The organism is Streptomyces sp. NPDC127177 (genome assembly GCF_042672475.1).
GTDB lineage: Bacteria > Actinomycetota > Actinomycetes > Streptomycetales > Streptomycetaceae > Streptomyces.
Map to the genome: position 1 here is coordinate 57,201 of NZ_JBHXUW010000022.1, position 55,394 is coordinate 112,594.

Annotated in this window: 49 protein-coding genes, 1 tRNA gene and 1 riboswitch (1 of these 51 only partly in view); of the genes, 27 read left to right on the forward strand and 23 right to left on the reverse strand. The window is 69.9% G+C overall.

Annotated elements, in window-relative coordinates; all coding sequences use genetic code 11:
- The 5 genes from ACFVJX_RS16060 to ACFVJX_RS16080 all read left to right on the forward strand — a co-directional run.
- Positions 1 to 2,059: the 3' portion of a copper resistance CopC/CopD family protein gene (locus tag ACFVJX_RS16060; protein WP_384124843.1), read on the forward strand. 32 nt of this gene lie to the left of the window's left edge; only the last 2,059 of its 2,091 coding nucleotides appear in the window; the start codon falls outside the window, past its left edge; it ends in the stop codon at positions 2,057 to 2,059.
- 8 nt (positions 2,060 to 2,067) lie between these two features.
- Positions 2,068 to 3,402, forward strand: a complete 1,335-nt coding sequence (gene efeB, locus ACFVJX_RS16065) for an iron uptake transporter deferrochelatase/peroxidase subunit (RefSeq protein ID WP_384124841.1) — start codon at positions 2,068 to 2,070, stop codon at positions 3,400 to 3,402.
- Between the two features lie 27 nt (positions 3,403 to 3,429).
- Complete coding sequence (gene pheA, locus ACFVJX_RS16070) at positions 3,430 to 4,365, forward strand: prephenate dehydratase (RefSeq protein WP_384124839.1); 936 nt, start codon at positions 3,430 to 3,432, stop codon at positions 4,363 to 4,365.
- A 595-nt stretch (positions 4,366 to 4,960) separates the two neighbouring features.
- Complete coding sequence (gene serS / locus ACFVJX_RS16075) at positions 4,961 to 6,250, forward strand: serine--tRNA ligase (protein WP_384124837.1); 1,290 nt, start codon at positions 4,961 to 4,963, stop codon at positions 6,248 to 6,250.
- Positions 6,247 to 7,044, forward strand: coding sequence for an HAD family hydrolase (locus tag ACFVJX_RS16080; RefSeq protein ID WP_384124835.1), 798 nt, complete (start codon positions 6,247 to 6,249; stop codon positions 7,042 to 7,044). Before serS ends, ACFVJX_RS16080 begins: the two co-directional genes overlap by 4 nt.
- A 98-nt stretch (positions 7,045 to 7,142) precedes the next feature.
- On the opposite strand, the gene ACFVJX_RS16085 is transcribed toward ACFVJX_RS16080, so the two are convergent.
- From ACFVJX_RS16085 to ACFVJX_RS16110, 6 genes are all read right to left on the reverse strand, one after another.
- Positions 7,143 to 7,231, reverse strand: a tRNA-Ser gene (locus ACFVJX_RS16085).
- Between the two features lie 299 nt (positions 7,232 to 7,530).
- Positions 7,531 to 8,226 (reverse strand): hypothetical protein, encoded by a 696-nt coding sequence (locus ACFVJX_RS16090; RefSeq protein ID WP_384124833.1) that lies wholly within the window; start codon positions 8,224 to 8,226, stop codon positions 7,531 to 7,533.
- A 322-nt stretch (positions 8,227 to 8,548) separates the two neighbouring features.
- On the reverse strand, positions 8,549 to 9,268 hold the full coding sequence (locus tag ACFVJX_RS16095; protein ID WP_384124831.1) for an ABC transporter permease: 720 nt from the start codon (positions 9,266 to 9,268) through the stop codon (positions 8,549 to 8,551).
- Positions 9,269 to 9,298: 30 nt separating this feature from the next.
- Complete coding sequence (locus ACFVJX_RS16100) at positions 9,299 to 10,210, reverse strand: ABC transporter ATP-binding protein (protein WP_384124829.1); 912 nt, start codon at positions 10,208 to 10,210, stop codon at positions 9,299 to 9,301.
- Positions 10,207 to 11,115, reverse strand: coding sequence for an ABC transporter permease (locus ACFVJX_RS16105; RefSeq protein WP_384124827.1), 909 nt, complete (start codon positions 11,113 to 11,115; stop codon positions 10,207 to 10,209). The genes ACFVJX_RS16100 and ACFVJX_RS16105 overlap by 4 nt, the downstream gene beginning before the upstream one ends.
- On the reverse strand, positions 11,105 to 12,142 hold the full coding sequence (locus ACFVJX_RS16110; protein ID WP_384124825.1) for an ABC transporter ATP-binding protein: 1,038 nt from the start codon (positions 12,140 to 12,142) through the stop codon (positions 11,105 to 11,107). The genes ACFVJX_RS16105 and ACFVJX_RS16110 overlap by 11 nt, the downstream gene beginning before the upstream one ends.
- A gap of 268 nt (positions 12,143 to 12,410) precedes the next feature.
- Here ACFVJX_RS16110 and ACFVJX_RS16115 point away from each other — a divergent pair, with 268 nt between their 5' ends.
- The 4 genes from ACFVJX_RS16115 (at position 12,411) to ACFVJX_RS16130 (ending at position 16,702) form a co-directional block, all read left to right on the forward strand.
- Positions 12,411 to 13,262, forward strand: a complete 852-nt coding sequence (locus tag ACFVJX_RS16115) for a M24 family metallopeptidase (RefSeq protein WP_384124824.1) — start codon at positions 12,411 to 12,413, stop codon at positions 13,260 to 13,262.
- Positions 13,259 to 15,040: an SDR family oxidoreductase gene (locus ACFVJX_RS16120; protein ID WP_384124822.1), complete on the forward strand. Its 1,782-nt coding sequence runs from the start codon at positions 13,259 to 13,261 to the stop codon at positions 15,038 to 15,040. The genes ACFVJX_RS16115 and ACFVJX_RS16120 overlap by 4 nt, the downstream gene beginning before the upstream one ends.
- Positions 15,037 to 16,011 (forward strand): MerR family transcriptional regulator, encoded by a 975-nt coding sequence (locus tag ACFVJX_RS16125; RefSeq protein WP_384124820.1) that lies wholly within the window; start codon positions 15,037 to 15,039, stop codon positions 16,009 to 16,011. The genes ACFVJX_RS16120 and ACFVJX_RS16125 overlap by 4 nt, the downstream gene beginning before the upstream one ends.
- Positions 16,012 to 16,159: 148 nt before the next feature.
- Positions 16,160 to 16,702: an RNA 2'-phosphotransferase gene (locus tag ACFVJX_RS16130; RefSeq protein ID WP_384124818.1), complete on the forward strand. Its 543-nt coding sequence runs from the start codon at positions 16,160 to 16,162 to the stop codon at positions 16,700 to 16,702.
- Between the two features lie 29 nt (positions 16,703 to 16,731).
- On the opposite strand, the gene ACFVJX_RS16135 is transcribed toward ACFVJX_RS16130, so the two are convergent.
- Entirely contained in the window at positions 16,732 to 17,691 is a 960-nt protein-coding gene (locus ACFVJX_RS16135; RefSeq protein WP_384124816.1) for an LLM class flavin-dependent oxidoreductase, read from the reverse strand.
- Between the two features lie 30 nt (positions 17,692 to 17,721).
- On the reverse strand, positions 17,722 to 18,600 hold the full coding sequence (locus ACFVJX_RS16140; protein ID WP_384124815.1) for an oxaloacetate decarboxylase: 879 nt from the start codon (positions 18,598 to 18,600) through the stop codon (positions 17,722 to 17,724).
- Positions 18,601 to 18,852: 252 nt separating this feature from the next.
- Here ACFVJX_RS16140 and ACFVJX_RS16145 point away from each other — a divergent pair, with 252 nt between their 5' ends.
- Positions 18,853 to 19,719, forward strand: a complete 867-nt coding sequence (locus tag ACFVJX_RS16145; RefSeq protein WP_384124813.1) for an HAD hydrolase family protein — start codon at positions 18,853 to 18,855, stop codon at positions 19,717 to 19,719.
- A gap of 142 nt (positions 19,720 to 19,861) precedes the next feature.
- On the opposite strand, the gene ACFVJX_RS16150 is transcribed toward ACFVJX_RS16145, so the two are convergent.
- From ACFVJX_RS16150 to hisC, 5 genes are all read right to left on the reverse strand, one after another.
- Positions 19,862 to 21,595 (reverse strand): GAF domain-containing sensor histidine kinase, encoded by a 1,734-nt coding sequence (locus tag ACFVJX_RS16150; protein ID WP_384124811.1) that lies wholly within the window; start codon positions 21,593 to 21,595, stop codon positions 19,862 to 19,864.
- Between the two features lie 57 nt (positions 21,596 to 21,652).
- On the reverse strand, positions 21,653 to 25,192 hold the full coding sequence (gene cydD / locus ACFVJX_RS16155) for a thiol reductant ABC exporter subunit CydD (protein ID WP_384124809.1): 3,540 nt from the start codon (positions 25,190 to 25,192) through the stop codon (positions 21,653 to 21,655).
- A 46-nt stretch (positions 25,193 to 25,238) separates the two neighbouring features.
- A complete protein-coding gene (cydB, locus tag ACFVJX_RS16160) occupies positions 25,239 to 26,240 on the reverse strand; it encodes a cytochrome d ubiquinol oxidase subunit II (RefSeq protein WP_384124807.1) in 1,002 nt (333 codons plus the stop codon).
- An 18-nt stretch (positions 26,241 to 26,258) separates the two neighbouring features.
- Positions 26,259 to 27,767 (reverse strand): cytochrome ubiquinol oxidase subunit I, encoded by a 1,509-nt coding sequence (locus ACFVJX_RS16165; protein WP_384124805.1) that lies wholly within the window; start codon positions 27,765 to 27,767, stop codon positions 26,259 to 26,261.
- Positions 27,768 to 28,077: 310 nt separating this feature from the next.
- Positions 28,078 to 29,157: a histidinol-phosphate transaminase gene (gene hisC / locus ACFVJX_RS16170; protein WP_384124803.1), complete on the reverse strand. Its 1,080-nt coding sequence runs from the start codon at positions 29,155 to 29,157 to the stop codon at positions 28,078 to 28,080.
- A 371-nt stretch (positions 29,158 to 29,528) separates the two neighbouring features.
- Here hisC and ACFVJX_RS16175 point away from each other — a divergent pair, with 371 nt between their 5' ends.
- From ACFVJX_RS16175 to ACFVJX_RS16185, 3 genes are all read left to right on the forward strand, one after another.
- On the forward strand, positions 29,529 to 30,641 hold the full coding sequence (locus tag ACFVJX_RS16175; RefSeq protein ID WP_384124801.1) for a LacI family DNA-binding transcriptional regulator: 1,113 nt from the start codon (positions 29,529 to 29,531) through the stop codon (positions 30,639 to 30,641).
- A gap of 173 nt (positions 30,642 to 30,814) precedes the next feature.
- Complete coding sequence (locus tag ACFVJX_RS16180) at positions 30,815 to 31,873, forward strand: metallophosphoesterase (RefSeq protein WP_384124799.1); 1,059 nt, start codon at positions 30,815 to 30,817, stop codon at positions 31,871 to 31,873.
- Positions 31,874 to 32,055: 182 nt separating this feature from the next.
- The gene (locus ACFVJX_RS16185) at positions 32,056 to 32,880 is read left to right on the forward strand and encodes a hypothetical protein (RefSeq protein WP_384124797.1); all 825 of its coding nucleotides are present in this window, start codon (positions 32,056 to 32,058) and stop codon (positions 32,878 to 32,880) included.
- A 141-nt stretch (positions 32,881 to 33,021) separates the two neighbouring features.
- Here the strand turns inward: ACFVJX_RS16185 and thiC are convergent, their stop codons facing one another.
- The gene (thiC, locus tag ACFVJX_RS16190; RefSeq protein WP_384124796.1) at positions 33,022 to 34,797 is read right to left on the reverse strand and encodes a phosphomethylpyrimidine synthase ThiC; all 1,776 of its coding nucleotides are present in this window, start codon (positions 34,795 to 34,797) and stop codon (positions 33,022 to 33,024) included.
- Positions 34,790 to 34,923: riboswitch (TPP riboswitch) on the reverse strand. It overlaps the preceding gene by 8 nt.
- Before the next feature lie 70 nt (positions 34,924 to 34,993).
- On the opposite strand from thiC, the gene ACFVJX_RS16195 reads away from it, so the two are divergent.
- The gene (locus tag ACFVJX_RS16195) at positions 34,994 to 36,340 is read left to right on the forward strand and encodes a YibE/F family protein (protein ID WP_384124794.1); all 1,347 of its coding nucleotides are present in this window, start codon (positions 34,994 to 34,996) and stop codon (positions 36,338 to 36,340) included.
- A gap of 81 nt (positions 36,341 to 36,421) precedes the next feature.
- Here the strand turns inward: ACFVJX_RS16195 and ACFVJX_RS16200 are convergent, their stop codons facing one another.
- The 4 genes from ACFVJX_RS16200 to ACFVJX_RS16215 all read right to left on the reverse strand — a co-directional run bounded on the left by ACFVJX_RS16200 (position 36,422) and on the right by ACFVJX_RS16215 (position 38,654).
- Positions 36,422 to 36,859: an SsgA family sporulation/cell division regulator gene (locus tag ACFVJX_RS16200; protein ID WP_136320134.1), complete on the reverse strand. Its 438-nt coding sequence runs from the start codon at positions 36,857 to 36,859 to the stop codon at positions 36,422 to 36,424.
- 101 nt (positions 36,860 to 36,960) lie between these two features.
- A complete protein-coding gene (locus tag ACFVJX_RS16205) occupies positions 36,961 to 37,731 on the reverse strand; it encodes an IclR family transcriptional regulator (protein WP_384124792.1) in 771 nt (256 codons plus the stop codon).
- Between the two features lie 238 nt (positions 37,732 to 37,969).
- The gene (locus ACFVJX_RS16210; RefSeq protein WP_384124790.1) at positions 37,970 to 38,185 is read right to left on the reverse strand and encodes a DUF5326 family protein; all 216 of its coding nucleotides are present in this window, start codon (positions 38,183 to 38,185) and stop codon (positions 37,970 to 37,972) included.
- A 151-nt stretch (positions 38,186 to 38,336) separates the two neighbouring features.
- The gene (locus ACFVJX_RS16215) at positions 38,337 to 38,654 is read right to left on the reverse strand and encodes a cupin domain-containing protein (RefSeq protein ID WP_384124788.1); all 318 of its coding nucleotides are present in this window, start codon (positions 38,652 to 38,654) and stop codon (positions 38,337 to 38,339) included.
- Between the two features lie 68 nt (positions 38,655 to 38,722).
- Between ACFVJX_RS16215 and ACFVJX_RS16220 the strand changes: the two genes are divergently transcribed.
- From ACFVJX_RS16220 to ACFVJX_RS16245, 6 genes are all read left to right on the forward strand, one after another.
- Positions 38,723 to 39,100: a phage holin family protein gene (locus ACFVJX_RS16220; RefSeq protein WP_384124786.1), complete on the forward strand. Its 378-nt coding sequence runs from the start codon at positions 38,723 to 38,725 to the stop codon at positions 39,098 to 39,100.
- Positions 39,101 to 39,167: 67 nt separating this feature from the next.
- Entirely contained in the window at positions 39,168 to 40,298 is a 1,131-nt protein-coding gene (locus tag ACFVJX_RS16225; protein WP_384124784.1) for a cystathionine gamma-lyase, read from the forward strand.
- 218 nt (positions 40,299 to 40,516) lie between these two features.
- Positions 40,517 to 41,413, forward strand: coding sequence for a LysR family transcriptional regulator (locus tag ACFVJX_RS16230; protein ID WP_384124782.1), 897 nt, complete (start codon positions 40,517 to 40,519; stop codon positions 41,411 to 41,413).
- A 63-nt stretch (positions 41,414 to 41,476) separates the two neighbouring features.
- Positions 41,477 to 41,956, forward strand: coding sequence for an NUDIX domain-containing protein (locus tag ACFVJX_RS16235; RefSeq protein WP_384124780.1), 480 nt, complete (start codon positions 41,477 to 41,479; stop codon positions 41,954 to 41,956).
- Positions 41,957 to 42,177: 221 nt separating this feature from the next.
- Positions 42,178 to 42,705, forward strand: coding sequence for a DUF2269 domain-containing protein (locus ACFVJX_RS16240; protein ID WP_384124778.1), 528 nt, complete (start codon positions 42,178 to 42,180; stop codon positions 42,703 to 42,705).
- Between the two features lie 5 nt (positions 42,706 to 42,710).
- Complete coding sequence (locus ACFVJX_RS16245; RefSeq protein WP_384124777.1) at positions 42,711 to 43,598, forward strand: GNAT family N-acetyltransferase; 888 nt, start codon at positions 42,711 to 42,713, stop codon at positions 43,596 to 43,598.
- 52 nt (positions 43,599 to 43,650) lie between these two features.
- Here ACFVJX_RS16245 and ACFVJX_RS16250 read toward each other — a convergent pair whose 3' ends face one another.
- The 3 genes from ACFVJX_RS16250 to ACFVJX_RS16260 all read right to left on the reverse strand — a co-directional run bounded on the left by ACFVJX_RS16250 (position 43,651) and on the right by ACFVJX_RS16260 (position 46,073).
- The gene (locus tag ACFVJX_RS16250; RefSeq protein ID WP_384124775.1) at positions 43,651 to 44,280 is read right to left on the reverse strand and encodes a hypothetical protein; all 630 of its coding nucleotides are present in this window, start codon (positions 44,278 to 44,280) and stop codon (positions 43,651 to 43,653) included.
- 84 nt (positions 44,281 to 44,364) lie between these two features.
- Positions 44,365 to 44,799 carry a heme-binding protein gene (locus ACFVJX_RS16255; protein WP_384124774.1) on the reverse strand — a complete coding sequence of 145 codons (435 nt, stop codon included), beginning with the start codon at positions 44,797 to 44,799 and terminating at the stop codon, positions 44,365 to 44,367.
- Positions 44,800 to 44,861: 62 nt separating this feature from the next.
- Positions 44,862 to 46,073, reverse strand: a complete 1,212-nt coding sequence (locus tag ACFVJX_RS16260) for an MFS transporter (RefSeq protein ID WP_384124772.1) — start codon at positions 46,071 to 46,073, stop codon at positions 44,862 to 44,864.
- 139 nt (positions 46,074 to 46,212) lie between these two features.
- Here ACFVJX_RS16260 and ACFVJX_RS16265 point away from each other — a divergent pair, with 139 nt between their 5' ends.
- From ACFVJX_RS16265 to ACFVJX_RS16275, 3 genes are read left to right on the forward strand one after another with little or no spacing between them, the layout of a single operon-like run.
- Positions 46,213 to 46,671, forward strand: coding sequence for a MarR family winged helix-turn-helix transcriptional regulator (locus ACFVJX_RS16265; RefSeq protein WP_384124770.1), 459 nt, complete (start codon positions 46,213 to 46,215; stop codon positions 46,669 to 46,671).
- A 46-nt stretch (positions 46,672 to 46,717) separates the two neighbouring features.
- On the forward strand, positions 46,718 to 47,170 hold the full coding sequence (locus ACFVJX_RS16270; protein ID WP_384124768.1) for a GNAT family N-acetyltransferase: 453 nt from the start codon (positions 46,718 to 46,720) through the stop codon (positions 47,168 to 47,170).
- A gap of 46 nt (positions 47,171 to 47,216) precedes the next feature.
- Positions 47,217 to 48,380, forward strand: coding sequence for a winged helix DNA-binding domain-containing protein (locus tag ACFVJX_RS16275; protein ID WP_384124766.1), 1,164 nt, complete (start codon positions 47,217 to 47,219; stop codon positions 48,378 to 48,380).
- Positions 48,381 to 48,561: 181 nt separating this feature from the next.
- Here the strand turns inward: ACFVJX_RS16275 and ACFVJX_RS16280 are convergent, their stop codons facing one another.
- Positions 48,562 to 49,944 carry a serine hydrolase domain-containing protein gene (locus tag ACFVJX_RS16280; protein ID WP_384124764.1) on the reverse strand — a complete coding sequence of 461 codons (1,383 nt, stop codon included), beginning with the start codon at positions 49,942 to 49,944 and terminating at the stop codon, positions 48,562 to 48,564.
- A gap of 233 nt (positions 49,945 to 50,177) precedes the next feature.
- Between ACFVJX_RS16280 and ACFVJX_RS16285 the strand changes: the two genes are divergently transcribed.
- A complete protein-coding gene (locus ACFVJX_RS16285) occupies positions 50,178 to 50,717 on the forward strand; it encodes an ArsR/SmtB family transcription factor (protein ID WP_384124762.1) in 540 nt (179 codons plus the stop codon).
- A gap of 17 nt (positions 50,718 to 50,734) precedes the next feature.
- Complete coding sequence (locus ACFVJX_RS16290) at positions 50,735 to 52,009, forward strand: MFS transporter (RefSeq protein WP_384124928.1); 1,275 nt, start codon at positions 50,735 to 50,737, stop codon at positions 52,007 to 52,009.
- Between the two features lie 92 nt (positions 52,010 to 52,101).
- Here the strand turns inward: ACFVJX_RS16290 and ACFVJX_RS16295 are convergent, their stop codons facing one another.
- Positions 52,102 to 53,040: a zinc-binding alcohol dehydrogenase family protein gene (locus ACFVJX_RS16295; protein ID WP_384124760.1), complete on the reverse strand. Its 939-nt coding sequence runs from the start codon at positions 53,038 to 53,040 to the stop codon at positions 52,102 to 52,104.
- Between the two features lie 81 nt (positions 53,041 to 53,121).
- Between ACFVJX_RS16295 and ACFVJX_RS16300 the strand changes: the two genes are divergently transcribed.
- Both ACFVJX_RS16300 and ACFVJX_RS16305 read left to right on the forward strand, forming a co-directional pair.
- Positions 53,122 to 53,595: a MarR family winged helix-turn-helix transcriptional regulator gene (locus tag ACFVJX_RS16300; protein WP_384124758.1), complete on the forward strand. Its 474-nt coding sequence runs from the start codon at positions 53,122 to 53,124 to the stop codon at positions 53,593 to 53,595.
- A 269-nt stretch (positions 53,596 to 53,864) separates the two neighbouring features.
- Positions 53,865 to 55,343 (forward strand): FG-GAP and VCBS repeat-containing protein, encoded by a 1,479-nt coding sequence (locus tag ACFVJX_RS16305; RefSeq protein WP_384124926.1) that lies wholly within the window; start codon positions 53,865 to 53,867, stop codon positions 55,341 to 55,343.
- Positions 55,344 to 55,394 lie beyond the last annotated feature (51 nt).

A 55,394-nucleotide genomic window follows, 5' to 3' on the forward strand; every position in this document is an offset into this window, starting at 1 on the left:
CCCGTCCGTATCCGCCATACGCAGGCCGCTCGCCGCGGCCGGACTCCTCGCCGCTCTCGTCGGTGTGGTGTTCGGTCTGCTGCTGGCGGTCGCGGGTCCCGCGTCGGCTCACGCCGCGCTCACCGGGAGTGATCCGCAGGACGGGGCGGTGGTCGACACCGCACCCAAGCAGGTCGTGCTGACCTTCTCCGAGCAGGTCGCCGTGGGAGGGGGCTCGATCCGGGTCCTCGATCCCAACGGCAAGCGCGCCGACACCGAGGCCGCCCCGCTCGATCTGCACAGCGGCTCCACCGTGAAATACGGCGTCGCCCTGCACACCGGCCTGCCCGACGGCACGTACACCGTCGCCTGGCAGGCCGTCTCCGCCGACAGCCACCCGGTCTCCGGCGCCTTCACCTTCTCCATCGGCGCACCCTCCGAGACCAGCGTCGCCCTTCCGGACAACGAGGCCGGGGGCGGACTCGTCGGCACTCTCTACGGCATCGCGCGGTACGCCGCGTACGCCGGATTCATCGTGCTCGCGGGCGGTGCCGCCTTCGTGCTCGCCTGCTGGCAGCGCGGGGCGGGGGCACGTCCGCTGCAACGCCTCGTGGTGCGCGGCTGGATGACCCTCACCGCGGCGACGCTGGTCATGCTGCTGCTGCGCAACCCCTACACGGGCTCCGGGAAACTCGCGGACGCCTTCGACCTCGACGGGCTGAAGGCGGTCCTCGACACCAAGCCGGGCGCCGCGCTCGTGTCCCGGCTGCTGCTGCTCGGTGCCAGCGCCCTGTTCATCGCCGTGCTGTTCGGCGCGTACGCGAAGCGCGAGGACGAACGAGAGAAGAAGGACCTCACCTTCGGGCTCGCCGTCGGCGGCGCGGTCATCGCCGCCGGGATCGCGGGGACGTGGGCGCTCGCCGAGCACGCGTCGGTCGGTCTCCAGCCGGGCATCGCCATGCCGGTCGACGTACTCCACCTGCTCGCGGTGGCGGCCTGGCTGGGCGGGCTCGCGGCCCTGCTGGTCGCGCTGTACCGCACGCCCGATGTCACGGCCACCGCGGTACGACGCTTCTCCCGCATCGCGTTCGTCAGCGTCGTCGTGCTCGCGGCCACCGGGATCTACCAGTCCTGGCGTCAGCTCGGCTCCTGGTCCGCGCTGACCGGCACCGGGTACGGGCAGCTGCTGCTCGTGAAGGTGGGCCTCGTCGCGGTCCTCGTGGGGATCGCCTCGGTCTCCCGCCGGTGGACGGCACGGCTGGCGGTCGGCGGAGGCGCAGCTGCGGCCGTAGCGGCGGACGCGGAAACAGAGACAGTCACCGCGGACACGGAAACGGGGGCCGAGACCGTAGCGGCGGACGCGGAAACGGAGACAGTCACCGGGGACGCGGAGGCGGGGGCCGAGACCGTGGCAGTGGCCGAAGCCGGATCCGCGGCGGACACAGCCGGGGAGAGCCACACGGGCCGGGCGGGCCATACGGACCAGGCGGCCTCGTCGGCCGACCCGGCGCGTGCCGCGCAACTGGCGCGGCAGCAGGCCGCCGTGGCGACCGCCGAGAAGAAGCGCGTACGCGACGCAGACCCCGACCGCTCCGGCCTCCGCCGCTCCGTGCTGGCCGAAGTCGGCGTCGCGGTGGCCCTGCTGGCGGTGACCACCATCCTGACCTCGACCGAGCCCGGCCGGACCGAGGAGGAGGCGGCGCGCGCGTCGACCGCGGCTGCCGCACCCGCCGCGAGCGGTCCCGTCAACGTGAAGCTGCCGTTCGACACCGGCGGCAAGAACGGCAAGGGCACGCTCCGGATGGACATCGACCCGGGCCATGTCGGCGCCAACGTGCTCCACATCTGGATCGACGACATCAACGGGAAGGCCATGGACGTCCCCGAGGTGAAGCTCGCCCTCACCCTGAAGTCCAAGGACATCGGCCCCCTTCCGGTGGTTCCGGTCCGGCTGACCGAGGGGCACTGGACGTCCAGCGGCGTCCAGATCCCGATCGCCGGCGACTGGAACGTCTCGGCGACCGTGCGGACGTCGGACATCGACCAGACGACGGTCGACAAGAACGTGAAGATCGGCTGAGCAGGATCGTGAACGGAAACAGCTCAAAGACCGGAAACAGTGCGACCAGCAGGACCGGCGGCGCGAACGGTTCAGGCACCGGCACCGGCGGCGCCCTGTCCCGGCGGAGGCTCCTGGGCACCGCGGGTGCGGCCGGGGCCACCGGACTGGTGCTCGGAGGCGCCGGCGGTGCGGCCGGCTATGCCGCGACGCGGGACGAGGCGCCGACCGGACTGACCACCGTCGGCTCCACCGAGGTGATGTTTCACGGGAAACATCAACCGGGGATCACCACTCCGCTTCAGGCCAGTGGCCATCTGATCGCCTTCGATCTGGCCCCCGGTGCCGGACGGAAGGAAGCGGCCGCCCTGATGCGGCGCTGGTCAGCCGTGGCGCGGCGGCTGATGGCCGGCGAACCCACCGCCGGCGGGGCGGCAGACGGTACGGGGCACGACACCGGTATCGCGTTGGACGCCGGGCCGTCCTCGCTGACCGTCACCTTCGGCTTCGGCGCGACCTTCTTCGAACGGACGGGCCTGGTCGCCCACCGGCCGCCGGGTCTCGACCCGCTGCCGCCGTTCTCCTCCGACCACCTCGACAGCGCCCGCTCGAACGGCGATCTCTGGGTGCAGATCGGCGCGGACGACTCGCTCGTCGCCTTCCACGCACTGCGAGCCGTGCAGAAGGAGGCGGGTTCGACGGCCGCCGTGCGCTGGCACATGAATGGCTTCAACCGCACGCCCGGCGCCACCGCCAAGCCGATGACCGCCCGCAATCTGATGGGCCAGATCGACGGCACCGGCAACCCGAAGCCGGCCGACAGCGACTTCGACCGGCGCGTGTTCGTCCCGGCCGGCACCGGCGACGCGGCACACGAGTGGCTGGCCGGCGGCTCGTACGCGGTGGTCCGCAGGATCAGGATGCTGCTCGACGACTGGGAGAAGCTGTCGGTGGAGCGTCAGGAACGGGTCATCGGCAGACGCAAGGCGGACGGTGCACCGCTGAGCGGCGGCACCGAGACCACGGAGATGGACCTCGACAAGGCCGGCCCCGACGGCAAGCTCCTGATCCCCGACAACGCCCACGCCCGGATCTCCTCGCCCGAGCGCAACAGCGGGGCGGCCATGCTCCGCCGACCGTTCTCCTACAACGACGGCATCGCCACGGACGGCACCCCGGACGCCGGGCTGCTCTTCATCTGCTGGCAGGCGGATCCGCTGCGCGGCTTCGTGACGGTGCAGCGCAAACTCGACCGGGGCGACGCCCTCTCACCCTTCATCCGGCACGAGACGAGCGGCCTCTTCGCGGTGCCGGGCGGCGCCGCGGCCGGGGAGTACGTGGGGCAGCGCTTGCTGGAATCCTGAGCCACCACAGCGCATTAGGGTGACGCTATGTCCGCCACGCGCTACGCCTATCTCGGTCCCGAGGGCACCTTCACCGAGGTCGCCCTCCGTACGCTCCCGGAAGCAGCCACCCGCGAACTCGTCCCGATGGTCTCCGTTCCGGCGGCCCTGGACGCGGTGCGCAACGGCACGGCCGCCGCGGCACTCGTACCGATCGAGAACTCCGTCGAGGGCGGTATCACCACCACCCTCGACCAGTTGACCAGCGGTGAACCGCTGATGATCTACCGCGAGGTGCTGCTCTCCATCACCTTCGCGCTGCTCGTACGCCCCGGCACCAAGCTGTCCGACGTCAAAACCGTCACCGCGCACCCGGCCGCGCAGCCGCAGGTGCGCAACTGGATGGCAGCCCATCTCCCGCAGGCCGTCTGGGAGTCGGCGGCATCCAACGCGGACGGTGCCCGGCTCGTGCAGGAGGGCCGGTACGACGCCGCGTTCGCCGGTGAGTTCGCGGCGGCGACCTACGGGCTCGAACCGCTGGTGACGGAGATCCACGACGCGGAGAACGCCCAGACCCGTTTCGTGCTGGTGGGCCGCCCGGCCCGGCCGGCTGCGCCGACCGGTGCGGACAAGACGTCGGTGGTCATCTGGCTGGGCGACGACCATCCCGGCGCACTGCTCGAACTGCTCCAGGAGTTCGCGGTGCGCGGGGTGAACCTCATGCTGATCCAGTCCCGGCCGACGGGCGCGGGTATCGGGAACTACTGCTTCGCCGTGGACGCCGAGGGCCACATCTCCGACCGGCGGGTGGGCGAGGCTCTGATGGGGCTGAAGCGGATCTGCCCGAACGTCCGCTTCCTGGGCTCCTACCCGAGAGCCGGTGTGACTCCTGCGGACGTACGCCCACTGCGTGCGGGTACGTCGGACGCGGAGTTCACGGTGGCCTCCGACTGGCTGGCCCGGATTCAGGACGGGCGGAGCTGAGGGTCACTGTCCGGCTGCGGTGTCTTCGCTTCCGCGCACCCGCAGTTCCGGTGGGATCAGCAGATTGTCATCATCCGGAAAGTTATCCACAGGCGCACGCCTCGACCTGGGGACAAGTCGACACCACAATGCGACATGGTCGACAAATCTCCTCAGTCCACCCAGATCCATCCACAGACCGTCAGGGCATCCGGTGTCACACCAATTCCGTTGATCAACTCTTCAAGGCGAGCAATTCCCACCCGAACGAGCGTACAAGGCGGGTTTGAAGCGGGAATCCATGACCCTTCGAGCCGCTTTCGGAATGATCTCCTCCGTGTCCACAGATCTTCCTCACAGCCTGTGGATAACTTTTCCCAACCAGCTCTCCCTGTGGACAAGTGGCACCCAACTCCCCCTCCGGACAAGGGTGGTACGTCAAGACGCCTGAACCCTTCTGCCCCATTTAGGGGAATAGCGCCTCTTTATTGACGATGACACTCGCACGCCCGGCGGGGATTTCCTCCAGCATTACCAATACCGGCAATTCGGGCAAAGCGACACACTTGTCAATATCGGTTCGAGCTACGGAAGCCGACACCGGTAGCCTGGAGAGGTGATTGACCTTCGCCTGCTTCGTGAGGACCCCGACCGTGTTCGCGCCTCCCAGCGCGCCCGTGGAGAGGACGTCGCGCTCGTCGACGCCCTTCTCTCCGCCGACGAGCGGCGCAGGTCGTCCGGGGTTCGGTTCGACGAACTCCGTTCCGAGCAGAAGTCGCTCGGCAAGCTCATCCCCAAGGCCTCTCCGGAGGAGCGCACCGAGCTCCTGAAGAAGGCCGAACAGCTCAAGGTCGACGTCAAGGCGGCCGACGCGGCGCAGGGCGAGGCCGACGAGGAGACCAAGCGCCTGCTCCTGCGGCTCGGCAACATCGTCCACGAGGACGTGCCGGTCGGCGGCGAGGAGGACTTCGTCGTCCTGGAGACGCACGGCACCATCCGCGACTTCGGCGCCGAGGGCTTCGCGCCCAAGGACCACCTGGAGCTCGGCGAGGCGCTCGGCGCGATCGACATGGAGCGCGGCGCCAAGGTGTCCGGCTCGCGCTTCTACTACCTGACGGGCGTCGGCGCACTGCTGGAGCTCGCCCTCGTCAACGCCGCGATCGCCCAGGCCACCGAGGCCGGCTTCATCCCGATGCTCACCCCGGCGCTGGTCCGTCCGCGCGCCATGGAGGGCACCGGATTCCTCGGTCAGGCCGCGGAGAACGTGTACCACCTGGAGAAGGACGACTACTACCTGGTCGGCACCTCCGAGGTACCGCTCGCGGCGTACCACATGGACGAGATCATCGAAGCGGACAAGCTGCCGCTGCGCTACGCCGGCTTCTCGCCGTGCTTCCGCCGCGAGGCCGGCACGTACGGCAAGGACACTCGTGGGATCTTCCGGGTGCACCAGTTCGACAAGGTCGAGATGTTCTCGTACGTCGACCCGGCGGAGGCCCAGGCCGAGCACCAGCGCCTGCTGGACTGGGAGAAGCAGTGGCTCACCGCTCTCGGGCTGCCCTTCCAGGTGATCGACGTCGCCACCGGTGACCTCGGGGCCTCGGCCTCGCGGAAGTTCGACTGCGAGGCGTGGATCCCGACCCAGGGCAAGTACCGCGAGCTGACCTCGGCGTCCAACTGCGACGGTTTCCAGGCACGCCGGCTGTCCGTCCGGATGCGTGACACCCGCGACGGCAAGAAGGTGCTCCAGCCGCTGTCCACGCTGAACGGCACCCTGTGCGCCGTACCGCGCACCATCGTGGCGATCCTGGAGAACCACCAGCTGGCCGACGGTTCGGTCCGGGTGCCCGAGGTGCTCCGTCCGTACCTGGGCGGGCGCGAGGTCCTGGAGCCGGTCGCCAAGTGACCTTTCCCTACAAGCTCGTCGCGACCGACCTCGACGGCACGCTGCTGCGTGACGACGACACGGTCTCCGGGCGCACCCGCGAGGCACTGGCCGCGGTCACCGCGGCCGGTGCGGCGCACATCATCGTCACCGGCCGCGCGGTCCCGTGGACCAGGCACATCCTGGACGACCTGGGCTACGAGGGCCTCGCGGTCTGCGGTCAGGGCGCGCAGGTCTACCACGCCGGCGAGCGCAAGCTGCTGACCTCGCTGACGCTCGACCGGCAGCTCGCCGGTCTCGCGCTCTCCAAGGTCGAGGCGGAGGTCGGCCCCCTGGCGCTGGCCGCCAGCCGTGACGGGCTGGACGGCGAGGTGCTGGTCGGTCCGGGCTACCGCGTACAGGAGGGCCCGCTGCCGGCCCTCCCCGTGCAGGACCCCGCCGAGATGTGGGCGGCCCCGCTGAACAAGGTCTACATACAGCACCCGGAGCTGGACGACGACGCACTGGCGAAGGCCGCGCGAGCGGCGGTCGGCAACCTGGTCGACGTGGTCATGGCCGGCCCGGGGGTCGTGGAGATCCTGCCGCTCGGGCTCAGCAAGGCCACCGGCCTCTCGCTGGCCGCACGCCGGCTGGGGGTGAAGGCGGCTGACACGATCGCCTTCGGTGACATGCCGAACGACATCCCGATGTTCGCCTGGGCGCAGCACGGTGTGGCGATGGCCAACGCGCACGAGGATCTGAAGGCGGTGGCCCACGAGATCACCGCGTCCAACGAGAACGACGGGATCGCCGTGGTCCTGGAGCAGCTGCTCTAGAAGTCCGATGCTGCGCCGGCGCTGAGGCCTTGGGCATCGTTGCTGCGCTGAGGTCGAGGGCATCGTTCGGCGCGCGGCTGTGGGCAGGGGGTACGGGGCGGAGGATGCGCGGATCGAACGCGCGCGGGGTTTTTCGGCCCCGACGACGGCTTAGCAAGCCGCTGCCTTACCACTCGGCCAATCCTCCGGGAGGGCGGCCGCCCCGCGATGCGCGGGAACGGCCGCCCCGGCGTGTTGCTCGAAGCGGCCCGTCGAAGCAGTCGCTGACTACTCCGGTGCCCGCTCGGGCACGCCTTGCTGGGAGCTCGACGGACTCGGACTCTCGGTCATCGCCGCGCTCCTCTCCCGGTCCGTGGTGTCGTTCTGTGGGGGCGTCGTTCCCGGCGGGTGCCGTGCTGACCACTGTGCCGCGCACCCGATGTCCGGTGCCACCCATTTACGGGCGGCACCGGACATCGGGGGTTCCTCAGGGTTTCTCCGGGACGGTCAGCGGTCCCTGTTGCGGCGGCTCAGATCCTTCAGAGTGCGCGCGAACTCATCCATCCGTCCGTCGAGCCGGACGATGTCCTCGGACACTCCGCCCAGCCGCGCGCTCATGGCGCCGACCACCTGGTGCGTGAGCTCCATCCTCCGGTCGAGGCTGTCGAGCCTGAGCGACATCCGGTTGAGGACCGGCCCCAGCTCCTGAAGAGCGGTACCGACGCCGGCCAGGCAGCTTTCGACCCGGGTGACGCGGTGTTCGAGCGAGGCGTATCCCGCCCGCAGATCCTGCTCGGCGTCCAGTAGGTACGTACGGACGCAGCGCGCGATATCGCTGTCGCGAAGAAGCATCGCGACGTCGAGGACGGTCCTGCGGGTGTAGAGCGTGAGCTGCGCATGCGCCTGTGGATAACTTTCCCCCTCCCCGGCGCCCAATAGGGACAACATGTCCCTATTAAAGATGCGCAGGTCAGAGCCGCGCAGCAGCCTGAGGCCGTTCTCTTCCATCTCCGCGCGATGGCGCTGGGTCACCTTCTTGATGACCTCTGTGGATACTTCGAAGTAACGGGCCACATCCTCGGTGCGGACGTGAATCCCGTCAGGGAGCATGACAAGGCTCTTCACCTTGTCGAGGGCATCTACGCGCCCCATCTGTTCGAAGCGCAGGGCGCGCGATTCGAGCAGGGCGACTTCCGTGGGCATGAGCAGGCCTTCCGATCGTGAACCCGGTGCGGACGTCCGGTGCCGGACGTCCGGTGCTGGACAGACAGCCCTCTCCCCGGGCTTCAGGGGCGGAGGACGCTCACGGTTGCCACTCACTCAATGACCGACCGGCGGGTGTTTCGCCGCCGCATCGGCTCTCCCGGATTTCACGAAAGCTACGACGCCACAGATTCCAATTGCCTCCACGCACAAGGAACAACGAACCGATAACCGTACAGTCACGTGTCAGACTGTCCGATATACGAAATGCGGCGACCCCCGCCCATCGGACGGGGGTCGCCGCAACGCAGGTCGCCCGTGCTCACTCCTCGCCGGCGAGCTTCAGGGTCCGCAGCTTCTGACCCGCGTACCAGGTCGCCGCCACGGTGACCACGATCAACAGGACCGTCGCGAGCGGCAGTCCGACGTCCGAAGTGATGGCCCCGCCCCCGCCGACCTTCTCGGCCAGTGCGAGGGACCACTGCTGGACGCTGAGCGTGCGCGCACCGGCGACCAGGCTGCCGAAGAGGGCCTCCCACACCAGCGCGTAGACGAGGCCGAGGACCACCGCGTGCCGGCTGATCGTGCCGAGCAGCAGGAACAGCGCGCTGTAGGCGATCGAGGCGACCAGGGCGGCGATCGTGTAGGCCACCGCGATCTGCTGTCCGTTGCCGTTGAGGATCAGACCGGCGACCAGGGTCGGCACCGCCGAGAACACCATCGTCACGGCGATGGCCACGATCAGCTTGGTGAAGATGATCGTCGGCCGGGGCACCGGCTTGGCCAGCAGATAGACGATCGAACCGTCGTCGATCTCCGGCCCGATGGCTCCCGTCCCGGCGATCACACCGATCAGCGGCACCATGGTGGCGATGGCGAAGCCGCCCAGCACATCGGAGGCGACCTGGTCATCGGCCCCGGCGAACATCCGTACCGCCACCGCGATGATCACCAGCAGTGCGGGCAGGATGAAGAGGATGGCGGCCCGGCGCCGGCCGAGCAGGGCCCGGTAGGTGAGCCGGGCGACTGTGGGGTCGTACATGACGCTTCACAGCTCCTTTCAGGCCACTACTCAGGCCGCTACGAGATAGGAAAAGACCGATTCGAGGGATTCGTCGGACGGCGAAACGGTCAGCAGCCGGATGCCCTGCTCGCGTGCCACCTTCGGCAGCAGCGTGGTGAAGCGTCCGAAGTCGACCGCCTGGATGCGCAGGGCCTGTTCGCTCAGGTCCACCTCGATCCCGGCCGTCGACGGGTCGGCGATGAGCGCGGCGGCGAGCGCCCGGTCGTCGCTGGACCGTACGAGATAGCGGTGCGGGCGGTCCGTCATCAGCCGGCGGATCTTCCGGAAGTCTCCGGACGCTGCGTGCCGTCCGGCCACGATCACCTCGATGTGCGAGGCGAGTTGCTCGACCTCTTCGAGGATGTGGGAGGAGAAGAGCACCGTGCGCCCCTCCGCTCCCATCCGTCGCAGAAGCTCCATCAGCTGCATCCGCTGGCGCGGGTCCATTCCGTTGAACGGCTCGTCGAGCAGCAGAACGGACGGGTCGTGGACCAGCGCGGAAGCCATCTTCACGCGCTGGCGCATGCCCTTGCTGTACGTCGAGATCTTGCGGTCCTGCGCGTACTCCATCTGGACCGTGGACAGCGCGGCCGCCGCCTGGGCGTCACCGAGACCGTGCAGTTCGGCGTTGGCCACCACGAATTCGCGACCGGTCAGGAAGTCGTACATCCCCTCCCGCTCCGGCACGATGCCGATCTGCCGGTAGACGGCCTCGTTGCGCCAGATCGTCCTGCCGTCGAGCGTGACCGTGCCCGTCGACGGGGCGAGGAATCCGGCCATCATGTTGATCAGCGTGGACTTGCCCGCGCCGTTGGGGCCCAGCAGCCCGGTGACACCCGGCCCGATGTTCATGCTCACGTCGTTGACGGCGACCACGTTGCCGAACCAGCGGGAGGTGTGGTCGATCTCGATGGTGGTCACAGCCCGACCCTCCGGTAGCGGCGCATCAGTACGGCGTACGAGCCGGCGATGAGTGCGAGAACAACGATCAGATAGACCACTCCGGCGCCGGCGCCCGGTCCTTCGCCTCCGGGGAAGGCGGAGGTGGCTCCGAGGAACGCGGTCTGCACACCGTCGATCAGCGTGATCGGGGAGAAGAGCCCGAGCCACGGGACCGCTCCGGTGGACCCCGTCGACCAGGCGATGCCCTGGACGGTGGAGACCGCGCCGTACGAGATGGTCAGCACGGCGATCACCGCGGCGACACCGAAACCCCGGCGCGGGGTGAGCGCGGCCATCACGAGGCCGAGACCGGCGAAGAGCACGGAGAGCAGAGCCACCGACACCATTCCCTGGGCGAACCACTTGGTCTGGTCGCCGAAGTCGAACTTCCCCAGCAGGGCGCCCGCGTAGAGGATGACGAGCGGCGCACCGGTGAGGACGAAGAGTGCGGAGGCCATGGCTGCGAACTTGGCGATGACGTAGTCGCCGCGTTCGATCGGCCGGGAGAAGTACAGCGGCACACTCTTGAAACGAAGGTCCCTGGAGACCGACTGAGGTGCCTGGGAGGCGAGGAACAGACCGATGACCGCCTGCAGATAGACCGCGTACGAGGTGTACTTGACCGGCAGCTTCGTCGAGTCGGGGATGTTGATGGCCACCGCCACGATGATCGCGGCGACCAGGCACATCACGCCGAACAGCAGCATCGGCAGCACCTTGGACTTGGCCGACCGGCCGAGCCCGAAGGAACCGCGCAGGGACTGCGAGTACAGCGAGCGGCGTGCGTAGGCACGGCCGAGGCGCGGGCCGTCGTAGGCGCGGTAGCCGATGTTGTGGATCCGGGAGGTATCGCTCCCGGTGGCGGCGCCGGTCTCAGTGCTCATCGCTACCGCTCCCCTTCTGCTGTACGGCCCCGGCGCCCACGGGCGCGTTCTGCGCCACGGCCTGGGCCGCCGCCGGTGCCTCTTCGGTACGGAAGACCTCGGCGATGTGGTGGCGGCGCTGTTCCATCCGGACGAGCCCGAGGCCGAGGTCGGCGACGCTGTCGCGGACGATGTCGTACGTCTCCTCGCCGGTCGCCTCGATCAGCAGGATGTGGCCGGCACCAGGCAGCCCCTCCGCGTCCACACCGTCGAGGCCCACCAGCTTGATCCCCGTACCCGTGAGGGCCCGGCGCAGGGCGTCGGTCCCGTCGGGGTGGGTGTCGCTGTCGGTGACCTCGACCGCGAGGGTCGTGGTGGTCTGGGTGAAATCGCTGGTGGAGCTGGAGCGCAGGAGCGCGCCGCCGTCGATGACGACGACGTGGTCGCAGGTGCGTTCCAGTTCACCCAGGAGGTGCGAGGTGACCAGGACGGAGATACCGAAGTCGGTGTGCACGCGCCGGATCAGGCCGAGCATCTCGTCGCGGCCGACCGGGTCCAGGCCGTTGGTCGGCTCGTCGAGCAGGACCAGCTGCGGGTCGTGGACCAGGGCCTGGGCCAGCTTCACCCGCTGTTTCATACCGGTCGAGTACCCGCCGATGGGCCGGTAGCGCTCCTCGTACAGACCGACGTGGCGCAGGGTGTCCGCGGTGCGCTCGCGCGCCGCGGTGGGCGGGAGCCCGGACATCCGCGCCATGTGGACGACGAACTCGGTGGCCGAGACGTCGGGCGGCAGGCAGTCGTGCTCGGGCATGTAGCCGACCCGTTCCCGGATCGCGGCGCCGCTGGTCGAGACATCGAGCCCGAGCACCGCGGCCCGGCCCTCGGTGGCGGGAGACAGACCCAGCAGGATCTTGATCAACGTGGACTTGCCGGCTCCGTTGGCGCCCACCAGCCCGGTCACACCGGGGCCGATGTCCAAGGACAGCCGGTCAAGCGCGGTCACCCTGGGGAACCGCTTGCTCAGGCTTTCGGTCGCAATGACAGTCACGTCATCGACGGTAGTGGTGCGGGCCACACCGGTCGTCAGACCTGGCGGTTGGATTCTCGTCAGACTCCAGATGTACGGACCCGTAGGGGGACCCCGCGAAGGAGGAGGCCGGGCGCCGGACGGGGCGCCGGTCCGGGCTGTCCACAGGCCCGTCCCGCGCGTTGTCCACAGGCCCGGCACCCCCCTTGACGTAGCCGCCGGACATTGTCACATTCATCAGTGTCACGTTACGGGCACGTACCGCAATCGGCAGGGAACGGACGGTGGCATGGCCTCGCGAGTGATCGACGAACGGGCCCCGGAGCTGCGGGGGTTCAGAGACGTGCAGCGTCTCGCGTACGCCTGCGCGGAAGCGGTCGCCGCCCGCCTGAAGCCGGGAGTGACCGAGCGGGACGCCGCCCGGATGCAGCGCGAGTGGCTGCGAGAGCGCGGAGTGCGGGACTGGTTCCACCTCCCCTTCGCCTGGTTCGGGGACCGCACGGCCTTCACCGGCTTCAGAGTGCCGACGCAGTTCTTCCCGACCGGCCGGCAGCTGGAGCCGGGCATGCCGTTCGTCCTCGACATGGCACCTGTGTACAAGGGATTCACCGCGGACATCGGCTACTCCGGCTGCCTCGGGCTGAACCCGCTGCACGACAGACTGCTCGCCGACCTGGAGGCCCACCGCGAGCTGATCCTGCGCGAGGTGCGCGAGCGACGGCCGCTGCGCGAGATCTACGAGAGCGTCGATCGCCTCATGGTCCGGCAGGGTTACGCCAACCGGCACCGCGCCTACCCCTTCGGCGTCATCGCCCACAAGGTCGACCGTGTCGCCGAACGGCGCTGGTCGCCGCAGGTGTTCGGGTTCGGTACGCAGTCGCTCAAGGGCCTGCTGAGTGACGCGGTCCACGGGCACAGGAACGGCTGGTCGCCGCTCTGGAGTCCGTACCGCTTCTCCGACCATCCCCCGCAGCCGGGCCTGTGGGCGGTCGAACCCCACCTCGGATTCCGGGGTACCGGCGCGAAGTTCGAGGAGATCCTGGTCGTCACCGACTCACGGGACCCCGAGCAGAGCGCCTTCTGGCTGGACGACGATCTGCCGCATGTGCGGCGCTGGGCCGAGGAGAGGGTTGCGGCATGAGTCTGCGGGATCTGCCGGGAGCGCGCGAGCGCCGGGTGGCCACGGGCGGTATCGAGCTGAGCGTCGTGGAGCTGGGCGAGGAGACGCATCCGACGATCGTGCTCGTGCACGGCTACCCGGACAGCAAGGAGGTCTGGACGCAGGTCGCCCGGCGGCTGGCCGAGGAGTGGCATGTCGTGCTGTACGACGTGCGCGGTCACGGCGGTTCCACGGCGCCCGTTCCGCTGCGCGGGGGTTTCACCCTGGAGAAGCTGACCGACGATTTCCTGGCCGTCGCGGACGCGGTGAGCCCCGGCCGGCCGGTGCATCTGGTCGGGCACGACTGGGGCTCCGTCCAGGCCTGGGAGTTCGCGACGGTCAGCCGCACCGAGGGCCGGATCGCCTCCTTCACCTCGATGTCCGGTCCCTCCCTGGATCACTTCGGGCACTGGATCAAGCGGCGGATGGCACGTCCCACCCCGCGCCGGATCGGCCAACTGCTGGGCCAGGGCGCCAAGTCCTGGTACGTGTACATGCTGCACACGCCGGTCCTGCCGGAGCTCGCCTGGCGCGGCCCGCTGGGAAGGCGGTGGCCCGGGATCCTCCAGCGGCTGGAGAAGGTGCCGCCGGGCGACTACCCGACGGCCTCCCTGCCCGACGACGCGGCGCACGGGGCCTGGCTCTACCGCGACAACGTCCGTGCGAGGCTGCGCAGGCCGCGCGCCGACGCCTACGCGCATGTGCCGGTGCAGCTCATCACGCCGACCGGTGACATCTTCCTGTCGGAGCAGCTCTACGACGAGCTCGAGTCATGGGTACCGCAGTTGACCCGGCGTACGCTGCCGGCCAAGCACTGGGTGCCGCGCACCAGGCCGGACCAGTTGGCTTCCTGGATCAACGAGTTCGCCGCCGCCAACGAGACGGCCCTGCAGTCCGGTGTACCGGTGCGCGACACCGCGCCGAAGGGTGCGTACGCGGACCGGTTCGGCGGACAGCTCGTTCTGGTGACGGGCGCGGCCGGCGGTATCGGCCGGGCCACGGCCTTCGCCTTCGCCGAGGCGGGCGCCCGTGTGGTGGCGGTGGACCGGGATGCGGAGGGTGCGGCCAGGACGGCGGAGCTGGCACGGCTGATCGGCGCCCCGGCCGCCTGGGCGGAGACGGTCGACGTGGGCGACGAGCAGGCGATGGAGAAACTCGCCGAGAAGGTCGCCGCCGAGTACGGAATCGTCGATGTGCTGGTCAACAACGCCGGGATCGGCCTGTCCGGCTCGTTCCTGGATACGACCGGCGCGGACTGGAAGAACGTCCTGGACGTCAATCTCTGGGGCGTCATCCACGGCTGCCGGCTCTTCGGCAAACAGATGGCCGAGCGCGGGCAGGGCGGTCACATCGTCAACACCGCTTCTGCCGCCGCGTATCAGCCCTCCCGGGCGCTCCCCGCATACAGCACGTCCAAGGCCGCCGTACTGATGCTCAGCGAATGCCTGCGTGCCGAGCTCGCCGAGAAGTCGATCGGGGTCAGCGCGATCTGCCCCGGCATCGTCAACACGAACATCACCGCCACCACGCACTTCGCCGGGGCCGACGCGGCGGAGGAGAGCCGGCTGCGGAAACGGACGAGCAAGCTGTACGGGGTCCGCAACTACCCGCCGGAGAAGGTCGCCGAGGCGATCCTGCGGGCGGTCGTGCGTAACCAGGCCGTCGTCCCGGTCACGCCGGAGTCCCATGCCGCCCGGTTCCTGTCCCGGCTCAGCCCCGGCACGCTGCGCGGCATCGCCCGGCTGAAGCCGCCGCTGTGACCGGCCCAGGGCCGTCGGTCCCGGCCGGGCGGGCGGGCGCCGAGTACCGGATCGAGGACCTGGCCCACGCCAGCGGTGCCACGGTCCGCACGATCCGCGCCTACCAGGACCGCGGTCTGCTGCCGACCCCGGAGCGGCGGGGCCGCGCCAACGTGTACCGCGACACCCATATCGCCCGCCTCCGGCAGATCGCCGATCTGCTCGACCGGGGCTACACCCTCGCCAGCATCAAGGAGTTGCTGGAGGCGTGGGACACCGGCCGCGGCCTCGGCGGGGTGCTCGGACTCGTAGTCGAGGTGCACGGTCCGTGGACCGACGAACGGGCGGACCGGATCACCCGCGCCGAACTGGACGCGAAGTTCGGCGGCACCCCGGACGAACAGGCCGTCACGGAGGCGGTGGAGCTCGGTGTGCTCGAACGGATCCCCGGGCGCGAGGACGAGTTCCTCGTACCCAGCCCACAGGAGCTGGCCGTGGCGGTGGAGTTGTACGCGGCCGGTGTGCCGCTCGGCGCAATCTCCGGTCATCTCAGGGAGCTTCGAGGGCAGGTCGAACAGATAGCCTCCCGCTTCCTGGAGTTCACGACGGAGCACGTTTTCGCTCGCTATCTCGGCCATCGTCCGCCGACGGACGCGGATGCGGCCGAGGCAGCCTCCATGGTGCGCAAGCTCCGCCCACTGGCCCAGCAGACGGTGGACGCCGAACTCGCCCGCGCGATGCGCACGTTCGCTGCCAGGCACCTTGAGCACCACCTCACGGCGGAGCAGCCGTTCGCCCCCGGCCCGGCCGGACAGCCGCCGGTTCCGGTCGCTCTACCGCCCGGGACAATCGCCGCCGTGGAGAGCCTGGTTGGCCGCGCCAACACGTCGGCGTTCATCACGGCTGCCGCAGAACGCGAGGTACAGGCACGGACATTGGACACACTTGCCGCATCTAGCTTGAATGCGGGGCAAATTGATCAAACAGGTTAAATAGCAAGGCTGTTGTCCACAGGATCGTCAAATTACCTGTGGATAACCCGAGTTGGCTGTGGATCAAACCTGTGGACAGAAATTGCTGCTGTGAATTCCGAACAAAATCCGGATGCGCCCGGCCCGCCGTCGCGGGCACTCTGACCGGATGGACGAAAAACGCACCGTCAAGGTGTCGAAGTACCTCTCGAAGCATCTGAGACACCAGCCCGAACGGATCGGCCTCCGGCTCGACGCCCACGGCTGGGTGCCGATCGACGAGCTGCTCGGGGCCACGGCCCGCCACGGCTTCCCGCTCACCCGCGCCGAACTCGACCATGTCGTCGCCTCCAACGACAAGCAGCGCTTCGCCGTCGAGGGGGACCGCATCCGGGCGAGCCAGGGGCACTCCGTCGACGTCGATCTGGACCTGCCACCCGTCGAGCCGCCCGCGTACCTCTACCACGGCACGGTCGGCCGGTTCATGAACACCATCCGGAGCGAGGGGCTGCGGCCGATGGAACGGACCCACGTCCACCTGTCGCCGGACCGGGAGACGGCGACCCGGGTCGGAGCCCGGCGTGGCAGACCAGTCGTGCTGTCCGTGGACGCGGGTGCGATGCACCTGGCGGGCCACACGTTCTGCGTCAGCGCCAACGGGGTCTGGCTCACGGCCGCCGTGCCGCCGGAGTTCCTGCGACTGCCCGGCTGACCGGGCCGGAACTCACGCCGGCGGCCCGTTCACCCGAGCTGGGCGGGGGCCCGCGTCGCGATCTGCTCGAAGAGCCGCTCGTCCGCCACCGCCGCGCTGAACTCCGGACCATCGGCGGGCACGGGCGCATGGATGACGATCTCGGTGAAACCGAGCTCCGCGTACCGGCCCGCGAAGTCCACGAACGCGTCGACGGAGTCGAAGGGACGGCCGCCGCCCCCGGCAGCCTCCGGGTTGAACTCCGGCGTGAAGCCGGTGAGCAGGATCTTTTCGAGCTCGCCCACGTCCCGCCCGGTCTCCGCACAGGCCTCGCCCAACCTGGCGACCTGACCGCGCAGGGCATCGACCGACTGAGCGGCGCTGCCCGTCTCGTACAGCTTCGGATCGCCCGTGGTCACCCAGGCCTCGCCGTACCGCGCGGCAACCCTGAGTCCGCGCGGCCCGGTAGCCGCGACGGCGAACGGCAGCCGTGGCCGTTGCACACACCCCGGCAGGTTCCGCGCCTCGGATGCCGCGTAGAAGTCGCCCTCGCGCGTCAGCCCGGCCGGCTCGCGGAGCAGACCGTCCAGCAGGGGCACGAACTCACCGAAGCGGTCGGCCCGCTCGCGCGGGGTCCACGGCTGCTCGTCACCCCGCAGAAGAGTCGTCGCGTCGAAACCGTTGCCACCCGCGCCGATGCCCAGCGTGATCCGGCCGCCCGAGATGTCGTCGAGGGAGATCAGCTCCTTGGCGAGCGTGACGGGGTGGCGGAAGTTCGGAGAGGTGACGAGCGTCCCCATCCGCAGCCGCGATGTGGCGCACGCCGCCGCGGTCAGCGTCGGAACGGCACCGAACCACGGCCCGTCGCGGAAGGCGCGCCAAGCCAGGTGGTCGTAGGTGTACGCGGTGTGCAGGCCCAGCTCCTCGGCACGCTGCCACGGGAAACGGCCGTCCTCGTGCCAGCGGCGGACGGGGAGGATCACGGTGCTGAGGCGAGGAGTGGGGCTCATGGCCCCGAGTTTACGGCGGAGCGGAGACCATCACTTCTCGGCTGCGCTCGTCGGGAATCGGGGTGCGGAGGAACGCGTCATCCACTGGTTCACGTCCCCGTAGGGCGGTGCGTCCGCGACGAAGCCGAAGGTCCCGTGGTCGAGCACCTCACGCGCTGCCCGGACGAAACCACCAAGTGCCGACCGGGACAGTGTCGAGCCGAGGCTGATCCGGCGTACGCCGCAGTCAGCCAGCGCGGCCACGTCCAGCGCCGGCTTCTGGCTGCCCGCAAGTACGTTGACCGGCCGCCCGACCGAGGCGCACACGGCACGCACGGCAGCCGCTGACGGCAGCGCGGGTGCGTAGAGCACATCGGCGCCCGCCTCCTCGTAGGCCTGGAGGCGACGGATCGTGTCGTCGAGGTCGGGGCGTCCGTAGAGGAAGTTCTCCGCGCGGGCGGTGACGGTGAACGGGAAGGGCAGGCCGCGCGCGGCCTCCACCGCCGCCGTCACCCGGTCCACCGCCTCCGCGAGCGGCCGGACCGGCTCACCGGACAGCCCCGTCGCATCCTCGATCGAGCCGCCCACGAGCCCCGCGTCCGCCGCCGCGCGAACGGTCTCGGCGACGCCCTCCGCGGTCTCGGCGAATCCGCTCTCCAGATCGGCGGAGACCGGAAGCGACGTCGCGGCGACGATCTCACGGGCGTTGGCGAGCACCATGTCGCGATCCAGCAGATTGGCGCCGTCCGGCAGCCCGAGAGCCACCGCGAGACCGGCGCTGGTCGTCGCGAGCGCCGGGAAGCCGAGCCCGGCCAGAACCTGAGCGGTGCCCGCGTTCCACGGGTTGGGAATCACGAAGGGCTCGGGTCCGCTGTGCAGCTCCCGGAACGCGGCGCCCCTGGACCGCAGCTCCCGCAAAGAAAGTCGCATGGTCACTCTCCCCATTCGGGTGGTGGCAATCAGGTGGGTGGAATCGGGTAGTGGAATCGGGTGGTCGGTACCGGCGGTCGGTACGGGTGATCGGTACGGGTGATCGGACCACCTTGTACCAAGCTGCCCGTCCCGGCACAGGGTGAAATCCGATGGCATATGCCGGAGGAATGTTCCCCAGCTCACGGGCCCGGGTACTCAGATGTGCGCCCCTGCGCACGCCCGTGCACTCCGGTACGCGAGAATGGGGCGGTGACCTCAGCTACCGATTCGCCTGACCCTGCCGCTCCCCGGCTGATCGCCACCGATCTGGACGGCACCCTCCTGCGCGACGACAAGACCGTCTCGGACCGTACGGTCGCGGCGCTCGCCGCCGCCGAGGAGGCCGGCATCGAGGTCTTCTTCGTCACCGGCCGCCCGGCACGCTGGATGGACGTCGTCAGCGACCACGTCCACGGTCACGGCCTCGCGATCTGCGCCAACGGGGCCGCGGTGGCCGATCTGCATGCCGACGGCAGGCTGCTGAAGGTCCGCGCGCTGGAGCGGGAGGCCGCCCTCGACGTCGTGCACACGCTGCGCGCCGCCGCCCCCGGCACCTCGTTCGCCGTGGAGCTGGCCACCGGTATCCACTACGAACCGGCCTACCCGCCCTTCCACCTCGACCCCGGCGCCACCGTGGCCGTCGCCGAGAAGCTGCTCCACGAGGAGACCCCCGGCACCGGCGCCCCCGTCCTGAAGCTCCTCGCCCACCACGGCGTGCTGGCCCCGGACGACTTCCTCACCCTGGCCCGTACTGCCGCGGGCGACCGGGCCTCCTTCACCCGGTCCAGCCCCACGGCCCTGCTGGAAGTCAGCGGACCGGGCGTCTCCAAGGCCAGCACGCTGGAGCTGTGCTGCGCCGAGCGCGGTATCTCGCCCGCCGAGGTCGTCGCCTTCGGTGACATGCCCAATGACGTGGAGATGCTCAGCTGGGCAGGCACCTCGTACGCGATGGGCAACGCCCACCCCGCCGCCGTGGCGGCGGCCACCGGCCGTACCGTCACCAACAACGAGGACGGCGTCGCGGTCGTCATCGAGCGGATCCTGGCCGAGCAGGCACTGTCCCGCAGGCAGCACTGAGCAGGCACGGTCCGCAGGCAGCACTGAGCAGACGCTTTCCCGCAGGCAGCTGCTTTCCCGCGGGCAGCAACGCTGAACAGGTGCTCTCTCCCAGGGAGCGCTGAAGCGGGCGCGGGCCGTCCGCACGGCCGGCCCCGGCCTGTCACAGCGGCGCCTGCCACACCACCGTCGTGCCGCCGCCGTCCTCCCCGAGGCCGGGTCCGAACCAACTGGCCCCGCCGAGCGACTCCGCACGGCGGGCCAGGTTCCGCAGCCCGCTGCGCCGGCCGCCCGGCGGAATGCCCACACCGTCGTCGGCGACCGTGAGCCGTACCGCGTCCCGGCCGTCGGGAAGCGTGGCGGTGGCGTCCACGACGACGTCGATCCGGGACGCGACGGCATGGCGGAAGGCGTTGGAGAGCGCCTCCCGCAACGCCGCGATCAGGTTCTTTCCCGTCAGCTCACCGACGGCCCCGCCGACCGGCCCGATGAACCGGTGGGACGGTTTGAAGCCCAGCGGGACCGCCGCCATGTTGATCTCACGCAGCACCCGGGTGCGCAGCCCGGACGGCGCCTCGGCCGGCTCCTGCTGCAACGCGAAGATGGCGGTGCGGATCTCCTGGATGGTCACGTCCAGTTCGTCGACCGCCCGGCCCACGCCGGTCTGCACCTCCGGCACGTCCGACCGGCGCTGCGCGCTCTCCAGCATCATCCCGGTGGCGAACAGCCGCTGGATGACCAGGTCGTGCAGATCCCTGGCGATCCGGTCGCGGTCCTCGTAGACCGCGAGCCGTTCCCGGTCGCGCTGGGCCTCGGCCATCATCAGCGCCAACGCGGCCTGCGAGGCGAACTGGGCGGCGAGGGTGCGCTCCGTCTCCGTGAACGGCCGGTCGCCCCGAGCGCGCGGGGTGGCGAGCGCGCCGAGCACCCGTCCCCCGCTGTGCAGCGGAAGCAGCATGCTGGGCCCGAACCGGTGCGCCAGCCTGGTCATCATGCGCGGGTCGGTCGCCGAGTCGTCCAGGAAGACGGCCTCGCCGGCGAGCAGCGTCCGCACCACCGGGCTCTGCGCCGGGATGATCACTCCGAGCGCCGCGGTCTGCTCCTCGGCGGAGACGGCGACAATCTCCAGCCCGCCGCCCTCGGCCGGCAGCAGCACGATCCCGGCTGCGGAGGCGGCGAGATGGCGGGCCTGTTCGGCGACGACCACGAGCGCGTCGTCTGCGTCGCCGCCGGAGAGCAGGGCCGTGGTCACGGCCACCGAGCCGTCGATCCACCGCTCGCGCTGCCTGGCGGCCTCGTACAGCCGGGCGTTGCCGATGGCGATACCGGCCTCGGTGGCCAGCACCCGCACCATGTGCAGGTCGTAGTCGGTGAACTCGCCCCCACCGTCCTTCTCGGCCAGATAGAGGTTGCCGAAGATCTCGCCCTGGACCCGGATCGGTACGCCGAGGAAGGACCGCATCGGAGGGTGGCCCTGCGGGAACCCGGCGAACCTCGGGTCGGCCGTCAGATCTGCCAGCCGTACGGAGCAGGGGTCTCGGACCAGCGCGCCGAGCAGGCCGAGCTGTCCGTCCGGCCGGTGGCCGATCTCGTCGGCCACCGGCTCGGGAACCCCGTGGGTGACGAAGTCCGAGAGCCCCTTCCCCTCCTCGTCCACGACGCCGATGGCGGCGTAGCGGGCGTGGGCCAGTTCGGCCGCCGTCTCGCAGATCCGGTCGAGCGTGGTGTGCAGTTCGAGCCCGGTGCCGACGGACCGCATGGCTTCCAGCAGCTGCGGTACGCGGGCGGTGAGTTCGGTGGACAGGCCCTGCAGACTGCGGGTCGCCTCCGTCGCGGCCTCGAGCGAGTCCTTCGGGTGGTTCGGGTGCTTCGGGTGCTTCGGGCCCGGCTCTGACATACCCAGAGCGTAGTTAGTACCTTTTATGGGGGAAAGTCGAGCGTCGTTCGGACGCACTCAGACGCGTACGTCCGGCATCCCGCCCGGCGCCCTTACGGTCTCCCGCTCGCGCTCCAGCATCCGGCTCAGCGGGCCGTCCACCGCCACGAGGGCCGCGTACGGTCCGCGCTGCACCACCGCGCCCCCGTCCAGGACCACCACTTCGTCGACGTCCTCCAGCCCCTCGATGCGGTGGGTGATCAGCACGGTCGTACGCCCCCGCGTGGCCGCGAGCAGGTCCGCGGTCAGGGCATCGGCGGTCGGCAGGTCGAGGTGCTCGGCGGGCTCGTCCAGCACGAGTACGGGGAAGTCCGCCAGCAGCGCCCTGGCCAGTGCGAGCCGCTGCCGCTGGCCTCCGGAGAGGCGGGCCCCGTGTTCGCCGACCAGGGTGTCCAGCCCGTCCGGGAGGGCCTCGGCCCAGTCGAGCAGCCGGGCCCGCGCGAGTGCGTCACGCAGTTCCGCGTCCGTCGATCCGGTACGGGCCAGCCGCAGGTTCTCGCGGATGGAGCTGTCGAAGATGTGGGCGTCCTGGGCGCACAGCCCGACGTACCGCCGGACCGCGTCGCCGTCCAGGGCGGAGGCCTCCACCCCACCGAGCCGGTACGTGCCCGCCCGCGCGTCCAGGAAGCGGAGCAGGACCTGGGCGAGCGTGGTCTTCCCGGAACCGGACGGGCCCACGACCGCGATCCGCCGTCCGGCCTCCAGCGTGAGGTCCATGGCGGCCAGGGCGTCGTGCTCCGCTCCCGCGTACCTGGCCGACAGCCCCCGCACCTCCAACGGGAAGGGCGATGCGGGCGCCTCGGCGGGGGTGGCGGGTTCGCGGACCGGCACCGGGGCGTCCAGCACCTCGTACACCCGCTCCGCGCTCCGCCTGACCCGCTGCCGGTACTGGACGGCGAGCGGCAGACCGGTCACGGCCTCGAAGGCGGCGAGGGGCGTGAGGACGACGACGGCGAGTTCCACTCCGGCCAGCCGTCCGTCGGCCACCGCGGGAAGGGCCACGAGTGCGGCGGCGACCACGGTGAGGCCGCCGGTCAGGGCGGAGAGTCCGCCGCCGAGCGCGGCCGCGGCCGCCGCCCGGGAGGCGATCCGGGTCAGGACGCCATCGGCCTCCCGAGTCCTCGCCGAACGCCCCGGCAGGGCGCCCGCGACCGTCAGTTCGGCGGTTCCGCCGAGCAGATCGGTGATCCGGGTCGCCAGATCCGCGCGGGCCGGGGCCAGCCGGCGTTCGGCCTGCCGGGCACAGGCGCCACTGACGAGCGGAACCCCGACCCCGGCCAGCAGCAGTCCCGCGGCGAGCACGATGCCCGCCTCCGGCAGCAGCCAGCCGGTGAACGCGGCGGCTGCCGCACCGACGACGACCGCGGTCCCGGCGGGCAGCAGCCACCGCAGCCAGTAGTCCTGCAGGGCGTCCACATCGGCGACGAGCCGGGAGAGCAGGTCCCCGCGCCGGGTCCGGCGCAGGCCCGCGGGGGCGATGCGCTCCAGGCCCCGGTAGACGGCGACGCGCAGCTCGGCGAGCATCCTGAGCACGGCGTCGTGCGACACGAGGCGTTCGGCGTAGCGGAAGACCGCCCGTCCGATACCGAAGGCGCGGGTCGCCGTCACGGCGACCATCAGGTAGAGCACCGGGGGCTGCTCGGAGGCGCGGGAGATCAGCCAGCCGGAGACGGCCATGAGGCCGACCGCCGAGCCCAGCGCGAGGCTGCCCAGCAGCAGTGCGAGCGCGAGCCGGCCGCGCTGCGCGCCCGCGGACTCCCTGACCCGGGTCAGCACGTGACCGGACCGGGCCGCGGTCTCGCGCAGCACCTCGGGCTCGCGCACCGTCTCGACGCCGGAGAGGTCGTCGCCCGAGAGGTCGTCGGGGGCGCTCGCCGGTCGCGGCACCGGGGCGGAGGCCACGGGCTCGGCCGGTCCGGCCGCCGCGACCGGCTCCAGGCTCACCACCCGGTCGGCGACCGACAGGAGCGCCGGCCGGTGCACCACCAGCAGCACGGTCCGGCCCGCAGCCAGTCTGCGTACCGCCTCGACGATGCCCGCCTCCGTCTCGCCGTCCAGGCTCGCGGTGGGTTCGTCGAGCAGCAGCACCGGCCGGTCGGCGAGGAAGGCGCGGGCCAGGGCGAGACGCTGCCGTTGCCCGGCGGAGAGACCCGTGCCGTCCTCGCCGAGGAGGGTGCCGGTGCCGTCCGGCAGGTCCGTCACGAATTCGTACGCACCGGCGTCGCGGAGCGCGGCCGTCACCGCGCTGTCGTCCGCGTCCGGCCGGGACAGCCGTACGTTCTCCGCGATCGTGCCGGCGAAGAGGTGCGGGCGCTGCGGCACCCAGGCGATCCGCTCGCGCCAGCGCTCGGGGGAGAGGGCCGCGAGATCGGTGCCGCCGACCCGCACCCGTCCCTCGTCGGGCTCGGTGAATCCCAGCACCACGTTCAGCAGGGTGGACTTGCCGACGCCGCTCGGGCCGACCAGGGCAACGGTCTCCCCCTCGTCCACCACCAGCGAGGCCGCGGCGAGGGAGGGCCAGGTGCGGCCGGCGTGCCGGACGGTCACGCCCTCCAGCTCCAGCCGCAGGGACTCCGGAACCTCCTGCGTACCGTTGGTGCGCGGCTCGGTCTCCAGGACCGAGAAGATCTCCTCCGCGGCCGCCAGGCCTTCGGCGGCCGCGTGGTACTGCGCCCCCACCTGCCGCAACGGCAGATAGGCCTCCGGTGCCAGGATCAGCACCACCAGGCCGGTGTAGAGGTCGAGTTCACCGCGCACGAGGCGCATGCCGATGGTGACGGCGACGAGCGCCACCGAGAGTGTCGCCAGCAGTTCCAGGGCGAAGGACGACAGGAAGGCGATCCGCAGGGTGCGCAGGGTCGCCTGCCGGTACTGCGCGGTGATGGTGCGGATGGACCCGGCCTGGGCCTTGGCCCGGCCGAAGACCTTCAGCGTCGGGAGCCCGGCGACGACGTCCAGGAAGTGACCGGAGAGGCGCGACAGCAGCCGCCACTGGCGGTCCATCCGCGACTGGGTCGCCCAGCCGATGAGAATCATGAAGAGCGGGATGAGCGGCAGGGTGACGACGATGATCGCCGCCGAGATCCAGTCCTCCGTGACCACCCGGGCGAGAACCGCCACCGGCACCACCACCGCCAGTCCGAGCTGCGGCAGATAGCGCGCGAAGTAGTCGTCGAGCGCATCGATCCCCCGGGTGGCGAGCGTCACCAGCGAACCGGTGCGCTGCCCGCTCAGCCACTCCGGACCCAGCGCCGCCGCCCGGTCGAGCAGCCGCCCGCGCAGCTCCGACTTGACGGCCGCGCCGGCCCGGTAGGCGGCCAGCTCGGTGAGCCAGGAGACCAGGGCCCGGCCGAGTGCCACCGTCGCGAGCAGGATGAGCGGGGTGCGCAGCCCCGACCCGGTGAGCCCGTCCTCGAAACCGCCCACCACCACTTCGGCGACGAGCATGGCCTGGGCGATGACCAACGCCGCCCCGGCCACTCCCAGTACCACCACGGCCACCAGGAAGAGGCGGGTGGCGCGGGCGTGGCGGAGCAGACGCGGATCGATCGGTTTCACGTGAAACACCCCATGGGACTCGGCTCGGTCAGGGCACTCACTGCGTTCAGTGCGCGTCGGCGATGTGGTGCGTACCGATCCGCTTGCGGAACACCCAGTAGGTCCAGCCCTGGTACAGCAGCACCACCGGAGTGGCGATACCCGCGCACCAGGTCATGATCTTCAGCGTGTACGGAGTGGACGAGGCGTTGGTGACCGTGAGGCTCCAGGCGTCGTTCAGCGAGGACGGCATGACGTTCGGGAAGAGCGTCAGGAAGAGCATGGCGACCGCGGCGATGATGGTCACACCGGACAGGGCGAAGGACCAGCCCTCGCGCCCGGCCGCGGCGGCGCCGATCGCGCCGACCAGGGAGACGACAGCGACGATCATCGCGATCAGGCTCCAGCCGTCGCCGTTGTCGGCCTGGGTCCAGATCAGGAAGCCCAGCGCCAGCACCGCCGTGACCGCGCCCAGCTTCAGGGCCAGCCTGCGCGCCCTGGCCCGGATGTCACCGACCGTCTTCAGCCCCGCGAACACCGTCCCGTGGAAGGTGAAGAGGGAGAGCGTGACCAGCCCGCCGAGGATCGCGTACGGGTTGAGCAGATCCCAGAAGTTGCCCACGTACTCCATGTCCGCGTCGATCTTCACGCCGCGCACGATGTTGCCGAAGGCCACGCCCCAGAGCAGGGCCGGGATCAGCGAGGTCCAGAAGATCGCGTTCTCCCAGTTGGTCTGCCACTTCTCCTCGGGCCGCTTCGCCCGGTACTCGAAGGCGACACCCCGCACGATCAGGCAGAGCAGGATGATCAGCAGCGGCAGGTAGAAGCCGGAGAACAGCGTGGCGTACCACTCGGGGAACGCGGCGAACGTCGCTCCGCCGGCGCTGAGCAGCCAGACCTCGTTGCCGTCCCAGACGGGCCCGATGGTGTTGATCAGGACCCTCCGTTCCTTGCGGTCCCGGGCCAGCAGCTTGGTGAGGACCCCGATCCCGAAGTCGAATCCCTCCAGGAAGAAGTAGCCGGTCCAGAGGACGGCGATGAGCACGAACCAGACGTCGTGGAGTTCCATCTCTCGGCTCCTGTGCTCTCAGTAGGAGAAGGCCATGGGCCGGTCGGCGTCATCGTGGTCGCCGCCGATCCTGGTGGGCGGGTTGAGGTCGTCGTCCGTGAGCTCCGGAGGCCCGGCCTTGATGTACTTCACGAGCAGCTTCACCTCGATCACGGCGAGCACCGCGTAGAGCAGGGTGAAGAGGATCATCGAGGTGAGCACCTCGCCCTGCGAGACGCCGGGGGAGACCGCGTTGCGGGTCTGCAGCACCCCGTAGACGACCCAGGGCTGGCGGCCCATCTCGGTGAAGATCCAGCCCCAGGAGTTGGCGATCAGCGGGAAGAGCAGGGTCCACAGGGCGACGATCCAGTAGCACCGGGCGAGTTTGGGGCTCAGCGCCTTGTTCTTGAACAGGACCAGGTGCGGCACTTCGTCCTCACCGGTCCGCATCCCCGGTGGCAGCATGAACTTCTTCCGGGTGAGCCACAGGCCCAGGATCCCGAGGGCGAAGGACGCCATGCCGAAGCCGATCATCCACCGGAAGCTCCAGAAGGCGACCGGGATGTTGGGCCGGTAGTCGCCGGGCCCGAACTTCTCCTGCTCGGCCTTGTTGATGTCGTTGATGCCGGGGACGTAGGAGTTGAAGTTGTCGTCGGCGAGGAAGGACAGTATCCCGGGGACCGAGATCTCGACGGAGTTGTGCCCCTTGCTGACATCTCCGTACGCGAAGATCGAGAAGGGCGCGGAGTTCTGTCCATCCCACAGCGCCTCGGCCGCCGCCATCTTCATCGGCTGCTGCTTGAACATCACCTTGCCCAGCTGGTCACCGCTGATGGCGGTGAGCAGACCTGCGACCACGACGGTGATCAGTCCCAGCCGCAGCGACGTCCGCATCACCGGGATGTGCTTCTTGCGCGCCAGGTGGAAGGCGGCGATGCCGACCATGAACGCCCCGCCGACCAGGAAGGCCGCCGTGATGGTGTGGAAGAACTGGGCGAGCGCGGTGTTCTGGGTGAGCACATGCCAGAAGTCGGTGAGTTCCGCGCGTCCGCGTTCCTTGTTGATGCGGTAGCCGACCGGATGCTGCATCCAGGAGTTGGCCGCCAGGATGAAGTACGCGGAGAGGACGGTACCGATCGAGACCATCCAGATGCAGGCCAGGTGGATCTTCTTCGGCAGCTTGTCCCAGCCGAAGATCCACAGACCGATGAAGGTGGACTCGAAGAAGAACGCGATCAGCGCCTCGAACGCGAGTGGGGCGCCGAAGATGTCTCCGACGAACCGCGAGTAGTCCGACCAGTTCATCCCGAACTGGAACTCCTGGACGATGCCGGTGACCACACCCATGGCGATGTTGATCAGGAAGAGCTTTCCCCAGAACTTGGTGGCCCTGAGGTACTTCTCGTTGTCCGTCCGCACCCAGGCGGTCTGCAGGCCGGCGGTGAGCGCGGCGAGAGAGATCGTCAGGGGAACGAAGAGGAAGTGGTAGACGGTGGTCGTTCCGAACTGCCATCGCGCCAGGGTCTCCGGCGCCAGAGCTAGCTCCACGTCATCTCTCCTTACGTCGCCGTAGCTGAACCGGCATTTTGTCCTTTGAATCCGACCGATCACGGGATGAAGCAGGACACGCTTGTGAACGCGTTCACATTCACAAGCAATTATGGCGCACAGACTTTCGGAGCCTGCAGGGGGGTGCACTTTCGGTACGGAGAGACCATTCCCCTCGAAGCAGACACGGCCCCGCACCGCCCCGCCGGATACCCGAACGGGCCCCGCACCGCCCCGCCGGATACACGAACGGGCCCCGCACCTCGCGAACGAGATACGGGGCCCGGCAGACAGGCGGTCGGGTGCGGGGCTACGGCTCCCTGCGGTACGACTCCGTCACCTTCAGGAACAGATCGTTCGCCTCGTCCTCACCGATCGTGACCCGCACACCCTCGCCCGCGAACGGCCGGACCACCACACCGGCCTTCTCGCAGACCGCCGCGAAATCGGCGGTGCGGTCCCCCAGCCGCAGCCAGACGAAGTTCGCCTGGGACTCCGGCACCGCCCACCCCTGCCGCTGCAGCGCCTCCTGCACCCGCTGCCGCTCGCACACCAAGGAACCCACCCGGCCCAGGAGTTCGTCCTCTGCACGCAGCGACGCCACCGCCGCGTCCTGGGCGAGCTGACTGACGCCGAAGGGCACGGCGGTCTTGCGCAGCGCGGCCGCCACCGGCTCGTGGGCCACCGCGAAGCCGACCCGCAGTCCGGCCAGACCGTAGGCCTTCGAGAACGTCCGCAGCACCGCCACATTGGGCCGGTCACGGTAGATCTCTATGCCGTCCGGCACCTCGGCGTCGCGGATGAACTCCTTGTACGCCTCGTCCAGCACCACGAGCACATCGCTCGGCACCCGATCCAGGAACCGCTCCAGCTCGGCCCTGCGCACCACGGTGCCGGTCGGGTTGTTCGGGTTGCAGACGAAGATCATCCGGGTCCGGTCGGTGATCGCCTCCGCCATCGCGTCCAGGTCGTGCACGTCATCCTCGGTCAGCGGCACCTTCACCGACGTCGCACCGCTGACCTGCGTGATGATCGGGTACGCCTCGAAGGAGCGCCAGGCGTAGATGACCTCGTCGCCCGGACCCGAGGTGGCCTGCAGCAGCTGCTGCGCCACACCGACGGAGCCGGTGCCCGTGGCCAGGTGGGATACCGGCACGCCGAAACGGTCGGACAGCTCGTTCACCAGGCCGGTGCACGCCATGTCCGGGTAGCGGTTGAAGTGCGCGACCGCGGACATCGCGGACTCCATCACCCCCGGCAGCGGCGGATACGGATTCTCGTTGGAGGACAGCTTGAAGGCGGCCGGTCCGTCCGCCGCGGCCGGCTTGCCCGGCACATAGGCGGGAACGCCGTCCAGCTCGGCGCGCAGCTTGGGGCTCGTCTCGCTCACAGCAGGTCCTCCTCGACCGTCCGTACACATCAATACTGCTCACCATATGAGGATTGAGCGCCGCTGCGAATGGCCGGACCGGGGATTCGTCCGGTGGGCCCCAGAATGAGGGGGAGCGCTCCTCCCCCTGGCGCGCGCCGGTGGCTCACTCCGTGGCGCGCGTCCCTCGAAGAGGTGAGTTGAGACCTCTTCGAGACATCGCCTCTTCGGCAGGCTCATCCGGTCCGACACCCGGAACTTGATGGTTTTACTCATCAACGCCCTTGATTCACAAGGCTTTTGAGGCCCGATGATCATGCAGAAACGTGCCTGTCAACGCGTGAATATGCGATCAGACCAACTGCCCTCGCGCGCCCTACTATCGGCTCGCCATGACAGCAGCAGGGAAGCACCAGGTGAGCCGGACTGAGACCCCCCGGCGCGGCGGCAGGCGGGGACGAGCAGGCATCCGGGATGTGGCCGCCGCCGCCGGAGTCTCCATCACGACTGTCTCCGACGCGCTCAACGGCAAGGGCAGGCTCCCGGACGCCACCCGACGCCATGTCCGCGAGGTCGCCGAGCGCCTGGGCTACCGCCCATCCGCCGCGGCCCGAACACTCCGTACCGGCAAGTCCGGCCTGATCGGCCTGACCGTGACGACGTACGGGGACGAACCCTTCACCTTCACCGAATTCGCGTACTTCGCCGAGATGGCCAGAGCCGCCACCTCCGCAGCACTGGCCCGCGGCTACGCACTCGTCATCCTGCCCGCCACCTCACGCCACGACGTCTGGTCGAACGTGGCCCTCGACGGCACCGTCGTCATCGATCCGTCCGACCAGGACCCGGTGGTCACCGAACTCGTCCGCCAGGGTCTGCCCGTCGTGTCCGACGGCCGGCCGGCCGGAACGCTCCCGGTCACCGCCTGGGTCGACAACGACCACCGGGCCGCAGTGCTCGACCTCCTCGACCACCTCGCCGCCGCCGGGGCCCGCCGCATCGGGCTGCTCACCGGCACCACCACCGACACGTACACCCGGCTGTCCACCACCGCGTACCTGCACTGGTGCGAGCGGGTGGGCCAGGATCCGGTGTACGAGTCCTACCCCGCCCACGACCCGTGCGCGGGGGCGGTGGCCGCCGACCGGCTGCTGGCCCGTCCGGACCGCCCGGACGCCGTCTACGGGCTCTTCGACCCCAACGGCACCGATCTGCTCGCCGCGGCCCGCCGGTACGGCCTGCGCGTCCCCGAGGACCTCTTACTGGTCTGCTGCAGCGAATCCATGGTCTACGCGACGACCGAGCCGCCCATCACCACGCTCTCGCTCAAACCGCGCAGGATCGGCACGGCGGTCGTCCAACTGCTCATCGACGCCATCGAGGGCGTCGACCAGGACGGCCCGGTGGAGCAGGTGATACCGACGGAACTCATCGTCCGGACCTCCTCGCAACGCCGTCCGCCCCGCACCACGGTCAGCGCGCCGCGCTCTCCGGCAGGGGATTGATCAGACCAATTGGGATGAATCGACCGGCGAACCCGGCGTGCGTTCGGATTCACCACCCCTGGTGCGTCACAGAGCACGATTCGCATTCCTATGATGGGCGCACGACACCGCGGACCACCCCGACCAGCAGGGCCCGTCAGGTGTACGGCGGCGCGACGGTGGTGGAGGGGTCGATGACACAGGGGGCCGGTCAGGAACCCGCGGTGCGGACGGCGACGTTGCGCGACTTCCGCGTACCGCCCTATGCGCAGTCCCCGGCGCCGCCCGCGGCGCCGGGTCCGGGCAGCGCCTTCCCGGAGGGCGAGCCGCCGGAGGGGTACACCCCCACCGCGCGCGACCTTCCGGTGATCACCCTCGACGAGACGGTGCAGGTGCGGGCCGTGCCCGAACCGCGGCCCGGCCAGGACCCGGGACGCGGACCGCTGTACGTGGTCGGAGACGTCCACGGCTATCTGGACGAGCTCCACGCCGCCCTCGCCGAACAGGGCCTGATCGACGCCGAGGGCAACTGGTCCGCGGGCAACGCCCGGCTCTGGTTCCTCGGTGACTTCACCGACCGGGGTCCCGACGGGATCGGCGTCATCGACCTCGTGATGCGGCTGTCCGCCGAGGCCGCGGCCGCCGGCGGCTACTGCAAGGCCCTGATGGGCAACCACGAGCTGCTGCTCCTCGGCGCCAAGCGCTTCGGCGACACCCCGGTCAACTCCGGCGCCGGCACCGCCACCTTCCAGGCCGCCTGGCTGCTCAACGGCGGCCAGAAGACCGACATGGAGCGGCTCCAGGACGTCCACCTCCAGTGGATGTCCCGGCTCGACGCGGTCGTCGAGGAGGACGGGCATCTGCTGATGCACTCGGACACGACGGCGTACCTCGACTACGGCTCCACCATCGAGGACGTCAACGACACGGTGCACGCCATTCTCACGCGGAACGACGCCGATGAGTGCTGGGACCTCTTCCGCAAGCTCACCAAGCGGTTCGCCTTCCGCGACGAGTCGGGCCCGCAGGCCGTCCAGGAGCTGATGGCGGCCTACGGCGGCCGTCGCGTCGTCCATGGTCACAGCCCCATCCCGTATCTGCTCGGCGAGGTCGGCTCCGAGGACGGCGAGGACAGCTCCGGCCCGCTGGTGGACGGCCCCCACGTCTACGCGGACGGGCTCGCCATCGCCATGGACGGCGGAGTGACCATGGCCGGAAAGCTACTGGTCGTCCAACTGCCCCTGCATGACTGACGGTCCTCGGGGAAGACGCATGCACGACCTGACCATGCCGACCACTGGGCCTATTTCCGGAAACCCCCTGTCACCCTGTGCCGTGGGCGCTCTACCATCGGCGTACCAGTAGCAGGCTCTCCTCCGTTTCCGCCCAACTGCCCGGTCCGATCCGGCATGCGGGCCCTACGGAGCATCGGGGGATGCACATGAACAGCGCTCCGCACCTGCTGACCGAGGACCGCCCCGAGTACGAGCGGATCCTCGACGACGCACTGCGTCACGCCCATGAACGACCAGATCTGGCCGCGGTCGGAGAACGGCTCAACCCGGTCCAGCTGCGCACCATGGCGATGGCCGCCACCGCCCTGATCACCGCCACGGCCGCCACCGAGTACGAGCACTACGTGAAGGCACGCGAGGAGCTGCGGGCCACGACCACCGACCCGGACGAGGAGTCGCTCCCGGGTACGGGCCCCGCCGGCCACAACCAGGCGGGCGCCGGCATAGGGGCCGTCGTCACCGTCCTGGCACCGATGCTGGCCGGCACGGCCGCGGTGATATTCCTGCTGGTCGGCTACCTCCTGAAGATGCTCAGCCCATCGCCGCCCTTCGCGGGGACGATGGTCGGCGCGGGCTGGTTCTTCGCCGCGGTCACCGCGGCCGCGATCCTGATCGCCGCCATCGGTCTGCTCATCACCGCCCTGCGCAACGGCTCCACCTCCCTCGCCGCCGAGGACCCCGGCGAGGAGTTGCCGGAGGATGTGGCGCGCGCCCGGGAGGCCTGGCGGCACGCGCTGCTGGAACGGGGCATCCTGCCGTTCCTTCGCGACGCGCTCGCCGACCCCGGCGCCGCCCCCGCCGCCCGCACCCCGTACCCCTCGGCCAACCGCATTCCGAAGATCGGCTACAGCAGGCCCGACTTCTCCAGCCCGGACGACGGCCCGACGGCCGCGCCCCGGCCGACCTTCACCAGCCCGGACTTCACCAGCCCCGACTTCGGCGGACCGGAACACGAACTGGACTGACCGGCTCCGCCCGCCGGTAAGCCCGGCGACGGGGGCCGCCGCCGGGCTCCGGGAAGGCGGTACTCCGGTCCGGGCTCCGGGAAGACGGGGCGCGTCGTACCGGCCGGTGCGAGACCGCCGGCACGACGCCCCCGCCGGGAATCAGTTCGCGATCGGCAGATAGACCCGGTTGCCCGCGGCCGCGAACTCCTTCGACTTCTCCGCCATGCCCGCCTCGATCTCCGACTGCGAACCGCCGTGCTCACGCCGGATGTCGTGCGAGATCTTCATCGAGCAGAACTTCGGCCCGCACATCGAGCAGAAGTGCGCCGTCTTCGCCGGCTCGGCCGGCAGCGTCTCGTCGTGGAACTCCCGCGCCGTGTCCGGGTCGAGCGCCAGATTGAACTGGTCCTCCCACCGGAACTCGAACCGGGCGTCCGAGAGCGCGTCGTCCCACTCCTGCGCCCCCGGATGCCCCTTGGCGAGGTCCGCCGCGTGCGCCGCGATCTTGTGCGTGATGACCCCGGTCTTCACGTCGTCCCGGTTGGGCAGGCCGAGGTGCTCCTTGGGCGTCACGTAACAGAGCATCGCCGTCCCCCACCAGGCGATCATCGCGGCGCCGATACCGGAGGTGATGTGGTCGTACGCCGGGGCGACATCGGTGGTCAGCGGGCCGAGCGTGTAGAACGGCGCCTCCTCGCAGATCTCCTGCTGGAGGTCGATGTTCTCCTTGATCTTGTGCATCGGGACGTGTCCCGGGCCCTCGATCATCGTCTGGACCCCGAAGCGCTTGGCGACCGTGTTCAGTTCGCCGAGCGTCCGCAGTTCGGCGAACTGCGCCTCGTCGTTGGCGTCCGCGATCGATCCGGGGCGCAGCCCGTCGCCCAGGGAGTACGTCACGTCGTACGAGGCGAGGATCGTGCAGAGCTCCTCGAAGTGCTCGTACAGGAACGACTCCTTGTGGTGCGCGAGGCACCACGCGGCCATGATCGAGCCGCCCCGGGAGACGATGCCGGTCTTGCGGCGGGCCGTCAGCGGCACGTACGGCAGGCGCACGCCGGCGTGGACCGTCATGTAGTCGACGCCCTGCTCGGCCTGCTCGATGACGGTGTCCTTGTAGATCTCCCAGGTCAGCTCCTCCGCCCTGCCGTCGACCTTCTCTAGGGCCTGGTAGAGGGGCACGGTGCCGATCGGTACGGGCGAGTTGCGCAGAACCCACTCACGGGTGGTGTGAATGTTGCGGCCGGTGGAAAGGTCCATCACCGTGTCGGCGCCCCACTTGGTCGCCCAGGTCATCTTGTCCACCTCCTCCTCGATGGAGGACGTCACCGCGGAGTTGCCGATGTTGGCGTTCACCTTCACCAGGAACCGCTTGCCGATGATCATCGGCTCGGTCTCCGGGTGGTTGACGTTGGCCGGCAGCACGGCCCGGCCCGCGGCGATCTCCCCGCGGACCACCTCGGGCGCGACGTTCTCCCGGATCGCCACGTACTCCATCTCCGGGGTGATCTCGCCCCGGCGGGCGTACGCGAGCTGTGTGACGGGGCTGCCGTCCCGGCTGCGCCTCGGCCGGCGCGGACGGCCGGGGAAGACCGCGTCCAGATTGCGCAGTCCCCCGCGCGGTGAGGTGTGCTTGAGCCCGTCGTCCTCGGGACGCGCGGCGCGGCCGGCGTACTCCTCGGTGTCGCCGCGTGCCGTGATCCAGTTCTCCCGCAGAGGTGCGAGTCCGCGGCGAACGTCGGTGTCGATGACGGGATCGGTGTACGGCCCCGACGTGTCGTACAGCGTCACGTCCTTGCCGTTGGTGAGGTGCACCTGACGGACCGGCACCCGGAGGTCCGGGCGCGAGCCCTGGACGTATCCCTTGTGCCAGCCGATGGACTTCCCGGCCTCGTCGCTCTGATTGGAGGCAGGCGTGCGTGCGTCCGCTGTGGTCATGAGACCTACTCCCTACGCCGGCATTACCCGGTAACAGGTTCGGCGGTCGGCGCAGCATGTCCCGTACGGACGTACGGAGATCAGCGCCCTCTCAGCCCGGTGCTCCGAGCTCCCGCGTGTGCAAAGGTGCCACCACGCTAACGTCCTCGCCGGTGTGCTGAACAGAGGGCCTCGTTCTTCTTGCGATGATCGGCCGGTGACGTCCCCTCATAGCGACCCCGCGCAGCCGGGTCCTCAGCACACCCACTCGCACAGCCACAGCCATGGTCCCGCAGCGCCGGTCTCCACCCATCTGCGCCGGGTGATCGCCGCCGTGCTGATCCCGTTCGCGGCCGCGGTCGTGGTCGGGCTCGTGGTGCTCTGGCCCGGTGGTGCGCCGGCGCACGAACGCACAGGTGTCGGCTTCGACCGGCAGACCCAGCAGGCGAAGGTGGTGAACATCGACAAGGTCGACTGCAAGGACGTGAACGCCGCACAGCTGCCCACCAGCGGTGAGACCACCCCGCCGACGGGAGACCCGGCCGCCGGTGACGGCGGGGCCGGCCTCTGTGAGAAGGCCCGGGTCGAAGTCACGAGCGGCAAGGACAAGGGGCGCACCTTCATCGAGGTGGTCCAGCCCGACGCACCGCGACAGCTGCGGGAGGGGCAGGGGGTGGTGGTCGCCTACGCCCCCGACGCACCCCACGACCTCCAGTACTCCGTGACGGATGTGAACCGGAAGTTCCCGATGGCGCTGCTGGCCGGGATCTTCGCCGTGGCGGTGGTCGTCGTGGGCAGGCTGCGCGGGGTCATGGCACTGGTGGCGCTCGCCCTGTCGTTCGCCGTGCTGACCCTGTTCATCCTCCCGGCCATCCTGCAGGGATCGAATCCGCTGCTGGTGGCGGTCGTCGGGGCCAGCGCCATCATGCTGATCGCCCTCTACATCTGCCACGGGCTGACCGCCCGCACCTCGGTCGCCGTTCTCGGCACCCTCATCTCGCTGCTGCTGATCGGGCTGCTCGGCTCGCTCTTCATCGGCTGGGCGAGCCTGAGCGGGAACACCGACGACAGCACCGGCCTGATCCACGGTCTGTATCCGCACATCGACATGAGCGGCCTGCTTCTGGCCGGCGTCATCATCGGTTCCCTGGGGGTGCTCGACGATGTGACGGTCACCCAGACGTCGGCGGTCTGGGAACTGCACCAGGCGGATCCGACGATGCATGCGAGGCAGCTCTACCGGGCAGGGATCAGAATCGGACGCGACCACATCGCCTCAGTGGTCAACACCCTCGTGCTGGCCTATGCGGGTGCCGCGCTTCCGCTGCTGCTGCTGTTCTCGATCGCCCAGAGCAGCGTGGGGACGGTGGCCAACAGCGAACTGGTGGCGGAGGAGATCGTGCGTACGCTGGTCGGCTCGATCGGGCTGGTCGCCTCGGTGCCGGTGACCACCGCACTCGCGGCGTTGGTCGTCTCCGCGGACCGTACGGGGCTCGGCGCGGAAGCCGGGGCTTCGGCACCCGTACGGAGCGGCAGGGGACGCCGCCGACGGGCGAGGTCCTGAACGGTTGCACACGGAGCGTGATTCACCCGTTCGGCAGGTGTGGTGTTCGACCGGCAACCGGGGCCCGGGCGTGGGGTGCCTTCAGCCGGCGTTCTGTTCCTCGGCCAGAATTCGCCCCAATGCTTCTTCCAGATTGCCGTCGAAGTCACCCAGCGTGCACTCCTGGCCGAGTGGGACGAGTTTGTCCGTCCGGTCGAGAAACGCCACAAGTGGCGCCGTACCGGCCCTGAAGAGAGCGCGGTCCGCCCCCACCTGCAGCCGGATGTGGACGTCGGACAGCCCTTCGGGCTCGGTCGGCCCGATGTGCACGTCGCCGTCGCCACTGGGGCTGTTGAGGCCGTCGAGCAGCAGCTCACGGCCGAAAGCCCAGGTGACGGGGGCGTCGCCGGGCAGATGGAAGGTCATCCGGATCGCGTACGGATCGCACACTTCGTACCGGAGCTCCACCGGGATACGGAAAGAGAGCTCCTCGGAGACGAGGAAGCTCATCATGACCTCAGCTTGAACCGACTCACGCATCGTTCAACCCCGCAGTAGATGAATCTGGCCAGGAATGATCCCCCATGGCCCTATTGACGCCATCGTGGTGCACGCGATAGCAGATCACAAGGAGTGATTTTTCAGATACTGATAGAGAACACGAACGAACGCAAGAGGCTGGCCACTTCGCCACGTAGTCGTTCGACTGCGGGGAGCAACCGGTCTTCTTGTTCGAGGGGTACCGAAATGGCCATCGCCGCGGCGGCGAAACCGGCCGCGATCGGGATGGCCGCGCAGACCGTCCCCAGCGCGTACTCCTGGCGCTCGACGACGGGTTCCGTTCGTTCCAGTGATCGCAGCCGTTCAAGGAGCGCCGGACGGTCGCGTACGGAGTACCGGGTCAGCGGTCGCACCGGATGCCGGTCCAGGTGGTCCTCGCGGGCCTTCTCGTCGAGCTGGCTCAGCAGGCACAGGCCGATCGCGTGGGCGTGGCCGGTCTCGCGGAAAGCGGCCCATTCGTCCACCGCGGGCGCCGCGGGGGTGTCGGCCACCGCGACGAGTTCGATCTCACCGTCCCGGTAGACGGCGCAGTACACCGGGGCTCCGATGATGTCCCGCCAGCGGCCCAGGGACTGGGTCATCCGGCTGCGCCGGTTGTGCAGAGCGCCGTCGTCCATCAGCCGTTCGGCTGCGGCGCCGAAGAGGAAGACGCCGTTCTCCCGGCGCAGGTATCCCTCATGGGTCAAGGTGCGCAGCAGGTGGTAGGCGGTGGGCAGCGGAAGTCCGGCCTCCCGTGCGAGCTGTTTGGCCGGGGCCCCGTCGCGATGGGCGCCCACGGCCTCCAGCAGCCTCAGCGCCCGCTGCACCGATCCGATCAACGTCGGTACAGCGGTACTCGATGCCGTGGTCAACGGTCACCCCCAGGCATGGTGACGGGCGGTCAGCCCGCCTGTGGAGGCCGCCCCCACATGTCTGCCGCAGGCCCGGGTCCGGAGGCCGGATGCCGCGCAAACCACTGGTCAGGTGGTTACTGACGGGGGTTTTCCCAGGCGGCGACAGCGAATTCCACTGTATCGGCAGCGTCCCGAGGGGGCGCCGTTTCGTCTTCCGCTTCGCTCTGCTGGGCTAACCGTCCGGCCGGTCGTGCGGTTACCAGCCGCCGCCCGAGGAGGACGACATGAACTTGCGCACGAGGAAGACGACCCCGCCGACCAGGATCACGAAGATCAGAACCTTGAAGAGCAGGCCGATCACGAAGCCGACGATGCTGGCGATCAGTCCGCCGAAGACGACGATCGCGATGACGGGCACCGCGATCCACTTCACCCACCAGGGCATTCCCGCGAATATCTCCCGCACGGCCATCGTCCTTACCTCGTCTCTGTGAGTTCCTGCTTCGATGCTAGAGGGGCCGGGGCGGTCGAAGGGCCTCCGGAGCCCTTGAACTCCCCTGATCGATCCCCTAGGGATCCCCGAGAGGCGGCTCACCCTCCGGGCGGCTCGGGCCTCGGGCCCCTCAGCCCTCGGGCGGCGAGAAGACCACCATCACCCGGAGGTCCTCGGTGACGTGGTGGAACTTGTGCGCCGTGCCGGCAGGTACATACACGACACTTCCTCTGCCCACCTGCGTCGTTTCCATGCCGACGGTGATCGACGCGCGTCCGCTGACGACGAGGTAGACCTCGTCCTGTTTGTGCGGCTGCTGCGGATCGAGCTCACCGGCATCCAGCGCGTACAGGCCGACAGACATGTTCCGTTCGCGCACGAACTGCAGATACGCGCCGTCGTTGGCGGCCCGTTCCGCCTCCAGTTCGTCCAGTCTGAATGCCTTCATGGCCCGTCCGCCCCTTGCCTCTGCCCAGCCGGTGTCCGCCACCGATCATGTCTGCCACGATCAGACACATGAAGAATTTCGTAGTCAAGACGATCGCCAACGCGGGTGCGCTGGCAGTGGCCATCTGGCTGCTCCACGACATCACGCTGACCGGCGGCAGCACCGGCCGCAAGGTACTGACCCTGATCCTGGTCGCTTTGCTCTTCGGCCTGGTCAATTTCCTTGTGAAGCCCGTACTGAAGCTGCTCACGCTGCCCCTCTTCATCCTCACCCTGGGGCTGTTCACCCTGGTGGTGAACGCGCTGATGCTGATGCTGACCTCCTGGCTCGCCGACAAGCTCGACCTGAGCTTCCATGTCGACGGCTTCTGGACCGCCGTCCTCGGCGGACTGATCATCTCCATCGTGTCCTGGGCGCTGAACGTCGTCCTGCCCGACGAGGACTGACCCGCGCGTACCTGGAACAGTGCAGGCAGGACCGGTGGCAGACCGGGGAGAGAAGCGAGGACCCAGTATGAGCACCATGGGCGACGGAACCCGCGCGGTACGTGCCGGCCTTCCGGAACCGGAGCAGTACGAACCGACTCTCCCCGGTCCGGTCTTCGCCGCGCACTTCCACCTCTCCGGCGAACCGACCGGCCCCTATACGTACGGCCGCGAGACCAATCCGACCTGGACCCATCTGGAACGGGCGATCGGCGAGCTCGAAGCACCGGGCCAGAGGGTCGAGACCACGGTCTTCGCCTCCGGAATGGCAGCGATCTCGGCCGTACTGCTGGCCCAGGCGCGCAGCGGTGACGTGATCGTGCTGCCCGACGACGGATACCAGGCGCTCCCGTTGGCGCGGGCGCAGCTGGAGGCCTACGGGGTGGAGGTGCGGACCGCGCCGACCGGGGGTGATGCCCAGCTGTCCGCCCTGGAGGGCGCCAGGCTCCTGTGGATCGAGACCCCGTCCAATCCCGGACTCGACGTCTGTGACGTGCGGCGGCTCGTCGATGCGGCACACGCGGGCGGGACGCTGGTGGCGGTGGACAACACACTCGCCACCCCGCTCGGCCAGCGCCCGCTGGAGCTGGGCGCCGACTTCTCGGTGGCCAGTGACACCAAGGGCATGACCGGGCACGGTGACATCCTGCTCGGCCATGTGGCCTGCCTCGATCCCGAGCTGGCGGCGGGTGTGCGGCGCTGGCGCAAGGTCGTCGGCGCGATCCCGGGGCCCATGGAGGCCTGGCTCGCGCACCGCTCCCTGGCCACCCTGGAGCTGCGGATCGAGCGGCAGTGCGCGAACGCCCTCGCTCTGGCCGAGGCGCTCTCCGAGCGTGAGGAGGTGACCGGGCTGCGCTACCCCGGCCTGCCCGCCGACCCCTCACATCCGACGGCCGTGCGGCAGATGCGGCGCTTCGGCTCCGTGGTGTCGTTCGTACTGGCGGACCGGGGGACCGCCGAGCGCTTCCTCTCGTCACTCCGGCTGGCGGAGGACGCCACCAGCTTCGGCGGGGTGCGCTCCACGGCCGAGCGCCGGGCCCGCTGGGGCGGCGACGCCGTGCCGGAAGGCTTCATCCGCTTCTCGGTCGGCGCCGAGAACCCGGAGGACCTGGTGGCCGATGTGGAACGGGCGCTGACCGAGGCGGTAACCGGCAGCTGAGCGGCCGTACCGGCACCGACGGATTCGGTACGGACGGCCCGAGCCTCCCCCCTCGTGGCTCGGACCGTCCCGGCCCTCCGCTTTCTCCCGGCGAAGAACCGCCTCGACAAGGCTAGTTGACTCTGCGTCAGTGTCCAATCACAGTAGCGACAGAGACCTATCGACATATTTATGGTTGCCCGGGTCCGACACGTCGCGACGGCGGGAGGGGACGGGGCATGGACCTGGCCCTGCTGCGCACGTTCGTCACCGTGCACCGCGCCGGTTCGTTCACCCGGGCCGCAGCCCTTCTGGGTCTCTCGCAGCCCGCCGTGACCTCGCAGATACGCACGCTGGAGCGGCAGCTGGGCCGCCCGCTCTTCCTGCGCCGGGCCCGCGGTGTGACCCCCACGACCATCGGGGACGAACTCGCGCACCGGGCCGCTCCCCATCTGGACGCGCTGGTGGAGATCGCCGAGACGGAGCTCGACGAGGAGTCGGGCGTTCGGACGCTGCATCTGGCCGGCCCGCCGGAATTCACCTCGCTACGGGCCCTGCCCGCGCTCACCCCGCTGATCACCCAGGGCCTCGCCCTGCGCAGCTCGTTCTCGGCGGACACCGACGAGACACTGGACGGCCTGGCCGCCGGACACCACGACCTGGCGATCGTGACGGCCCGCCCGCGCGGCGGACTGCTCACCGCGACACCGCTCTGCGACGAGGAACACGTGCTGGTCGCCGCGCCCCGCTGGGCCGGGCGCCTCGGCCCCGGCACGCTTCGGCGCAACGGCCCGGTCGTCCTGGAGCAGCTGCCGGTGGTGGAGGTGCACGAGAGCCTGCCGCTGGTCTCCCGGTACTGGGCCGCGGTCTTCGACAGCCGGCCCGCGGCGGCCGGTGCCGTCATCGCACCGGATCTCCGGGCGGTCCTGGAGTGCACGGCGGCGGGCGCCGGGCTGGCCGTGCTGCCCCGCTACCTCTGCGAGGGCGCCCTGGAGCGAGGGGAGGTGGTGGCACTGCTGGACCCTCCGGTACCACCGCTGCGCACCTACTTCCTCGCCGCACGGACCGGCACGCTCGCACTGCCGCATCTCGCTCGTGCACACGAGTGGCTGCTGCGTGCCGCGGCCGACTGGTGACCGCAGAGCGGTCCGGCAGCGCTCGGGTGTTTCAGAAGCGGTCCAGCGGGCCACTCTCTTGCCATGACCGAACGTCCTGTGGTCAAGCGCACCGCACGCGCCATCCTGCTCGACGGCAACGACCTCATCCTCATCAAGCGGACCAAGCCGGGGGTGGATCCCTACTGGCTCACACCGGGGGGCGGGGTCGAGCCCGAGGACGCGACCGTCGTCGAGGCCCTGCACCGCGAGGTGGACGAGGAACTCGGCGCCAAGATCACCGATGTGGTCCCCTGTTTCGTCGACACCGTGGAACACATCGAGAGCAGCGGAGTGAAGGGCGTCAAGGTCCAGCACTTCTTCGTCTGCCGGCTCGACTCGATGGACCTGTCGCTGCGCCACGGGCCCGAGATCGACGCCCCCTGCGGGGAGTACGACGTCGTACGGGTGCCGTTCAGCCGGGTCGGGATCGCCGCCGTGCATCTCGTGCCGCTGTCGCTGCGGCATTACCTGGACGGCAACATCGAGGGCGTCCGGGCAATGCACGCGACCGACCTGGGCTGATCCACGCTGATCCACGCCTGGGTCCCGTGCATCCATGCCTGGGTCCTGTACATCCGTGCATCTACGCCGGGGCCAGTGCGTCCGTGCGTCCGCACCGAGGCGAGTACGTCTGTACGTCCACGCCGAGGGCAGTACATCCGTACATCTACGCCGAGGCCAGTACTGGCGGATACTCCCCTCGGCAGATGACCGGCCGGACGGCTCCCGGCACCGTGTTTCACGTGAAACCACTCAAGCGCCGCACCCGTCGAAGCATCCTCGTCGCACATGTCGCGGTATCCGTCAGCTGGCTCGGGCTCACCGTCGGGCTGCTGGCACTGGGCATCGCCGCCTTCGTGACCGGCGACCCCGCCACCGCCCAGGCCACCACCCGCGCCATGAAGATCTTCGGTGACTGGCTGGTCGTCCCGGTCGCGCTGCTCTCCCTCATCAGCGGCCTGATTCTGGCACTCGGCACCCCCTGGGGGCTGGCCAGGCACCGCTGGGTCTGGACGAAGTTCTGGCTCACCCTGATCACAACGGCGCTGTCGATCCTCTCCTTGCGCCCCGCCATCGACGAGGCCGCGAAGATCGGCACGGCCGACATCAACCTGGTGGTCGCTCCGTCGGTGGCCACGGCGACCTATCTCTTCATCACGGCCATCTCGGTCCTGAAGCCTTGGGGGCCGACCCGGCGAGGCCGCAGGCTGCGGGTCTCGGCCAGATCCGTTAAAGCGGTGGACGAGCGATCATTGCGTCGGACAGCCTGACCCTCATGCCCAGCTCACTGCCCCGCCCGCTCGCCGGTCTGCCCGTCCGGCGCCTCACCCGGGACGATCTGGTCCCCTGCGCCGATCTCAGCGAGGACCGCGGCTGGCCGCGCGACGAGCACCGCTGGGGGCTGCTCCTCGCGGCGGGAACGGGGTTCGGTATCGACGATCCCGACGGCAAGGGGCTGATGGCGACGTGTGTGGTGACGTCTTACGGTCCCCGCATGGCTGCCATCGGCATGATGCTGGTCGCAGATCGCTACGCCCGTCAGGGGGTCGCCCGGCACCTCATGCACAAGACGATCGAGACGACCGGGGGCGCCCCTCTCAGCCTCTACGCGACGGCATCGGGCCGGCCTCTCTACGAGAAGCTCGGGTTCGTCGCGGTGGGCAGCGCGCAGCGGATGGGCGGGCGTTTTCGGCCGGCTGCCGAGACCGGTGGTCCGGAGGCGGCGGCTCGGCCGGGGATCACCGTCCGTCCCGCCTCGGCCGGGGATCTGCAGGCCATGCTCCGGCTGGACACGGAGGCCTTCGGTCTCGACCGGACACACCTGCTGACACGTCTCCCGGCCTTCGCCGACCATCTGCGGGTGGCCGAGGAGGGTGGGGAGATCGTCGGTTACGCGGCGCTCTGGCCGAGCGCCGGCAGCCATGTTGTCGGTCCGCTGATCGCGCGGGACACCGCCACGGCGAAACTGCTCGTGGCCTCGCTGGCCGGGGCGACCGACAGGCCGCTGCGCGCCGACATCGACGCCCGCCACGAGGAGCTACTCGGCTGGCTCGGGGAACGCGGCCTCGAACCGGGTTCCGAGACCACGGTGATGAGCCTCGGGGACCAGCAGCCGGGGGACTGGACGCAACGTTTCGCGCCGCTGAGCGTGGCGACGGGCTGACGCCGCCAGGAGCCGGCCCTGGGGCGGGCCGAGCCCCGGGCCGAGCCCCGGGTCAGTTGTCGAACCAGACGGTGAGCCGGACGTTCTCGTCACCGTGAACGGCGGCCAGGGCCTCCATCACGGACCACACCGGCTTCCACTCGCCCTCCGGGGGCACGGCGTCCCGCCGGAGCATCCGCTCCACCCGGTAGAGACGCTCACCGTCCCGCCACTCCGTGCCCTCCGGCCAGGCCTCTGCGCCGTAGCCGTCGACAGCGCCGGTCGCGGGATCGACCGGAAGACCGGCCACCGCGGCGAAGCGCGCGCTCCAGGCGGCCTTGGAGACGAGGGTCCAACTGCCGTTCGCCGCTTCGTACTCGTGAATCCGCCGGTCGGTGGTCTCGGCCGGTTCGTCCCAGTCGACAGACTTCAGTTCGTCCCAGCCGATCCAGCTGGGGCTGTGCGCGGTGGCGCCCCAGTCGTCGAACTCCGTGCGCACGGTCTCGGACAGCAGCTGGGGCAGTCCGCGCTCCGCGGCGAGTGGAGCGAAGCCCGCGTGATTGCGCACACCGAAGAGACAGCCGAACGCGTCGTAGTTCCGGCCCAGGTACAGCAGGTCGAGATCGACGGCCGCCGACCACGTTTCTTCCGGCCCCGCCCACCCGGACCGGCACTCGATGAACCCATGGATGTCAGCTCCCATGTGCGGAGATTCTCCGGCCGCACGGGAGCTGACACCAATGGATTACCGTGGCTCGCAGGGCGCATGGAATCAGGCGGGGCTGCCTCAGGCGCTGTCCCCGGCGAGGCTGTTCACGGCCGCGGTCGCGAACCCGTGGTCCTGCTCGGGTGCCCCGCCACCGACGCCCACTGCGCCGATGAGCCGGCCCTCGCGGTGGACGGGGACACCACCCGCGATGAAGAGCAGCGGCCGGTCCAGCGCGGTCGGCAGGGTGTGGAAGAGCCCGCCCGGCTGCACGGCATCGACCAGGTCGGCCGTGGGGGCGTTGAGCTGAAGGGCCGTGTAGGCCTTGCGGGTGCTGGTCTCGCCTGCGATGAGAACGGCCCGGTCGTCACGGCGGAAGGCCAGCAGATGGCCTCCCGCGTCGAGGACCGTGACGGCCGCAGCGACGCCTGCGGCCTCGGCAGCCCTACGGGCCGCGTCGACGAGTGCCCCCGCGTCCTGCGTGGTGAGCGGGGCGACGGAGGTGAGGGTACTCATGGGGATGTCTCCTTGGTGCGGTGCATGCGACGCATTGCGTTGGTGGGGGGGGAGGTGGAGGGTCAGTGCCGGGCCGCGGTCACGGCGGCCGGCTCCGGGACGTGGGTGGCGACGAGACGGCTGCGGGTCGCCGTACGGCGCTCCAGGGCGCTCGAGATCACGGCAAGGACCAGGGCGGAGGCGGCGAGGACCGCGCCGACCCAGTTGGGCGCCGTGTAGCCGAGACCAGCGGCGATGACGATGCCGCCGAGCCAGGCCGACAGTGCGTTACCGAGGTTGAACGCGCCGATGTTCACGGCGGATGCGAGGGTCGGGGCGCCCGCCGCCTGGTCGAGCACCCTCTTCTGCAGCGGGGGCACGGTAGCGAAGCCCAGTCCGCCGATCAGCACGATGGTGACGGCTGCCGCGATCTTGTTGTGGGCGGTCAGGGTGAACAGCGACAGCACCACGGCCAGCGCGCCCAGCGACACGTACAGCATCGGCATCAGGTGCCGGTCGGCGAACTTGCCGCCGAGCAGGTTGCCGCCGACCATGCCGAGCCCGAAGAGGACCAGCAGCCATGTGACCGACGAGGCCGAGTAGCCGGCGATCTCGGTCATCATCGGCGTGATGTAGGTGATCGCCGCGAAGACTCCGCCGAAGCCGAGCACCGTCATCGCCATGGCGAGCAGTACCTGCACATTGCGGAACGCGGCCAGTTCGTGGCGGAGCCGGACACCCTCGGCGCGAGGCTGGTCGGGGACGAGCCTGGCCACGCCGACGAGGCCGATGACACCGAGTGCTGCAACGCCGAAGGACGTGGCCCGCCAGCCGACGCTCTGCCCGATGTAGGTGCCGAGCGGGACGCCGACGACGTTGGCGACGGTGAGACCGGTGAACATCATGGCGATCGCTCCGGCCTTCTTGTGCGGTGCGACCAGATCGGCCGCCACGACCGATCCGATGCCGAAGAACGCGCCGTGGGCGAGCGAGGCGATGACCCGGCCGGCGAGCATCACACCGAAGACGGGCGCGGTCGCGGACACGACGTTGCCGACGACGAACAGCCCCATCAGGATCATCAGCATGCGTTTGCGGGTGACCCGGGTACCGAGAACGGTCATCAGCGGGGCGCCGAGGACGACACCGAGCGCGTAGCCCGTGACGAGGAACCCGGCGGTGGGGATCGAGACCTGGAAGTCCGCAGCAACCTCGGGGAGCAGCCCCATGATCACGAACTCGGTCGTTCCGATACCGAATGCCCCGATGGCGAGGGCGAGGAGCGCGAGCGGCATGGGTTTCACCTTCCCTGAAGATTGCGTCTGCGCCTTACGAGCGTCCACAATAATTGCAGACGCTGGTTAATTGCAAGCGCGGGCTATTGCGTACGTCGCCTATCCTGGAGGCACGCAGCTCCGGCACGGAGGAGAGACCATGACAGCGACGGATCCAGCACTTACCGCCCTCTCCCAGGGCTGGTGCGCGCTCTCCCTGCTCCACGGGAAGATCGAGGCCCATATCGAGCGCGCCCTCCAGAGCGGGCACGGCCTCAGCGTGCGGGAGTACTCGCTGCTGGACGTCCTGAGCCGGCAGCACAACGGACCGGGCGGACATCTGCAGATGAAGCAGGTCGCCGACGCCGTCGTGCTCAGCCAGAGCGCCACCACCCGACTGGTCACCCGCCTCGAGGACCGCGGTCTGCTGACCCGGTACCTCTGCGACACCGACCGCAGGGGCATCTACACCGATGTCACCGAGGCCGGACTCGCCCTGCTCGCCGAGGCCAGGCCGACCAACGACACCGCGCTGCGCGCCGCACTCGACGAGGCCGCCAGGAATCCGGAGCTGGCCCCGCTCGTGCGGGCGGTCGAGGAGCTGAAGGTCCCCGTATAGCCGATTGCCGCCACACCTCCGGGAGCGGCTGCGTAGGCTTCTGACCATGAGCGATCTGGATATACGTGCTGCGGCCGTCGACGACCTCCCCGAGATCGTGGCCATGCTCGCCGACGACCCGCTTGGGGCCACGCGCGAGTCGCCGGACGACCTGACCCCGTACCGCGCAGCCTTCCAGCGGCTGGACGAGGACCCGAACCAGCACCTGATGGTCGCCGTACGCGCGGACCGCGTTGTCGGCACCCTCCAGCTGACGGTCATCCCCGGCCTCTCCCGACGCGGCTCCACCCGCTCAGTCGTCGAGGGCGTCCGTATCCACAGGGACGAGCGCGGCAGCGGACTCGGTACCCGGCTGATCCAGTGGGCCGTGGACGAATCCCGGCGCCAGGGCTGCCAGTTGGTACAGCTGACATCGGACGCGACCCGGACCGACGCGCATCGTTTCTACGAACGCCTCGGCTTCGTCGCCAGCCACGTGGGCTTCAAGCTCGCCCTCTGAACGCGGTTCGGCAGCCGAGGAGTTCACGGACTCAAGGGGTTCAAGCGTGCACCGCATCAGCGACGAACAGCGCCGCATCAGACTCGCCAGGCGTCATCTCCTGGCGCCCGACGCGCGCGTCACGTCCCCGGTCGCCGTGGCCGACGCGCTCATCGCCCTGCACGCCACCGACGCCGCCACCGTGTTCCTGTCCGTCTGCGCCCGGCTCCGCACACCAGGCGTCGCGGCGGTGGAGAAGGCCCTCTACGAGGACGTCTCGCTGGTGCGGCTGCTCTCCATGCGCAACACCCTCTTCACCCTGTCGGAGGCCCTGGCCCCACAGGTAGAGGCGTCCAACGCACGTGCCGTGGCGGCCAAGGAGCGCCGAACCTTCCTGAAGCACCTGGCGGAGGACGGCAAGGGGCTGGACGAGCGCTGGCTGGCCGACACCGAGAGAGCCACCCTGGCGGCCCTGACCGCCCGCGGGGCAGCGACCGGCAGCGAGCTCTCCACCGCCGTCCCCGCCCTGCGCACGAAGATCACGGTCTTCCCCGGCAAGAAGTACGAGGCCGTCCAGGGAGTGGCCTCCCGGGTCATCCGCATACTGGCCGCCGAGGGTCTGATCCGCAGGGACCGGCCCCGGGGCTCCTGGACGTCCAGCCAGTTCCGCTGGACGGCTGCCGTGCCCCGGAGCGTGCCCGCGACAGCCGGGGCGCAGGCCGAACTGGCCCTGCGCTGGCTCCGCTCGTACGGCCCCGCCTCCGAGGCCGACCTCAGATGGTGGACGGGCTGGGGGCTCGGTCAGGTCCGCAGGGCGCTGGAGGCCGTCGCAGCCGAGGAGGTACGGCTCGATGACGGCTCGACCGCCTGGGTCGCACCGGGAGACACGGCGCCCGAACCGGCGCCGGGGCCCTGGGCGGCTCTGCTGCCCGCGCTCGACCCGAGCGGCATGGGCTGGGCCGACCGCGGTTTCCACCTGCCCGTCGAGCACCGGGCGGCCCTCTTCGACCGCTCCGGCAATATCGGCCCCACCGTGTGGTGGAACGGCCGCATCGTCGGCGGCTGGGCACAGCGCGCCGACGGGGAGCCGGTGTGGCGACTACTGACCGACGCCGGCCGGGACGCCACCGCCGCTGTCGAGGCGGAGGCATCCCGGCTGGCCGGCTGGGTGGGCGACGCCCGAATCACCCCGCGCTTCCGCACGCCGCTGGAAAGAGAGCTGACGTCCTGACCGGCCTGGCGCCCCGTTTCACGTGGAACACCCGGAACAAGCGATACACGCGGCGCGCCGCCTCAGGCGAAACAAGCGGTGCACCGTCTCAGGCGAACACGCGGCGCGCCACCTCAGGCGGAACAAGCGGTGCGCCACTTCACGGGAAAACCGGTGCCCCGTTTCACGTGAAACGTGACCATCAACTCCCCAGCCCGCGCCACCCGTTCTCGTCCACCCCGCCCGGCACGTCCGCCGCGGGGTCGTACGGCTCTCGGGTGAAGACGAACGATCCCAGGTCCAGATGGTTCACACTGCCGTCGCCGTTCCGGACGATCCGCAACGTCTCCCCCGCGTAATAGCCGTCCAGTCCGATCCAGGTCCCGTCCGGCCGGGCGGTGAAGCGGGCTCCACGGCCGTCACCGCGGAGCCCACGGAGCTCCAGTCCTCGATCGTGGGTCAGACGCAGGATGTTGGTACGCGTTCCCCAGTACCAGGGACCGGTCAGCGCAAGAAGTTCGGCGTCCACCTCGGGCAGCGGCCGCCACGGCTCCGGAATGCGGGGCTCGGCCTCGGCAACGATCTCGACGAGCTCTGCGGCCACCTCCCCGATCGGCGGCCCCGAGGTGGCGTTGGCGAACACGACGGCGGCCACATCGTCCTCGGCGCAGAACCACAGTGCAGCCAGGAACCCGGGGAGCGATCCGGTGTGCCCGACGAGTGTCCGGCCCTTCCTGCGTACCACCTGCAGTCCCAGACCGTAGTTGCCCTCCCAGTCCCCCGGCTCCGGCGGCGCGGAAGGCGCCTTCATCTCCTCCACCGAGGTGGCGCGGAGCACCCGGTCGTCCCCCTCGGCGAGGAAGGCCGCGAAACGGAGGAGATCGGCCGTGGTGGACCACAGCTGACCGGCCGGCGCCATCAGGCCGAGGTCCTCGACCGGCTCCGGCAGCATGACGTCCGCCCACGGATGGACAGCCCAGCCACCGGCGTGCGGCGCCTCTGGCTGCGGACCCGTCCGGTGCATGCCCAGCGGCTCCAGGACCTCTGTCCGCAGCGCCTGCGCCCAGGGCACTCCGCGCAGGGCCTCGATCAGCGAACCCAGCACCGTGTAGCCGGGGTTGGAGTAGTGGTGCCGTCGGCCGGGCTGGTGCATCCGGGGCTGCTCACCGAGCACATCGGCGAGTTCGGGCCGCAGGCTGCCGGGCGTCCGCTCCCACCAGGGTGCGGGTGACTCGGCGCCCAGCCCCGCGGTGTGGCCGAGGAGTTGGTAGATGGTGACGTCCCCCGCCCCGGTACCGGGAAGGTGCTTCTCCAGCGGATCGGCCAGATCCAGCAGGCCCTCGTCGCGCAGCCGCAGGACCAGCACCGCGGTGAACGTCTTGGTGAGGGAGCCGATTCGGAACTGGGTGTCCGCGTCGGGGGCATGGCCGTCGACACAGCTGCGGGAGCCGTTCCAGACGGCCTGCCCCTGCCGCCGCACCGCGGCCACCAGTGAGGGTGAGCGGCCATCGGCCTGGGCGGTGGCGATGCGGTGCAGCAGAGCGCGCTGCGTACCGGGAAGCAATTGTTCAGTGGGAGAAGTCATCGTCAACAAGTACCGCCCGAACCCGCCCGGAGCGACCTCATTTCCCTGACCTGCCGGATCACGGTTTCCCTGACCTGCCGCATCGCGGCTTCCCTGACCTGCCGGATCGCGCTGGTGCGCGTTCACCGTGGCCCCACCGCACGCCCGTTGTCGAAGGTCTGTCAGGAGTGGACCCGGGCCACTCGTCGCGAAACCCCTTGCGCAATGGTCAAGAGTCGTTGACCATTGAGCGCATGCCTGCCGACGAACTAACCGAGACGCTTCACGTCACCACCGACGCGCAGCTCCGCGCCGTCTCCAACCTCACACGCCACCGGATCATGGCCGTGCTCCGCTTCGAGCCGGCGACGATTACCCAAGTCGCCGAGCGGGTGGGCCTCGCGAAGGGGAGTTCCAGCTATCACGTGCGTCTCCTCGAACGGGCCGGCCTGGTGAAGGTGGTGCGGACGCGGAAGGTGCGGGGCGTCACCGAGCGGTACTACGCGATGGCCGCGCGGTCGATCGTGCTGCCGGATCCGGGGCCGGGACAGCCAGATGTGCTGATGCGGAATGCCGTGGCGGACCTGGAAGCGGCGCCGGTGGACGGCGAGCGGCATGTACGGATGGCGCATCTGCGGCTCACCGAGGAGCAGTTCGCGGAGCTGGGGGCGCGGCTGGAGGCACTGGCGGACGAGTACCGGGAACTGTCCGATCCATCACTGCCGGACGTGTCGCTCGCCTTCGCGCTGTTCCGTCCCGCGCCGCGCGAGCAGGCCGAGGAGGGCTCCAAGTGACAGTCGAAGCACAGAAATTGCCGGCCGGGTTCGGACGACTGTGGACCGCGCAAACCGTGTCATCACTCGGAGACGGGGTGACGCACGCCGCCCTGCCGCTGCTCGCGTTGACGTTGACGCGGGATCCGATGGCACTCGCCGTCGTCACGGCCGCCGGGACGCTGCCGTGGCTGCTCTTCGGGGTGCTCGGCGGTGCGCTGGTGGACCGCTGGGACCGCAGGCGCACGATGTGGGTCGCGGACGCGGCGCGTGCGTTACTGCTCGCGATACCGGCGGCGGCCGCCGCGCTCGACATGCTGAGCGTTTTGCTGCTCGCGGCCGTCGCCTTCCTGCTCGGCCTCGGCGGTCTCTTCTTCGACACGGCCGCCACGGCCTATCTGCCGAATCTGGTCGGCCGCGACCCAGCACTCCTGGCCCGTGCCAACTCCCGTCTGCGCGGCGCCCAGACCGCCGCCTCCGGATTCGCGGGGCCGCCCGCCGGCAGTGCGTTGCTCGCGCTCGGGCGGGCGGTGCCGCTGCTCGCCGACGCGTTGTCGTTCGCGCTCTCCGCACTGCTCGTACGCTCGCTCCCCGCCGGGCCAAGACCCGTACAGGAGGCCCGCGAGTCGCTGCTCCGGCAGGCGCGGGCCGGGGCCTCGTACGTCTTCCGGGACCGGTTGCTGCTCGGGCTCGCGCTCCGTCCGGCGGTCGGGAACGTGGCCTTCCTCGCCGTGGAGACCGTGCTCGCCCTCTTCGCGCGCGACCGTCTCGGCATCGAGACCTTCGGCTACGGTCTGCTCCTCACGGCGGAGGCCACCGGTGGCCTGCTCGGCGCGGGCATCGCCTCCGTCCTCGGCCGATGGCTCGGCACCGGCACCGCGCTGACCTGCACGGCCGCGGTCGAGGGGCTTGCCATCCTGGGGCTTGCCGCCGCCCCGAATCCGTATGTGGCAGGCCTCGCGCTCGCCGTGTGCGGGGCGGGCATGGGCGCCACGATGGTGCTCGCACCCTCCCTGCGGCAGGCGATCGTCCCGGCGCACCTGATGGGCCGGGTCGCCTCCACCTCCCGCATGCTCGCCATGTGCGCAGCCCCGTTCGGCGCCTTCCTCGGCGGCTGGCTGGCCACCGCGTACGACCTGCGCACCCCGCTCTACGCCGCCGCCTGCCTCCTCCTCGCCATGACCGCCGTCACGGCGACCATGACAAGCAACCGGCGGGTCGAGGAGGCGCTGCGTGGCGCTGCCTCGGCCGATGGCCCGGCTCACCCGAAGTCCTCGGCTCCCGACCGGGAGGGGGCATCCGAACTGCCGTGACCTTCTCCCGGGAGACGTCATGAAGGGTCCGAGGTACTGGACTGCGTGACGTTGCCGACCGGCAAGCGATTCCCCGTGCGGGAACTGCCCCGTCAGGGCAGCAGGATGACCTTGCCGAGGTTGGCCCTGGCTTCGATGATCTCGTGCGCCCGGGCCGCATCAGCCAGCGGAATCCGGGCATGGACGACCGGCCGCAGGCGTCCGGACAGGGCCAGCTCCCACAGCTCCTCGCCGTGCCGATCGTAGAGCTCACGGTGAGTGCCGACGAACCTCGCCATGGTGAGCCCGGTGATGGTTTTCGATCCCGCCAGGAGGTCGAAGGCGGGAACGGTGCCACCACCCGAGTTGAAGAAGACGAGCCGCCCGCCGGGTGCGAGTGCGGAGACGGCGCGTGGGAGCAGATCTCCGCCGACCCCGTCCAGGACGACGTCGACCGGCTCCCCCCAGCGCTGGCTGTCGTAGGTCACGACCTCGTCGGCGCCCAGCCCGCGGAGGAACTCTGCCTTGGTGTGCGAGCTCACGGCCGCGACGACCCTTCCGATCCCCTGGAGCTTGGCCAGTTGGACCGCGAGATGCCCCACTCCGCTCGCGGCACCCGTGATCAGGACCGACTCGCTCGCACGAGGGCGGGCCGTGGCAAGGGCGGCGAGGGCGACGTGTCCGCTGCGTACCAGCGCAACGGCCTGGGTGGCGCTCGCTCCGTCCGGAATGCGGCTCGCCATGGAGCAGGGGGCGATCGCCAGCTCGGAGTACGAGCCGCCGCTGAAAACGAGCGAGGTGACGCGGTCGCCGACCTCGAAATCCGTCACGTCCGGACCGAGCGCGATCACCGTCCCGGCGACATCGCCTCCGAGGACTCCCGGCAGCGGCGTCCCGCCACCCTCTCCGCGCACCTTGCGCACCGAGGGAAGCGTCACACCGATGGCTTCCGTGCGGACCAGCAGTTCCCCGGGCCCGGGCTCGGGGGCCTCCGCGTCTTCGACACGGAGCACCTCCGGACCGCCGTACTCATAGAAACGAACCCGCCGCATGCCCACCTCCAGATCATTGGGAGAACCAACGATAATGGAAATCGTAGGGAACCCCAATGGTTTTCTGGTTAGCCTGTCCCCATGCCCGAGACCACCCGCGCCCCCGCCCGCATCCGCTCCCTCCCCAGCTGGCTCCTGGGCCGCGCAGCGGCCAGGGGGCACCGTCTCGTCGCCGAGGCCCTCGCCCGGGCGGGCATGCGGATGATGCACCACGCCGTCCTGTCAGCCGTCGCCGAGCTGGGACCCGTATCGCAGGCCGAGCTGGGCCGCAGCCTGAGCATCGACCCCAAGGACATGGTCGCGATCCTCAACGACCTGCAGAACGACGGCCTCGTGACCCGCGCGCCGGACGCCAAGGACCGTCGCAAGAACGCCATCACCCTGTCCCCGGACGGGGAACGCCGTCTGCTCCAGACGGAGAAACTGGGCCGCGAGGCGAACGATGAGCTGACGGCCTCACTGACGCCTGCCGAGCGGACCCAGCTCATGGATCTCCTCGTACGCGTGGTCGAACAGGAAGAGCCCTGCGCCGAAAGCGACCGCAGCGGCGCATAGCGGCTCGGACCCGCCCGGGAGACCAGCGAGGCACCCACTCCCGTGCCGGGCTCGCGGGGAACGCGATTTCGTGAGGAGTGGTCTTGACGGCCGGACGGGCGCGGACCGCCGCACGCCCGCCCCGACTGCCTTGCTCAGCACCAGAGTTCACCTCCCGTTCGCCGTGCAACCTTCTCCCCGTCACACGTGTCTCCCATGCGAGCCCTCACACCTCGTACGCCATTGGCTCCACGTACGCGACCAAGGAGGATTTTGTGGGCATTCGCACCATGCTGGCCATGGCCGTCTGTACTGCCGCGGCACTGTCGGGCGGCACGGCCGTCGCAGCTCCCAGCGGCACGTCCGCGGGTACGGCCGCGGCCGGGGGTACAGCAGCCACCACCGTGCGCGAGGACTTCAACGGAGACGGCTATCAGGACCTCGCCGTCGCCGCCCCCGCCGCCACGGTGGCCGGCCATTCCTGGGCCGGTTACGTCACCGTCAGCTACGGCTCGGCCAAGGGCCTGACGACAGCGAACACCACGGTCATCGATCAGAACACCCCGGGCGTACCGGGCGTGCCCGGTGACGATCACGGCTTCGGCTACCGGATGTTCGCCGAGGACCTCGACCACGACGGGCTGACCGACCTCGCTCTGGTCACCCATGAAAGGTTCCTGTTCGAAGGCTCCGCCATCAACGGCTCCGTCATCATGCTGTGGGGCAACACCGGGGGCATCACCGGGCAGGGCGCGGCCCGCGTGCCGACTTTCTCTGACACCCAGGTGGGAGACAACCTCACCGCCGGTGACTTCGACGGCGACGGTACGAGGGACCTGATGATGCTGCACGGAGACGATGGGCAGCAGCGCAGCGTGCTCTACGGGCCGTTCGCCCGGGACGGGTCGCCGGCCCGCGAGCAGGGGATCTTCATGTCCGACACGGACAACACCATGTCGAACACAGCGGCAGGCGACTTCAACGGCGACGGCATCGACGACCTGTGCACGTTCTTCGTGTACGAGAACCACGCCGAGGGCGGCAAGCTGTGGCTGGGCACCCCGAAGGGCCTGTCCAAGACCTCGACCGCGCTCCCGAGCGCCGCGGCCACCGCGGTCGGTGACTTCGACAAGGACGGCAAGGCCGACCTTGCCACCCGGGTGATCCCCAACGGCATCACGGAGGACCTGCCCACGGACCCCGGAACCATCAAGATCTACTACGGTTCCGCGTCCGGTCCGAGCACCACCCGGACCAAGACGATCACCCAGGACACCGCGGGCGTGCCCGGGGTGAGCGAGAAGGGCGACCAGTTCGGCGCCCGGCTCAGCGCGGGTGACGTCAACGGCGACGGTTACGCCGACCTGGTCGCGGGTGTGCCTTTCGAGGCCATCGAGAAGACCAAGGGGGCCGGAGCGGTGGTGCTGCTGAAGGGCGGCCCCGGCGGACTGAGCGGTACCGGTTCGCAGTCCTTCCACCAGGACTCGGCCGGGGTGCCGGGCGTGGCGGAGGCCGGTGACCACTTCGGTGGATCGGTCCGGCTGCTCGACATCAACAAGGACGGCAAGGCGGACCTGGCGGCCGGTGCCCCCGACGAGGACCTCGACGCGGTCGCGGACGGCGGTGCGGTGTGGTCGCTGCGGGGCGCCTCCTCGGGGCTGACCGCGACGGGCGCGTTCGCCTTCAACCCGGTCGACCTGGGCGCCCCGGTGCTCAAGGCCCGCTTCGGCCTGGACCTGTCCAACGACAACGGCCCGAACATCGGCTGACGTACCCGATGAATGCGGGGTGGTGCCGTTCCGTGGCTAGGGAACGGCACC

Excerpts from the sequence above, each read along its gene's own strand:
- pheA (WP_384124839.1), top strand. The coding sequence starts at position 3,430 with ATGTCCGCCACGCGCTACGCCTATCTCGGTCCCGAGGGCACCTTCACC.
- ACFVJX_RS16090 (WP_384124833.1), bottom strand. The coding sequence starts at position 8,226 with ATGCCCACGGAAGTCGCCCTGCTCGAATCGCGCGCCCTGCGCTTCGAA.
- ACFVJX_RS16095 (WP_384124831.1), bottom strand. The coding sequence starts at position 9,268 with ATGTACGACCCCACAGTCGCCCGGCTCACCTACCGGGCCCTGCTCGGC.
- ACFVJX_RS16105 (WP_384124827.1), bottom strand. The coding sequence starts at position 11,115 with ATGAGCACTGAGACCGGCGCCGCCACCGGGAGCGATACCTCCCGGATC.
- ACFVJX_RS16115 (WP_384124824.1), top strand. The coding sequence starts at position 12,411 with ATGGCCTCGCGAGTGATCGACGAACGGGCCCCGGAGCTGCGGGGGTTC.
- ACFVJX_RS16120 (WP_384124822.1), top strand. The coding sequence starts at position 13,259 with ATGAGTCTGCGGGATCTGCCGGGAGCGCGCGAGCGCCGGGTGGCCACG.
- ACFVJX_RS16130 (WP_384124818.1), top strand. The coding sequence starts at position 16,160 with ATGGACGAAAAACGCACCGTCAAGGTGTCGAAGTACCTCTCGAAGCAT.
- ACFVJX_RS16135 (WP_384124816.1), bottom strand. The coding sequence starts at position 17,691 with ATGAGCCCCACTCCTCGCCTCAGCACCGTGATCCTCCCCGTCCGCCGC.
- ACFVJX_RS16140 (WP_384124815.1), bottom strand. The coding sequence starts at position 18,600 with ATGCGACTTTCTTTGCGGGAGCTGCGGTCCAGGGGCGCCGCGTTCCGG.
- ACFVJX_RS16150 (WP_384124811.1), bottom strand. The coding sequence starts at position 21,595 with ATGTCAGAGCCGGGCCCGAAGCACCCGAAGCACCCGAACCACCCGAAG.
- cydB (WP_384124807.1), bottom strand. The coding sequence starts at position 26,240 with ATGGAACTCCACGACGTCTGGTTCGTGCTCATCGCCGTCCTCTGGACC.
- ACFVJX_RS16175 (WP_384124801.1), top strand. The coding sequence starts at position 29,529 with ATGACAGCAGCAGGGAAGCACCAGGTGAGCCGGACTGAGACCCCCCGG.
- ACFVJX_RS16180 (WP_384124799.1), top strand. The coding sequence starts at position 30,815 with ATGACACAGGGGGCCGGTCAGGAACCCGCGGTGCGGACGGCGACGTTG.
- ACFVJX_RS16185 (WP_384124797.1), top strand. The coding sequence starts at position 32,056 with ATGCACATGAACAGCGCTCCGCACCTGCTGACCGAGGACCGCCCCGAG.
- thiC (WP_384124796.1), bottom strand. The coding sequence starts at position 34,797 with ATGACCACAGCGGACGCACGCACGCCTGCCTCCAATCAGAGCGACGAG.
- ACFVJX_RS16200 (WP_136320134.1), bottom strand. The coding sequence starts at position 36,859 with ATGCGTGAGTCGGTTCAAGCTGAGGTCATGATGAGCTTCCTCGTCTCC.
- ACFVJX_RS16210 (WP_384124790.1), bottom strand. The coding sequence starts at position 38,185 with ATGGCCGTGCGGGAGATATTCGCGGGAATGCCCTGGTGGGTGAAGTGG.
- ACFVJX_RS16215 (WP_384124788.1), bottom strand. The coding sequence starts at position 38,654 with ATGAAGGCATTCAGACTGGACGAACTGGAGGCGGAACGGGCCGCCAAC.
- ACFVJX_RS16220 (WP_384124786.1), top strand. The coding sequence starts at position 38,723 with ATGAAGAATTTCGTAGTCAAGACGATCGCCAACGCGGGTGCGCTGGCA.
- ACFVJX_RS16225 (WP_384124784.1), top strand. The coding sequence starts at position 39,168 with ATGAGCACCATGGGCGACGGAACCCGCGCGGTACGTGCCGGCCTTCCG.
- ACFVJX_RS16230 (WP_384124782.1), top strand. The coding sequence starts at position 40,517 with ATGGACCTGGCCCTGCTGCGCACGTTCGTCACCGTGCACCGCGCCGGT.
- ACFVJX_RS16235 (WP_384124780.1), top strand. The coding sequence starts at position 41,477 with ATGACCGAACGTCCTGTGGTCAAGCGCACCGCACGCGCCATCCTGCTC.
- ACFVJX_RS16245 (WP_384124777.1), top strand. The coding sequence starts at position 42,711 with ATGCCCAGCTCACTGCCCCGCCCGCTCGCCGGTCTGCCCGTCCGGCGC.
- ACFVJX_RS16250 (WP_384124775.1), bottom strand. The coding sequence starts at position 44,280 with ATGGGAGCTGACATCCATGGGTTCATCGAGTGCCGGTCCGGGTGGGCG.
- ACFVJX_RS16255 (WP_384124774.1), bottom strand. The coding sequence starts at position 44,799 with ATGAGTACCCTCACCTCCGTCGCCCCGCTCACCACGCAGGACGCGGGG.
- ACFVJX_RS16260 (WP_384124772.1), bottom strand. The coding sequence starts at position 46,073 with ATGCCGCTCGCGCTCCTCGCCCTCGCCATCGGGGCATTCGGTATCGGA.
- ACFVJX_RS16265 (WP_384124770.1), top strand. The coding sequence starts at position 46,213 with ATGACAGCGACGGATCCAGCACTTACCGCCCTCTCCCAGGGCTGGTGC.
- ACFVJX_RS16270 (WP_384124768.1), top strand. The coding sequence starts at position 46,718 with ATGAGCGATCTGGATATACGTGCTGCGGCCGTCGACGACCTCCCCGAG.
- ACFVJX_RS16280 (WP_384124764.1), bottom strand. The coding sequence starts at position 49,944 with ATGACTTCTCCCACTGAACAATTGCTTCCCGGTACGCAGCGCGCTCTG.
- ACFVJX_RS16285 (WP_384124762.1), top strand. The coding sequence starts at position 50,178 with ATGCCTGCCGACGAACTAACCGAGACGCTTCACGTCACCACCGACGCG.
- ACFVJX_RS16295 (WP_384124760.1), bottom strand. The coding sequence starts at position 53,040 with ATGCGGCGGGTTCGTTTCTATGAGTACGGCGGTCCGGAGGTGCTCCGT.
- ACFVJX_RS16300 (WP_384124758.1), top strand. The coding sequence starts at position 53,122 with ATGCCCGAGACCACCCGCGCCCCCGCCCGCATCCGCTCCCTCCCCAGC.
- ACFVJX_RS16305 (WP_384124926.1), top strand. The coding sequence starts at position 53,865 with ATGCTGGCCATGGCCGTCTGTACTGCCGCGGCACTGTCGGGCGGCACG.